General features: G+C 61.9%; 58 protein-coding genes, 1 tRNA gene and 2 pseudogenes (2 of these 61 running past the window's edge). 37 read left to right on the top strand and 24 right to left on the bottom strand.

All coding sequences use genetic code 11. From position 1 onward, the window contains the following. The 8 genes from ACTXGA_RS04255 to ACTXGA_RS04290 all read left to right on the top strand — a co-directional run. On the top strand, positions 1-265 hold the end of the coding sequence (locus ACTXGA_RS04255; RefSeq protein WP_443391889.1) for a fatty acid desaturase. The gene continues 815 nt to the left of window position 1, outside the view; only the last 265 of its 1,080 coding nucleotides appear in the window; its start codon lies off the left edge, out of view; its stop codon occupies positions 263-265. Between the two features lie 2 nt (positions 266-267). Further along, positions 268-579, top strand: a complete 312-nt coding sequence (locus ACTXGA_RS04260; RefSeq protein WP_443391890.1) for a MocE family 2Fe-2S type ferredoxin — start codon at positions 268-270, stop codon at positions 577-579. Positions 580-661: 82 nt separating this feature from the next. Further along, positions 662-1,090, top strand: a complete 429-nt coding sequence (locus ACTXGA_RS04265; protein WP_443391891.1) for a hypothetical protein — start codon at positions 662-664, stop codon at positions 1,088-1,090. Positions 1,091-1,101: 11 nt separating this feature from the next. Further along, positions 1,102-2,274 carry an NAD(P)/FAD-dependent oxidoreductase gene (locus tag ACTXGA_RS04270; protein ID WP_443392031.1) on the top strand — a complete coding sequence of 391 codons (1,173 nt, stop codon included), beginning with the start codon at positions 1,102-1,104 and terminating at the stop codon, positions 2,272-2,274. 19 nt (positions 2,275-2,293) lie between these two features. After that, entirely contained in the window at positions 2,294-3,112 is an 819-nt protein-coding gene (locus ACTXGA_RS04275) for a 3-methyl-2-oxobutanoate hydroxymethyltransferase (protein ID WP_443391892.1), read from the top strand. Positions 3,113-3,418: 306 nt separating this feature from the next. After that, on the top strand, positions 3,419-3,838 hold the full coding sequence (locus tag ACTXGA_RS04280) for a phage integrase central domain-containing protein (protein ID WP_443391893.1): 420 nt from the start codon (positions 3,419-3,421) through the stop codon (positions 3,836-3,838). A 21-nt stretch (positions 3,839-3,859) separates the two neighbouring features. Next, the gene (locus ACTXGA_RS04285) at positions 3,860-4,060 is read left to right on the top strand and encodes a hypothetical protein (protein ID WP_443391894.1); all 201 of its coding nucleotides are present in this window, start codon (positions 3,860-3,862) and stop codon (positions 4,058-4,060) included. A 304-nt stretch (positions 4,061-4,364) separates the two neighbouring features. After that, positions 4,365-4,631 carry a hypothetical protein gene (locus ACTXGA_RS04290; protein ID WP_443391895.1) on the top strand — a complete coding sequence of 89 codons (267 nt, stop codon included), beginning with the start codon at positions 4,365-4,367 and terminating at the stop codon, positions 4,629-4,631. Positions 4,632-4,771: 140 nt separating this feature from the next. On the opposite strand, the pseudogene ACTXGA_RS04295 reads toward ACTXGA_RS04290, so the two are convergent. The 5 genes and pseudogenes from ACTXGA_RS04295 to ACTXGA_RS04315 form a co-directional block, all read right to left on the bottom strand. Beyond that, positions 4,772-5,610, bottom strand: a pseudogene (locus tag ACTXGA_RS04295) (IS5 family transposase); the annotation flags it as partial. A gap of 95 nt (positions 5,611-5,705) precedes the next feature. Then, the gene (locus ACTXGA_RS04300; protein ID WP_443391896.1) at positions 5,706-7,469 is read right to left on the bottom strand and encodes a SulP family inorganic anion transporter; all 1,764 of its coding nucleotides are present in this window, start codon (positions 7,467-7,469) and stop codon (positions 5,706-5,708) included. A 4-nt stretch (positions 7,470-7,473) separates the two neighbouring features. Continuing rightward, positions 7,474-9,117: an alkaline phosphatase family protein gene (locus ACTXGA_RS04305; protein WP_443391897.1), complete on the bottom strand. Its 1,644-nt coding sequence runs from the start codon at positions 9,115-9,117 to the stop codon at positions 7,474-7,476. 57 nt (positions 9,118-9,174) lie between these two features. Further along, positions 9,175-10,206, bottom strand: coding sequence for a TAXI family TRAP transporter solute-binding subunit (locus ACTXGA_RS04310; RefSeq protein ID WP_443391898.1), 1,032 nt, complete (start codon positions 10,204-10,206; stop codon positions 9,175-9,177). 22 nt (positions 10,207-10,228) lie between these two features. Continuing rightward, the gene (locus ACTXGA_RS04315) at positions 10,229-12,091 is read right to left on the bottom strand and encodes a TRAP transporter permease (protein ID WP_443391899.1); all 1,863 of its coding nucleotides are present in this window, start codon (positions 12,089-12,091) and stop codon (positions 10,229-10,231) included. 135 nt (positions 12,092-12,226) lie between these two features. Between ACTXGA_RS04315 and ACTXGA_RS04320 the strand changes: the two genes are divergently transcribed. Next, entirely contained in the window at positions 12,227-13,000 is a 774-nt protein-coding gene (locus tag ACTXGA_RS04320) for a helix-turn-helix domain-containing protein (protein ID WP_443391900.1), read from the top strand. A 136-nt stretch (positions 13,001-13,136) separates the two neighbouring features. Here the strand turns inward: ACTXGA_RS04320 and ACTXGA_RS04325 are convergent. Beyond that, positions 13,137-13,319: pseudogene (locus tag ACTXGA_RS04325) on the bottom strand (transposase); the annotation flags it as partial. Between the two features lie 46 nt (positions 13,320-13,365). Between ACTXGA_RS04325 and ACTXGA_RS04330 the strand changes: the two are divergent. Then, positions 13,366-13,824, top strand: a complete 459-nt coding sequence (locus ACTXGA_RS04330; RefSeq protein ID WP_443391901.1) for a hypothetical protein — start codon at positions 13,366-13,368, stop codon at positions 13,822-13,824. 458 nt (positions 13,825-14,282) lie between these two features. Here ACTXGA_RS04330 and ACTXGA_RS04335 read toward each other — a convergent pair. Beyond that, positions 14,283-14,372, bottom strand: a tRNA-Ser gene (locus ACTXGA_RS04335). A 195-nt stretch (positions 14,373-14,567) separates the two neighbouring features. On the opposite strand from ACTXGA_RS04335, the gene ACTXGA_RS04340 reads away from it, so the two are divergent. From ACTXGA_RS04340 to ACTXGA_RS04375, 8 genes are all read left to right on the top strand, one after another. Beyond that, on the top strand, positions 14,568-15,422 hold the full coding sequence (locus tag ACTXGA_RS04340; protein ID WP_443391902.1) for a DUF2059 domain-containing protein: 855 nt from the start codon (positions 14,568-14,570) through the stop codon (positions 15,420-15,422). Between the two features lie 211 nt (positions 15,423-15,633). Continuing rightward, complete coding sequence (locus ACTXGA_RS04345) at positions 15,634-16,335, top strand: 50S ribosomal protein L21 (protein WP_443391903.1); 702 nt, start codon at positions 15,634-15,636, stop codon at positions 16,333-16,335. 6 nt (positions 16,336-16,341) lie between these two features. Then, positions 16,342-16,611 (top strand): 50S ribosomal protein L27, encoded by a 270-nt coding sequence (rpmA, locus tag ACTXGA_RS04350; protein ID WP_443391904.1) that lies wholly within the window; start codon positions 16,342-16,344, stop codon positions 16,609-16,611. 159 nt (positions 16,612-16,770) lie between these two features. Then, positions 16,771-17,310, top strand: coding sequence for a GNAT family N-acetyltransferase (locus ACTXGA_RS04355; protein WP_443391905.1), 540 nt, complete (start codon positions 16,771-16,773; stop codon positions 17,308-17,310). Positions 17,311-17,313: 3 nt separating this feature from the next. After that, positions 17,314-17,862, top strand: coding sequence for a GNAT family N-acetyltransferase (locus tag ACTXGA_RS04360; protein WP_443391906.1), 549 nt, complete (start codon positions 17,314-17,316; stop codon positions 17,860-17,862). Between the two features lie 33 nt (positions 17,863-17,895). Beyond that, positions 17,896-18,936 (top strand): GTPase ObgE, encoded by a 1,041-nt coding sequence (gene obgE / locus ACTXGA_RS04365; RefSeq protein WP_443391907.1) that lies wholly within the window; start codon positions 17,896-17,898, stop codon positions 18,934-18,936. Positions 18,937-18,953: 17 nt separating this feature from the next. After that, on the top strand, positions 18,954-20,054 hold the full coding sequence (proB, locus tag ACTXGA_RS04370; RefSeq protein ID WP_443392032.1) for a glutamate 5-kinase: 1,101 nt from the start codon (positions 18,954-18,956) through the stop codon (positions 20,052-20,054). A 72-nt stretch (positions 20,055-20,126) separates the two neighbouring features. Continuing rightward, on the top strand, positions 20,127-21,392 hold the full coding sequence (locus ACTXGA_RS04375; protein WP_443391908.1) for a glutamate-5-semialdehyde dehydrogenase: 1,266 nt from the start codon (positions 20,127-20,129) through the stop codon (positions 21,390-21,392). 31 nt (positions 21,393-21,423) lie between these two features. Here the strand turns inward: ACTXGA_RS04375 and ACTXGA_RS04380 are convergent, their stop codons facing one another. After that, positions 21,424-22,029 (bottom strand): histidine phosphotransferase family protein, encoded by a 606-nt coding sequence (locus tag ACTXGA_RS04380; RefSeq protein WP_443391909.1) that lies wholly within the window; start codon positions 22,027-22,029, stop codon positions 21,424-21,426. A 27-nt stretch (positions 22,030-22,056) separates the two neighbouring features. Between ACTXGA_RS04380 and ACTXGA_RS04385 the strand changes: the two genes are divergently transcribed. The 3 genes from ACTXGA_RS04385 (at position 22,057) to olsA (ending at position 23,981) form a co-directional block, all read left to right on the top strand. After that, positions 22,057-22,239, top strand: a complete 183-nt coding sequence (locus ACTXGA_RS04385; RefSeq protein ID WP_443391910.1) for a DUF3553 domain-containing protein — start codon at positions 22,057-22,059, stop codon at positions 22,237-22,239. Between the two features lie 103 nt (positions 22,240-22,342). Further along, entirely contained in the window at positions 22,343-23,116 is a 774-nt protein-coding gene (gene olsB / locus ACTXGA_RS04390) for an L-ornithine N(alpha)-acyltransferase (protein ID WP_443391911.1), read from the top strand. Between the two features lie 7 nt (positions 23,117-23,123). Continuing rightward, the gene (gene olsA / locus ACTXGA_RS04395) at positions 23,124-23,981 is read left to right on the top strand and encodes a lyso-ornithine lipid O-acyltransferase (RefSeq protein ID WP_443391912.1); all 858 of its coding nucleotides are present in this window, start codon (positions 23,124-23,126) and stop codon (positions 23,979-23,981) included. A gap of 4 nt (positions 23,982-23,985) precedes the next feature. Here olsA and ACTXGA_RS04400 read toward each other — a convergent pair whose 3' ends face one another. Beyond that, positions 23,986-24,612, bottom strand: coding sequence for a thiamine phosphate synthase (locus tag ACTXGA_RS04400; RefSeq protein ID WP_443391913.1), 627 nt, complete (start codon positions 24,610-24,612; stop codon positions 23,986-23,988). A gap of 135 nt (positions 24,613-24,747) precedes the next feature. On the opposite strand from ACTXGA_RS04400, the gene ACTXGA_RS04405 reads away from it, so the two are divergent. After that, a complete protein-coding gene (locus ACTXGA_RS04405; RefSeq protein ID WP_443391914.1) occupies positions 24,748-25,494 on the top strand; it encodes an RNA methyltransferase in 747 nt (248 codons plus the stop codon). Positions 25,495-25,569: 75 nt separating this feature from the next. On the opposite strand, the gene ACTXGA_RS04410 is transcribed toward ACTXGA_RS04405, so the two are convergent. From ACTXGA_RS04410 to ACTXGA_RS04420, 3 genes are all read right to left on the bottom strand, one after another. Beyond that, entirely contained in the window at positions 25,570-25,929 is a 360-nt protein-coding gene (locus ACTXGA_RS04410; RefSeq protein WP_443391915.1) for an SH3 domain-containing protein, read from the bottom strand. A 254-nt stretch (positions 25,930-26,183) separates the two neighbouring features. Next, a complete protein-coding gene (locus tag ACTXGA_RS04415; RefSeq protein WP_443391916.1) occupies positions 26,184-26,540 on the bottom strand; it encodes an SH3 domain-containing protein in 357 nt (118 codons plus the stop codon). Between the two features lie 521 nt (positions 26,541-27,061). Then, entirely contained in the window at positions 27,062-27,418 is a 357-nt protein-coding gene (locus ACTXGA_RS04420) for an SH3 domain-containing protein (protein WP_443391917.1), read from the bottom strand. A gap of 217 nt (positions 27,419-27,635) precedes the next feature. On the opposite strand from ACTXGA_RS04420, the gene ctaA reads away from it, so the two are divergent. The 3 genes from ctaA (at position 27,636) to ACTXGA_RS04435 (ending at position 30,704) form a co-directional block, all read left to right on the top strand. Next, positions 27,636-28,781 carry a heme A synthase gene (ctaA, locus tag ACTXGA_RS04425; RefSeq protein ID WP_443391918.1) on the top strand — a complete coding sequence of 382 codons (1,146 nt, stop codon included), beginning with the start codon at positions 27,636-27,638 and terminating at the stop codon, positions 28,779-28,781. Then, positions 28,782-30,257 carry a carboxypeptidase M32 gene (locus tag ACTXGA_RS04430; RefSeq protein ID WP_443391919.1) on the top strand — a complete coding sequence of 492 codons (1,476 nt, stop codon included), beginning with the start codon at positions 28,782-28,784 and terminating at the stop codon, positions 30,255-30,257. It abuts the gene before it with no gap. A gap of 138 nt (positions 30,258-30,395) precedes the next feature. Further along, the gene (locus tag ACTXGA_RS04435; RefSeq protein WP_443391920.1) at positions 30,396-30,704 is read left to right on the top strand and encodes a hypothetical protein; all 309 of its coding nucleotides are present in this window, start codon (positions 30,396-30,398) and stop codon (positions 30,702-30,704) included. A 55-nt stretch (positions 30,705-30,759) separates the two neighbouring features. Here ACTXGA_RS04435 and ACTXGA_RS04440 read toward each other — a convergent pair whose 3' ends face one another. After that, positions 30,760-31,170 carry a DoxX family protein gene (locus ACTXGA_RS04440; RefSeq protein ID WP_443391921.1) on the bottom strand — a complete coding sequence of 137 codons (411 nt, stop codon included), beginning with the start codon at positions 31,168-31,170 and terminating at the stop codon, positions 30,760-30,762. Between the two features lie 476 nt (positions 31,171-31,646). Continuing rightward, positions 31,647-34,382 (bottom strand): DNA gyrase subunit A, encoded by a 2,736-nt coding sequence (gene gyrA / locus ACTXGA_RS04445; protein WP_443391922.1) that lies wholly within the window; start codon positions 34,380-34,382, stop codon positions 31,647-31,649. Between the two features lie 197 nt (positions 34,383-34,579). On the opposite strand from gyrA, the gene ACTXGA_RS04450 reads away from it, so the two are divergent. Further along, positions 34,580-34,849, top strand: a complete 270-nt coding sequence (locus ACTXGA_RS04450; RefSeq protein ID WP_443391923.1) for an usg protein — start codon at positions 34,580-34,582, stop codon at positions 34,847-34,849. Between the two features lie 117 nt (positions 34,850-34,966). Here the strand turns inward: ACTXGA_RS04450 and ACTXGA_RS04455 are convergent, their stop codons facing one another. After that, positions 34,967-35,521: a lipid-binding SYLF domain-containing protein gene (locus ACTXGA_RS04455; RefSeq protein ID WP_443391924.1), complete on the bottom strand. Its 555-nt coding sequence runs from the start codon at positions 35,519-35,521 to the stop codon at positions 34,967-34,969. Positions 35,522-35,648: 127 nt separating this feature from the next. Then, a complete protein-coding gene (gene hemB / locus ACTXGA_RS04460; protein WP_443391925.1) occupies positions 35,649-36,647 on the bottom strand; it encodes a porphobilinogen synthase in 999 nt (332 codons plus the stop codon). 131 nt (positions 36,648-36,778) lie between these two features. Between hemB and ACTXGA_RS04465 the strand changes: the two genes are divergently transcribed. Further along, positions 36,779-37,300 (top strand): component of SufBCD complex, encoded by a 522-nt coding sequence (locus tag ACTXGA_RS04465; RefSeq protein ID WP_443391926.1) that lies wholly within the window; start codon positions 36,779-36,781, stop codon positions 37,298-37,300. 52 nt (positions 37,301-37,352) lie between these two features. Then, entirely contained in the window at positions 37,353-40,832 is a 3,480-nt protein-coding gene (gene mfd / locus ACTXGA_RS04470) for a transcription-repair coupling factor (RefSeq protein WP_443392033.1), read from the top strand. 41 nt (positions 40,833-40,873) lie between these two features. Here the strand turns inward: mfd and ACTXGA_RS04475 are convergent, their stop codons facing one another. Further along, on the bottom strand, positions 40,874-41,884 hold the full coding sequence (locus tag ACTXGA_RS04475) for a COG3904 family protein (RefSeq protein WP_443391927.1): 1,011 nt from the start codon (positions 41,882-41,884) through the stop codon (positions 40,874-40,876). Between the two features lie 87 nt (positions 41,885-41,971). Between ACTXGA_RS04475 and ACTXGA_RS04480 the strand changes: the two genes are divergently transcribed. Both ACTXGA_RS04480 and ACTXGA_RS04485 read left to right on the top strand, forming a co-directional pair. Then, positions 41,972-42,397: a lipocalin-like domain-containing protein gene (locus ACTXGA_RS04480; RefSeq protein WP_443391928.1), complete on the top strand. Its 426-nt coding sequence runs from the start codon at positions 41,972-41,974 to the stop codon at positions 42,395-42,397. Positions 42,398-42,414: 17 nt separating this feature from the next. Then, positions 42,415-43,299 (top strand): endonuclease/exonuclease/phosphatase family protein, encoded by an 885-nt coding sequence (locus ACTXGA_RS04485; protein ID WP_443391929.1) that lies wholly within the window; start codon positions 42,415-42,417, stop codon positions 43,297-43,299. Positions 43,300-43,385: 86 nt separating this feature from the next. Here ACTXGA_RS04485 and ACTXGA_RS04490 read toward each other — a convergent pair whose 3' ends face one another. The 6 genes from ACTXGA_RS04490 to ACTXGA_RS04515 form a co-directional block, all read right to left on the bottom strand. Beyond that, on the bottom strand, positions 43,386-44,357 hold the full coding sequence (locus ACTXGA_RS04490) for a hypothetical protein (RefSeq protein ID WP_443391930.1): 972 nt from the start codon (positions 44,355-44,357) through the stop codon (positions 43,386-43,388). Then, positions 44,342-45,301, bottom strand: a complete 960-nt coding sequence (locus ACTXGA_RS04495) for an ankyrin repeat domain-containing protein (protein WP_443391931.1) — start codon at positions 45,299-45,301, stop codon at positions 44,342-44,344. Before ACTXGA_RS04495 ends, ACTXGA_RS04490 begins: the two co-directional genes overlap by 16 nt. A 75-nt stretch (positions 45,302-45,376) precedes the next feature. After that, entirely contained in the window at positions 45,377-46,459 is a 1,083-nt protein-coding gene (locus tag ACTXGA_RS04500; protein ID WP_443391932.1) for a dihydropteroate synthase, read from the bottom strand. Continuing rightward, entirely contained in the window at positions 46,456-47,124 is a 669-nt protein-coding gene (locus ACTXGA_RS04505) for an HAD family hydrolase (RefSeq protein ID WP_443391933.1), read from the bottom strand. Before ACTXGA_RS04505 ends, ACTXGA_RS04500 begins: the two co-directional genes overlap by 4 nt. A 4-nt stretch (positions 47,125-47,128) precedes the next feature. Beyond that, complete coding sequence (locus tag ACTXGA_RS04510; protein WP_443391934.1) at positions 47,129-48,061, bottom strand: methylenetetrahydrofolate reductase; 933 nt, start codon at positions 48,059-48,061, stop codon at positions 47,129-47,131. A 35-nt stretch (positions 48,062-48,096) separates the two neighbouring features. Next, positions 48,097-48,393 carry a virulence factor gene (locus tag ACTXGA_RS04515; RefSeq protein ID WP_443391935.1) on the bottom strand — a complete coding sequence of 99 codons (297 nt, stop codon included), beginning with the start codon at positions 48,391-48,393 and terminating at the stop codon, positions 48,097-48,099. A gap of 235 nt (positions 48,394-48,628) precedes the next feature. Between ACTXGA_RS04515 and ACTXGA_RS04520 the strand changes: the two genes are divergently transcribed. Beyond that, a complete protein-coding gene (locus ACTXGA_RS04520; RefSeq protein WP_443391936.1) occupies positions 48,629-49,330 on the top strand; it encodes a sulfotransferase family 2 domain-containing protein in 702 nt (233 codons plus the stop codon). Positions 49,331-49,351: 21 nt separating this feature from the next. After that, positions 49,352-50,464, top strand: a complete 1,113-nt coding sequence (locus ACTXGA_RS04525) for a Ppx/GppA phosphatase family protein (RefSeq protein ID WP_443391937.1) — start codon at positions 49,352-49,354, stop codon at positions 50,462-50,464. 27 nt (positions 50,465-50,491) lie between these two features. Here ACTXGA_RS04525 and ACTXGA_RS04530 read toward each other — a convergent pair whose 3' ends face one another. Further along, complete coding sequence (locus ACTXGA_RS04530; RefSeq protein ID WP_443391938.1) at positions 50,492-50,839, bottom strand: DUF1428 domain-containing protein; 348 nt, start codon at positions 50,837-50,839, stop codon at positions 50,492-50,494. A 136-nt stretch (positions 50,840-50,975) separates the two neighbouring features. Here ACTXGA_RS04530 and ACTXGA_RS04535 point away from each other — a divergent pair, with 136 nt between their 5' ends. The 5 genes from ACTXGA_RS04535 to ACTXGA_RS04555 form a co-directional block, all read left to right on the top strand. Further along, positions 50,976-51,692 carry an RlmE family RNA methyltransferase gene (locus tag ACTXGA_RS04535; protein WP_443392034.1) on the top strand — a complete coding sequence of 239 codons (717 nt, stop codon included), beginning with the start codon at positions 50,976-50,978 and terminating at the stop codon, positions 51,690-51,692. A gap of 328 nt (positions 51,693-52,020) precedes the next feature. Beyond that, on the top strand, positions 52,021-52,647 hold the full coding sequence (locus tag ACTXGA_RS04540) for an SGNH/GDSL hydrolase family protein (RefSeq protein WP_443391939.1): 627 nt from the start codon (positions 52,021-52,023) through the stop codon (positions 52,645-52,647). Between the two features lie 62 nt (positions 52,648-52,709). Beyond that, positions 52,710-53,087 carry a lipocalin family protein gene (locus ACTXGA_RS04545; protein ID WP_443391940.1) on the top strand — a complete coding sequence of 126 codons (378 nt, stop codon included), beginning with the start codon at positions 52,710-52,712 and terminating at the stop codon, positions 53,085-53,087. A gap of 161 nt (positions 53,088-53,248) precedes the next feature. Next, entirely contained in the window at positions 53,249-54,661 is a 1,413-nt protein-coding gene (locus ACTXGA_RS04550) for a carnitine 3-dehydrogenase (RefSeq protein ID WP_443391941.1), read from the top strand. Positions 54,662-54,718: 57 nt separating this feature from the next. Then, positions 54,719-55,401: the 5' portion of a glycerate kinase type-2 family protein gene (locus ACTXGA_RS04555; RefSeq protein ID WP_443391942.1), read on the top strand. 586 nt of this gene lie beyond the right edge of the window; the window shows 683 of its 1,269 coding nt (coding positions 1-683); its start codon is at positions 54,719-54,721; its stop codon lies off the right edge, out of view.

Raw genomic sequence — 55,401 nt, forward strand, 5'->3', positions numbered from 1 at the left:
CTACTGGAACATGAACTACCACGTCGAACATCACATGTTCCCGCTGGTTCCCTACTACAAGCTGCCCGAGCTGCACGAAGTCTGCAAACACGACTTTCCAGCGCCGAACACGTCCTTCGCAGACGCTTATGCCGAGATGCTGCCCGCGCTTTGGCGCCAGCGCACCGATCCCGACTTTTACCTCCGGCGCCCGCTGCCGGAGACCGCAAACCCCTATCACGAAGGACCGGCCGCAAGAGCCGCCCCAGACGAACGAGGAGACTAATCATGGCAGAATGGGTAGATGCCTGCGCTACGGGCGATGTCGAGGCCGAGGACGTGATCCGCTTCGACCACGGCACGCGGACCTTCGTCATCATCCGCGATCACGAGGACAATTTTTATTGCACCGACGGGCTTTGCACCCACGAGGATGTGCACCTTGAGGACGGGCTGGTGGTCGAGGCGACCATCGAATGCCCCAAGCATTCCTCGATCTTCGACTGCAGATCCGGCGAGGTGGAAACACCCCCGGCCTGTGAGAACCTCTGCACTTATCCCGTCAAGGTCGACGGTGACCGCGTCTTCGTCGAGATCTGAAACATGGCGTGCAGGCGCCATTGAAGGTGCTTGTCCCGGGCGCTGAGCAGCGTCTTGCCCCGTCCCAAATGGAGCACATTAAATGACGTTTCAACTCGCCGCCTGCGCCGAGATGCTTTGGCGCGACAAATTCATCGACTGGCGGGCATCGCGCCTGAAGGAGATGGGCTTCGGTGTTGGTCTCTGGAACTGGCCGGATCACGATCTGGCCAAGCTGGAGGCCACAGGCGCCAATTTCACCATCATGAACGGCTATCTGGTCGGGAGGCTATCGGATGCCGAGGGGGCTGATGCGCTGCTGGCCTCGGCGCGTGAGGCTGCGCAGGTCGTCAAGCGGCTGGGTGTCGACAACCCGGGCCGATGCGAGCCGGGTACGGGCGAGATCAACTACGCGGGCGTCGCCAAGGCGCTGAATGCAATGGGCTATAGCGGCCCCATCGGGATGGAGGCTTTTGCGGCGGAAGATCCCGAAGCCGCGCTCGACTCCTTTCGCACGGCGTTCACGGTGTAGTCATGGGGGGCATGGTGATCATCGGGGCAGGGGAGTGCGGCGTCAGGGCTGCGTTTGTCCTGCGGGAGCAAGGGTATATGGGCGAGGTCACGTTGATCGGGGCCGAAACCGCGCTTCCCTATGAACGTCCGCCACTCTCAAAGTCGGGCCAGATGAAATTGATCCGCGCCGCCGAGACCTACGCCGACAAGCGGATCACGTTGCGCCTTGGCGAAACCGTTACGGGTATCGACCGCGCCCCTAGGCGGGTTTCCTTGGCGGGGGGTAAGGCTCTGGACTATGATCACCTCCTTCTTGCGACAGGCGCGCGGGCGCGGCTGTTTCCGGGGATGGAGGGGTGTCTGACGCTGCGCAGCGACCGCGATGCCCAGACCATCCAGTCCTTTCTGAAACAGGGTGCCCGGATCGGCATCATTGGCGGTGGCTTCATCGGGTTGGAACTGGCGGCACTGGCGCGCGCGGCTGGCGCCGATGTGACGGTGGTCGAAGCGGCTTCCCGCCTGTTGGGGCGCGCGGTCCCGGCCCAGATCGCGCAGGTCCTGCAGGATCGGCACATGGCCGAAGGTGTGACGCTGATGCTGGCCACCGGCGTGGCCTCTGCCAGCGCGACGCGCATCACGCTTGCTGATGGCCCGTCATTGGAATTCGATGCCGTGATCGCAGGCGTAGGGGCCTTGCCCAACACCGACTTGGCGGAGGCCGCAGGGCTGGAAGTGCAGAACGGAATTACCGTGGACGGCGACTTTCGGACATCTGACGCCCATGTCTTTGCCGCCGGGGACTGCTGCAGTTTCGAGTGGCGTGGCCAGCGCGTCCGGTTGGAAAGCTGGAAGGCCGCGCAGGATCAGGGCGAGCACGAGGCGAAGGCCATGCTGTGCCAGTCCGGGCCCTACATGAAGGCGCCCTGGTTCTGGTCGGATCAATACGATCTGGGGCTGCAGGTCGCCGGGATCTTCGATCTTTCTGCGCCGATCCACGGCCGCCCTGGCCGCGATGGTGCAACCGTCGTGTTCCAATGCGACAGGACCGGAACCCTCGTTGCGGCGGCAGGCATCGGGCCGGGCAACGGCACGTCAAAAGACATTCGCATCTTCGAGAAACTCATCGAACGGGGATCTGTCGTTGATTCCGATGTGTTGGCTGATCCCGAACAGAACCTGAAGCGGCTGTTGAAAGCTGCCTGAGCCATCAAAGGATAGACCCATGTATCACAACCGTCCCCACGTCGAAGACATCCGCGCCATGAAGAAGCGTGGCGAGAAGATCTCGATGCTTTTCGTCACTACCCCCGAGGAAGCCGCCGCCGCCAATGCCGCCGGCATCCACATGCTGTCCATCGAGGGCAAATTCTTTAACGCCGAAATGCGCGAGGCTGCGGGCGATTGCTTTGTTCAGGTGGGGCTGCCCTATGGCGGTTGGGGCCGGTTCGAGGGCCGTCCCATCGCTACCGGAGAGGACTACCTGCGTGCGGCATTCCACTATGCCGGACTGGGCGGCGACGCCTATTACTGCTCGGCCAGCTATGACATCCAAAAGCTGCTCTGTGACAATCACCTCCCAGTCGTGGGCCATATCGGCCTGATCCCGTCCTACATCACCTGGACCGGCTGGCGCGCCGTGGGCAAGACGGCGGATGAGGCCGAGACACTGTGGAACCACACCCAGATGTTGGAAAAGATCGGGGTCTTTGGTGCCGAGCTGGAGGTCGTCCCGGATCGCGTGGCCAAGTTCCTGACCGAGAATTCGTCGCTTGTGATGCTGGGCATGGGCGCGGGCAAATATGCCGACGCGCAGTACCTGTTCACCGAGGACGTTTGCGGATACGGCAGGAACCACAAACCGCGTCACGGCAAAGCCTATCGCAACTTCGCCCCCGAATTCGAACGCCTGCAGAACGAACGCATCGCGGCGTTCAAGGAATTCAGGGCTGACGTCGACAGCGGCGGTTATCCGGAGGCAGGTCATTCCGTCGCCATCAAGGATGACGAGTTCGACGCCTTCATGGGGCGTGTGCAGGGCTGAAGAGGTGCCTTTGGAAACTTGAACGGTTGGGTTTAGTGGATCTTCCGCGCAATCGTGGCTTGTTGCCAGGAGCGCGGAGAAGACTCATGGCAAGAGGACCGCGCCGAAATCACAGCCCGGGGTTTAACGCCAAGGAGGAGGGGCAGCGTAAGGGCCGTGATCCGGCTGCGCAGCACCACAAGGAAGAGGCTCTGCAGCTTCTCAGAGGTGGTATGAGCAAGCGAGAAATCGCAGCAACTTTTGGGATATCAGAAGGGTCAGTTCACCGCTTCACATCAGCTTGCCTTGTGGTGCCGGAGGTCGCGAATGTCTCTGACGCCTACCCTCGCTCAAGCCCGCGAGCGAGCGGGAGAGGCCAAGGACAAGATCCGGCAGGGCATCGATCCGGTTGAGGAACGCAAAGCAGCCCGGGCCGCGCCTGAAGCCGCGCGTCGCGGAGGGCTCACTTACGCCGAAGTAACCGTCAAATGCCTTGCCGCGAAACTCGACGCTTTCAAGAACCCCAAACACCGTCAGCAATGGCAGAGCATCTTGCACACATATGCCATGCCTGAGCTTGGCAAGATGTTGGTCAACGAAATCTCCGTACAAGACGTACTGCGCGTGTTGGAACCATTTTGGCAGACCAAGACGGAAAAAGCATCGCGGCTGCGCGAGCGCATCAAAACCGTGCTGTCATGGGCCGCGGTTGCTGGGCCTAGAACGGGTGACAACCCGGCACGCTAGGCCGGAAAACTGAAGGAGCTGTTGCCCGCCGCTGCCAAGGTGGCGAAACAAAGTAACCACCCGGCGGTTCAGATCGATGACGATCCTCGTTGGCTGGCCGCGATTCGTGAACGAGAAAGTATGGGCGCGCGTGCCTTTGAATTTGCAGCCCTGACTGCAGCACGCTCGCAAGAGGAACGCGGCGCAGTCTGGGAGGAAATCGACCTTGATAGCGGATTGTGAACCATTCCTGCTGTGCGCATGAAGATGGACCGAGAACACAGTGTGCCGCTGACGCCCGAGGTCGTGGCTCTATTGGAGGCATTGCCGCGTTTTTGAAGGCAACCCGCTAGTTTTTCCCGCGCGGCGCGTCGGTGATATGTCGGACATCACGTAAAGCGCTGCTATGAAGCGTGTGCACGCGGCTGATATTGTTGGAGGATTTCTTGGTTTTGCTGACCGTGTGAGCAAACGACCGGCCGCACCACACGGGCTGCGCAGCACCTTCCGAGACTGAGTGGCCGAGCGGACGTATTTCGCGGGAGACATGGCCGATGTCGCCTTGGATCATAAGGTGGAGATTGCTGTCGAATCCTCATATCGGCGCGGCGATTTGGTCGAAAAGGCGCGCGATGATGGCGGCCTGTGCAGATTATCTGGTCGGATCTTGCCCAGTGGATGCAACCATCACGAGGATCGGATGACTGAAAAATTTAATTTGGATCTTTCGCGCCTTTGCACGGATGTGTCTGTGGAAAATGCTGCCATACTGATAGCCTGGGGTGGCCCAAACGCAACCGATCTGAAGGAGTGAAGCTTTAATGATGACCATTTCGAAGTAAAGCGCACAACCGGACCCCCAGGTTTTCTACCCGTTCTCGAGGCTTTGAAGAATCCCATGGCTTTGTTGCGCAAAGATCGTCAAGCCCGGACTTCCCCTTTGCCCAGACGGACTTATCCTGCAGACTCTGTGATTGGGATGACGAGCACGGTGTAGCCGTTCAGCACGGCGGCGCGGACTTAGAGTTCGGCGACTTGGCGATCGAAGTCGCGTGCCATGATGCTCTGCCCCAGTAATTTCAAGCAATGCGTCTTCGTCTCGGCGCGGCTTCTGCGGTGGTATCCGCTCGACTTTCGCCAGATCGCGCGACCGAGGTATTTCGATGCGCGCAGTGCTTCGTTCCGAGTGATGGCGCCCGCAGTCGACGGCTTCCAAGGATTGGCGTTCTTGCGCGGCGGTATGACCGCATGGGCGCCTCGATCCGCGACGGCGTCGTGGCACTTCCGCGTGTCGTAGGCACCATCCGCGATGACCGTACCGAGCCGCACATCAGCCGGGATCTGGTCAAGAAGTTCGGGTAGCATTGGCGCATCGCCGACGTTGCTTCCGATAACCTCCCCTCTCGGCAGATTTGCTTCGCAAATCGCCTGTCGGGCAAGGGATGTCTATCTTGCGCCACAGATGGCGTTTCGCGCCACCATGCTTGCGGGCGTGCCATTCGCCTTCGCCCCCGGCCTTGATGCAGGTGCTGGCCATTGCCCGGCAGGGCATTGCGAAGCAATGTGCCGAATGGGATAAGCAGGTTCAGGGGCCCCTGCGAGCAACGATACGGAATGGTCACGGCCAAGGTCTTCTGGCGCCTGCTCAGGGTGCTGAAGTCCGGCGCCTACCAGTCGAGGCCGATCAGGCGCAACAGGCTCTCGACGAAGTCGGTGTTCTGCCTGAGGGCCATACCGAAGAGGACCTTCATTGTCTGGCACCTCTGGATCGCGGCATCGCTATACTGCGGCTGCTCATGATAACCAGCTACCATTTTGGATTCACAAGGTGAATCCCCCCGGCATTTGCGCCACAAAGTCCTGCCAACCCGACAGCGGCCCGAGCCGTTCAAGCCGTCGGTTCCGCGCCCGGTTTGTCGGCACATTCGTTGAAACAGCGAATCTCGCAACCGGCGCAGATCGGGTCGGACGCCCGGGCGACAGCCGGTCGGATGGCATCTGACTTGTGTGGGTGCACGTTGTCTGGTCCTAACTCGTCCAGACAATGCAGCCGTTTGAGCACATTCAGGACACTCGGATTGGCGGCCAGCAGGTGCAGGTCGTTGCCATGTGCCCGCGCGCGGCGCGCCTCGGACAGGATGAAGTCGGCGCCGGAGAGGTCGATCTTGCCGACGCCCTTGAGGTTCAGGATGCAGGTCTTCAGGCCGTCCTTTTCCTCCATCCGCCGGAATTCGCGCTCGACGTGCTCGACCGAGGCAAAGAACAGCGGGCCTTCGATGCGGACGAATCGGATTTGCGGACATTGCGGCAGGTTGAAGGTCTCGGCGTTCCTGAAGACCCGTCGGCCGTTCACCTCGGTCGGTGCGCCGACCGCGACCAGCGGATGTGCGCTTTTGTTGAGGAAGATCGACAGCGATGCGACGACACCGACGAGGATGGCGAAGTCGAGTCCCGAGAGGATGCCGGTCAGGAAAGTGGCCGCGAGAATGAAGGTCTCGGACCGGCTGGTCGCGATGATGTGGCGGATTTCGGCGACGTTGATCAGCCGCCATGCGACGTAGAGGATAATCGCCGCCATGGCGGGCACCGGCACGAACCGCACGAATGGCGCAAGCAGGAGGAGCAGGACGACCAGGAACCCGGCGGCAAAGACCGCCGACATCGGCGAGGCTGCGCCGCTGTCGGCGTTCAGGCCGGAGCGGGTGAAGGAGCCCGAACCCGCGTAGCAGTGAAAGAAGCTGCCGGTGAGGTTGGAGAGACCCTGGCCGACCATTTCCTGATTGCTGTCATAGGTCTCGCCGCGCCTTATGGCGAAGGATTTGCCGATCGAGACCGCCTCGAGCAGGCCGACGCAGGCCACCGCGGCGGCGGCGGGCAGCAGCGCGCCGATGGTGCCTATCGTCAGGTCCGGCGCCTCGAACGACGGCAGGACGGCATCGAGCGGCGCGAACATAGCCACCCCGCCGGCCTCATTGCCCAGCAGGATGGCGGCGAGCGAGCCGGCCACCAGCGCGATAATGTAGCCCGGCAGGCGGTGACTGATGCGGAAGGACGCGATCAGGCTGGCGAGCGTCACGGCCGAGATGATCACCGCGTCGATGTTCAGTGCGCCGGAGTCCGCCACGATCCGGGACAGGCGATGCAGCACACCGCCCTCGCCGCCTGCGAGACCCAGCGCCGGGCCAAGCTGTGACACCGCAATCAAGACGGCGGCGGCAGCGGTAAAGCCGACGATGACCGAGTGTGAGATGAAGGCGATCAACCCGCCCAGCCCTGCGAGCCCCGCGGTGAGTTGCAACACGCCGACAAGGAAGGTCAGCACCAAGGCCAGCGCGATATAGCTCTCGCTCCCGGGCACGGCCAGACCGCTCAGCGAGGCAAAGAGCACTGCGGAAATCGCCGTGGTCGGCCCCGAGACCATGACGCGCGAAGAGCCCCAGAGCGCGGCGATGACTGTCACGATGATCGCGGTGAACAGCCCGTATTCCGGCGGCAACCCGGCGATGATGGCAAAGGCGACGCCCTGCGGCAGCACGATTGTGGCGCCCGTAAACCCGGCAAGCGCGTCTGCTTTCCACGACGCCCGCGTCTGTTCACGGAACCACGGTCTGACTGGTAACAGGCGTTTGAAGACCGTGCTGGTCCGGGCCATCGGGTCAGGAGGCCTTGTCGGATTTCGTGTCGCAGCCGGTTTCGGTCCCGAGAACCTCGCGCAGCTCGGCCTCGTTGCGATAGCCGATCAGGATTCCCACCTTGGCCTCCCCCAGGCTGGGATCGCGTGAGGCGATCCAGGCATCCGACCGGGTGGTGCGCTGCGATGTACGGCGCGCCCAGGCAAAGTGCAGCTTTTCCATGCGGGCGCAGTCTGCCGCATGCGCCGGATTGCTGCCGAGGTCGGTCAATTCGTCAGGGTCGTTTTGCAGGTCGAAGAGCATCGGTCGAAACCCTTCGGCGAAGATATATTTCCAGCGACCATCAAACAGCATCGTCAGTTTGGCGTCCTTGACATCGACACCCAGGCGTCGCCGGACGTCGCGCATGGAATAGTCGTATTCCGAGACCGCGACGTCGCGCAGGCGGTCGGTCTGCCCGTGCAGCAGCGGCGTCAGCGAATGCCCTTCGATGATATGCGGCACCGCCTCGCCGCCGAAATAGTCGAGGATCGTCGGAACGACGTCGATGGCCTCGACCAGCGCGGAAGATGTCAGCCCGCGGGTGGCATCAGCCTCTTCGCGCGGGTCGACCACGATCAACGGGATACGGGCCGAGGCGTCGTGGAACAGTTCCTTCTCGCCCATCCAGTGATCGCCAAGGTAATCGCCGTGGTCGGAGGTGAAGACGATCATCGTCTCCTCGGTCAGACCCTGCGCATCAAGAAACGCCATTAACCGCCCCATCTGGTCGTCGATCTGCTTGATCAGCCCCATGTAGGCGGTCAGCACGCGGGTACGGGTGCCATCGTCGCAGAAGGCGCGGCTGACACGTTCCTCCATGAAGGCGCCGTAAACGGGATGGGGGTTTTCGCGCTCCGCCTCGCTGCGCACCGGGTCGAGATGCGTTTCGGGGCCATACATGTCGTGATAGGGCGCGGGCACGATATAGGGCCAGTGCGGCTTGATGTAGCTCAGGTGCAGGCACCAGGGCGTATCTCCCGCCTCGCGGATGAAATCCATTGCGCGGGTGGTGATATAGGGGGTCTCGCTTTCCTCGTCGGCGGCGCGCGCGGGTTTGTCGGCGTTGTCCATGAACCAGCCGCTGAGTATGTTGCCGTCCGCGTCCTCGGCGCTGTTGGCAACCGTGTTCCAGGGGTTCTCGTCCGGCCAGCCGCGTTTCTTCATGAACTGGTCATAGGCTGTGTTGCGCGGATAGCGTGGGCCGTCGGGGTGCAACCCGTCCTCGCGCTCGAAGGGTTCGAAGCCGCACTCCGCCACCCGCACGCCGATCTCGCTGTCCGGCGCGAGACCGAGGCGCTTCATGCCCTCGACATCGGCGGTCATGTGGGTCTTGCCGCAAAGGGCCGTGCGCACGCCCAGGGGGCGCAGATGGTCGCCCAGCGTCATCTCTCCCACTTTGAGCGGAATGCCGTTCCAGGTGGACCCATGAGAGGCGACGTAGCGCCCGGTGTAGAAGGACATCCGCGACGGGCCACAGATCGGCGATTGCACATAGGCACGGTCGAACAGCACCCCGCGTGCCGCAAGGGCGTCGATGTTCGGCGTATGCAGATGCGGATGCCCGGTGCAGGACAGGTAGTCCCAGCGCAGCTGATCGCACATGATGAAAAGAACGTTCTTGGTCATGATCGGGGCCTGCCTGATAGTCGGACCGGGGCGCTGCCGCCCCGGCCATTTGCCTGTTTACCCGCGTGCGACGTCGGGGATCGTGACGCCAAGCTCTTCGAGCGCGCGCAACGCACCGGGGTGCAGCGGCATGTTGAGGTCCGCCACCGCGCCCTCTGGCGTGATGGCCTTGAGCCAGGGTGCGCTGTCGCGCATTTCTGCCACGCCTTCGAAGAAGGTCTTGGTCATGTTGTAGATCATCGCTTCGTCGGCGGTCTCGCTCGTGACGATGCCGACGGTGACACGCAGGGTGGTGGTGTCCTCGTCGTTGACCTGGTTGTCGCCGTAGACCCCCGCCGGCAGCGTGCCGAGGCCGAACCCGGGACGGTTGGCCAGCGCCTTGACCGCGTCGGTTTCCAGCTGATCTGCCGGAATCCCAAGAAAGCGGATCGGGTTGGTCACCGCGATCTGGGTCAGCACCGGGCTGGGCGCGTTGGTCGGGTTGCAGTAGATGTCGAGGTTGCCGTCCTGGAACGATGCGGCGGCGGCATCCCATCCAAGTTTCACCGCCTCGTAGTCGGTGCCCGCCTTCAGGCCGGTGACCGCCTCGAACAGGCGCTCCATGGTTGCATAGGCCGCACCGCCCGGAGGGCCGAGGAAGACCCGTTTGCCCTTGGCCTGATCCAGCGAGGTGATGCCCGACGAGTCGTAGACCGCAATGTGATAGACGCCCATCGGGAAGTTCAGCACGGTGCGCAGCTTCTTGGACAGTTCCGGCGCCTGGTCCATCTTTTCGAACATGGCACGCTGGTTCGCCATCAGCGCGTGCAGCGCCGGCGAGGACATGCAGAAAGCGGTCTTGCCCATCGCCACTTCCAGCACGTGGCGGGTGGCAGCGCCTGTGGCGTTGATCTGAATCTCGTACTCCGGCAGCTCGCGGTTGATGATGTTGGCGAAGGTGGTCATCACCAGGTTCGGGCTGGTGCCCGGGCCCAGCGTCGACATGCGCAGCAGTTCCTTGGCAAAGGCGGCGCGGGGCAGCATGGCCAGCGTCGTTGCGGCGACGGTGCCGGCCAACAGGCTCCGACGATTGAGGGTGGTTGTCTTCATGATTGTGTTCTCCTCATTGCGATCATGAAATCTGGTTCTTGACGTTCAGTTCCAGCCGGTCGACGTACATCAGCGCAACTGCGGCAGCGGCGGCGATCCAGGCGACCAACGGTCCGAAGAAGATCAGCGCAACGGCCAATCCCAGCCCCACCGGCACCATGTAGACCTTGCCGCGGCGCGGATAGCAGGCCCGCGAGATCAGGATCGTGGCGAGCAGGACAAACAGGATTGCCTGCGCCGACTCCGCCAGCGGGAACCCTGTCCCCAGCAGCAGCGCGGGCTGGTAGATGAAGGCAAACGGGATCACGAAGCCCGGCAGTGCCAGCCGCGAGGCTTCAAGGGCCGTACCCATGGGGCTGGAGCCCGCGATGGGGGCAGCCGCAAAGGCAGCCAGCGCAACCGGCGGGGTGATCGCCGACAAGACGCCGAAATAGAGCACGAACATGTGCGTGTGGACGATCGGCACGCCGAGTTTCTGCAGCGACGGGCCCATCACCAGCACGATGATCAGGTAGGCCGGCACGGTCGGCATACCCATGCCGAGCAGCAGGCAAGCGACGGCCATCAGGATCAGCGAGATGATCAGCTGGTCCTCGGCAAGGCTCGACAGCAGCGAGGCGAAGCGCAGCCCCACGCCGGTCAGGTTCAGCACGCCGATGACGATCCCCACGGCGCCGACGATGACCACAAGCTGGGCCGAGATCAGGCCGGCGGAGCGGATGAATTTTATCCAGGCGGCCCAGTTGAACAGCAGGTCGGGACGCACGGCAAAGCCCAGCACAGCGGCCAGGACGACGCCGACAAATCCGGCATATGCGGGCGACGAGCCGCCGACCATGGTTACCACGATGCCCCCGAGTGCGAGGACAAAAATCCCCATCTGCACAAGCTCACGCCAGTTGAAAGAGATGTTGGGCCGCGGCTCTTTTGCCAGGTCCATGTTGCGCGCGGCGCTGGAAATCGCGACGAAAAGACCTCCGTAGTAGAGCAGCGCAGGCACCGCCGCGGCAGCACAGATCGTCAGATACGGCACGCTGGTAACATCGGCCATGATGAAGGCCACGGCACCCATGATCGGCGGCGTGATCTGGCCACCGCTGGAGGCCGCCGATTCCACCGCCGCCGCGAACCGGGCCGAGAACCCGCGCTTCTTGATCAATGGTATCGTGATGACGCCAGTGCCCACGACGTTTGCCACCGCAGAGCCCGAAATTGTCCCGAACAGGCCGCTGGCCACCGTGGCCGCAGCGGCGGGGCCGGAGCGCATCCGCCCGGTGGCGGCCATGGCAAGCCGGACCAGCACGAGGTCGATGGCCAGAAGTTCAAGCAGCGCGCCAAAGACAATGAAGATCAGGATGGTCGAGACCACCGTCGCCATGGGGCGTCCGAAGACACCGTCGAAGGAATACCACAGCACGGTCATCAACTCTTCGGTCGAGATCCCGGCATGCCTCAGAAAGCCCGGTGCCAAATGGCCGAAGGCGCCGTAGGCCAGCAACACACCGGCAACCACCGCCATCACCAGGCCGACCGAGCGACGGGTCAGTTCGATCACCGCGAAGAGCCCAAGAAACCCCATCCAGATGTCGGTTGACGTCAGGAAATAGAGCCCGGTTTCAATCTCTTCGGCGGCTCGGAAGTACTGGTAGACGCTTAGCGACAATGCGATGGCGATCACCGCCAGAAGCCCACGGTCCAAGAGCGTGCCGGAGCGGCCAATCGCGGACAGGATGATCAGCAGACCGCCCACCAGCAACATGCCGACCCGCAGGTAGGAATCGGAGAACACCCCGAATACCGACACGTAGAACACAACCCCGAGGACCACGAGCGACAACCCGGTCACGGCGTGATCCAGATAGGAAATTTTCCTGAATTCCGACACGGTATCCTCCCAGATGCGACGCCCGTCGGTCGGCTCTTGCTTCGCGATTCTTCGCGTGGCGGGCTTGCGGCAGAGCCTACCGCACTACTGGTTTTCTGGCGAATTTGCGTTACACTAGGTGAAACGGAGTGCGTATTGAAACTGAACCGGTCCATAGAGCGCGGACTGACCGTGCTCGAGGTCATCCATACCTCGGGCGCCAGTTCGCTTGCGTTTCTGGCAAAGCAAACCGGCCTGTCCAAACCGACGCTTTTGCGGATCTGTGCTACATTGGAACAGCGTCGTTGGCTGACCCGCAGAAGCAGTGACGGATGTTTTCAGCTTGGCTCCGCATTCCCGCAAGCCGGGGGCATGCCGGATGTGGTCGACAGGCTCGTGGCCGTCAGCAAGAGCGAGATCGTCCTGCTCTCCGAGGAGACTGGACTGGGCGTCGATCTTGCCGCCGCGATCGGAGGGGGCCGGACGGAGATCGTCGATACAACCCGAATGTTCAAGAAGCATGGGGTCTACCCGGATTCGGTCGGGTTTCGTCCCTCGCCGATCCTTTCGGCGCTTGGGGCCGCGTACCTCTCGGCCCTCACGGACGCCGGCCGAGCCGAAGCATTGAAAGAATTGGTAGGACGACTTCCGCGGGAAGACGCTGCGGCCTTGCCACAACTGCCGATTACCCTGAAATCGATCTCGAAAAAGGGCTATGCCACCCGGGCCCACGGGCATTGGGGTCGGGCGGTGGATTATGGCGAGCTTCCAGCGGCCATTGCGGTTCCGATCCTGGCTGGCGCAGAAGTGGTCGGCGCAATCAACCTAGTCTGGAATGCCGGCGATCAAACGGCCGAGGCAGTCGCGAAAAACCACCTTTCACGCCTTCAGGAGACCGCGAAAACCATCGGGCAGAGATACGCCGTCTGACCTGCCCCCCCGCTGGTGCTCTGCCCCCTGAAATCTGGATCATCTGAAGCCGGAGTTTTCGGCTAATCTTTCTTGGCTGGTAGAGGAGCGGAAACACATGAAGGCATCGAGGTTTACGGAGGCGCAGAAGGCCTTCATCCGGAACCCGGTCGCTCAGAACGAGACGGCAAAACCGACGATACGCCAGGTTCCGATGCACCTCGTCGCATAGCCGCCGTTCCGACCGGATGCCGAAGCAATAGCCGACCAGGAGCATGCGGATCAGCAATTCGGGGTCGACGGATGGACGGCCCGTGTGGCTGTAGAAATCTGCCAGATATGCGGATGCGGCGACACCCAAAGCCGACCATGCCGCACGGCGGTTGGTGGCCCTGAGCGGCGATTGGAAACAGGTCTTAAAGGCAACCGCGCATGAGACCGTATTCAACGGGTTGGTTTCGCAAATCGTATCGGTCGGTTCGAGAGGCAAAGGCACCGACGCAGAGGCGGCCGACTTTGCCTTTGGCTTTGTGGACGCGATGCATCCCCAAGACGCCGCAGAGGCGCTATTGCTATCTCAGATGGCCGTCACCCACCAAGCCGTGATGATGATGGCTCGGAAGCTGAACCACGTCGAAACCATCCCGCAACAGGATTCCGCCGAACGCGCGATGAACAAAGCCGCGCGCACCTTCTCTGCACAGATGGAAACGCTCAAGCGCTACCGTGCGAAAGCGCAAAAGGTGGTGCGCGTGGAGCGCGTGACAGTGAACGAAGGCGGGCAAGCGATTGTCGGTGCCGTCGAAACCGGTGGAGGGGGGTGGTGCAGAAGCCTGACGGAATGACTGACGGGACCGGCGTGGGATGCCAAATTCCCGCATCCACAAATTGGAGCGCCGGGGGTGGGGCCGTTCAAAAAGGTGACGGCAACCCCATGCAAAGCGCACACGACGCCCCCCGGTGCAGCGCCAAGTCAAAGCGAACCGGCCTTGCCTGCCGCGCCCCTGCCGTTCGTGGCTGGTCTGTCTGCCGGATGCATGGCGCAGGCGGTGGCGCTCGAACCGGGCAAGCGAACCCGAACTGGAAACACGGCGGGCGCAGCGGCGAAGTAATCATGCTGCGCAAACTGGTGAATGCTCTGAGCCAGGATGCTCGCGAACTAGCCAATGCGATGGGTAAGGACTAACCGCCATATTTCAGCGAATTCCGGGGCAGTGCTTGTCAAGGTGGGGGATTTCGCGGGGGACGCGATTGCGCTCTAGTCAGTTTTTTTCATAAATTTCAGATGTTTGCATCAAAAAAGTGGCGGAGAGACAGGGATTCGAACCCTGGGTCCCCGTGAAGGGACAACGGTTTTCGAGACCGCCCCGTTCGACCACTCCGGCACCTCTCCGCGGGGGTCTGGGTGAGGGGCCGTTTAGACAATTCCAAACCCCTGCGCAACAGCGAAACGACAGAATTTTGGCCCGTCTGTCATTTGCCGTTCCGGCAAGACCGGGGCAAGCGCCGGTTCGCTTGTCTTTCCTGCTGGTGGTTGTTGCAGTCGCCGACGTGCTCTACCTGTAAGCCATCAATGCGAGAGGACGTCATGGACTTGTCTTACCCGAACCGCCTGAGCCTCTGGGCTCATCGCCTGTTGCTGGTGCTTGCGGTTGCATTGGCGACCGGAACCAGCGCCGCACCGCTGCGGGCGGAACCCGTGGATGATCTGCTGGAGGCGTTGCAGATCGAAGAAATGCTGGAGATCATGCGGGTCGAGGGAATGGCCTATGGCGAGGAACTGGCCGAGGATCTGATCCCCGGCGGTCACAGTCCGCGCTGGGAAGGCCTGTTGGCGCAGATCTATGACCCGGAAAAGATGCACACGGTCATGCGCGGCAGCTTTGCCGAAATCATTGCGGAAAGCGATCCCGCGCCGCTCATCGCCTTTTTCTCCTCCGACCTTGGCAAAAAGGTGATCCAGCTCGAGCTGTCAGCGCGTCGTGCAATGATAGACGACGCCGTGGAAGAAGCCGCGCGCCAGACCTATCGCGATCTCAAGGGCACAGATGATGCTCGTTTCAAGCAGATCGATCGCTTCATCGAGGTCAATGACCTGTTGGAGGCCAATGTCACAGGTGCGCTGAACGCGTCGTTCCGGTTCTATTCGGGGCTCGTGGAAGGGGGCGGCCTTGGCATGAGCGAGGCGGAGATCCTGCAGGATGTCTGGTCCCAGGAACAGGAGACCCGTGACGACACACAAGAGTGGATCTACGGCTTTCTGCTGCTGGCCTATGAACCGCTGACCGACGAGGAACTGGATGCGTATATTGCCCTGTCGGAGACGTCGCAGGGCAGGGCGCTGAACCGGGCGCTGTTTGCCGGATTCAACGATATGTATGACGAGGTTTCCTTTGCGCTGGGGCTTGCGGCGGCCCAGATGATGCAGCAGCAGGAACTCTGATCGCGCGGCCTTTGCCATCCGTCAACAAAGGCTTGACAACAGGCCTGCCGGACGGTCATAAGCCGCGCACGTGAAAGACGGGGCCTCGGTCCCGCCTTTTTGTTTTTAGTCAACGATCGTCCCGACAGGGGCGCGCTGTCCGAAGGCGGGGCTTGACCCCGGCAACGCCGCAAGGGGCCGCAGGACGCGGGAAAAGCAAAGGAAGACACGCATGTTCGCGGTACTCAAGACCGGCGGCAAGCAGTACAAGGTTCAGTCGGGCGATACGCTCCGGGTTGAAAAGCTGGCCGCAGATGCGGGTGAAACCGTACAGTTCAACGAAGTCCTGATGCTGGGCGGTGACACCACCGTGATCGGCGCACCCACCGTCGCAGGCGCGGCCGTGCAGGCCGAGGTGATCGACCAGGTCAAGGGCGACAAGCTGATCCATTTCGTCAAGCGTCGCCGTAAGCACAGCTCGCAGCGGACCAAGGGCCACCGCCAGAAGCTGACCCTGATTCGCGTGACCGAGATCCTGTCCGAAGGCGCAGACGCATCCGGCGTCAAGGCTGCCGTCGGTGCCGGGTCCGTGTCGGCCGCCGCTGTCGCGGCAGCCGCACCGGCAGCCAAGCCTGCCCCGAAGGCGGCAAAGAAGCCTGCCGCAGCCCCGGCCGCAGAAGCCGAAGGCGTCAAGCCCGACAACCTTCTGACCGAAGCCCGCGGTGGCAAGCCGGATGATCTGAAAAAGATCTCGGGCGTTGGTCCGAAGCTCGAAGGCCTGCTGCACGAAAACGGCGTCTTCCACTTTGACCAGATCGCTGCTTGGGATGCCGCAGAGATTGCCTATATGGATGACAAGCTGTCGTTCAAAGGCCGCATCGAGCGCGACAACTGGATCGAACAGGCGAAAACCTTCGCCGCAGAACAGGAGTAACACCCCATGGCACACAAAAAAGCTGGCGGTTCCTCCCGCAACGGACGCGACTCTGCCGGACGCCGCCTTGGCGTCAAACTCTACGGTGGTCAGGCCGCGATCCCCGGCAACATCATCGTGCGTCAGCGCGGCACCAAGTTCTGGCCGGGCGAAGGCGTGGGCATGGGCAAGGATCACACCATCTTCGCAACCGTCGATGGCGCTGTTCAGTTCCACAAGGGCCTGAAGGGTCGTACCTTCATTTCGGTCCTGCCAGTAGCCGAGGCCGCAGAGTAACGCCGAAGGACTTGTTTTGAAAACGGACAGGGGGATCGGCAGGACAGCCGGTCCCCCTTGCCTTTGAAAGGTCCCGGATCGGCCACATGCCAGTCATAAGACCGCACATACCTTGCGGATGCCATGCCTGATCCGGCCATGCACAGGAGGAGCGTGCAGATGGGCCTTGTAAGCACGGTTGGTCAACCGACCGTCTCAATGGAACGTTTCGATTTGCGTCCCGTGCGTCATTCCGACGTCGGGCTGATGAACCTCTATGCAGGCGACGAAAGAGTGGCACGTATGACGGCCACCATTCCGCATCCCTTGCCGCCGGGCGTGTGCGAGGCCTACATCGACCGCGTGACCGCTTCGCAGCGGACCGAAGACGTCTGGGCCATGGATGCCACCAAGGTCGGTGGCACCGAGCTGATGGGCCTGATCTCGCTGACCCGGATGGACCGGAACCAATCCGAGGTCAGCTATTGGGTTGCGCCCGCGTTCTGGAACACCGGCCTTGCCTCCGAGGCCGTGCGTGCTCTGGTCGAGGCCAACCCGATGAGCAACGCGACGATGTTCGCCTCGGTCTTTCAGGACAACCCGGCCTCTGCGCGGGTGCTGGTCAACAGCGGGTTTGAATACATCGGCGATGCCGAGGCCTTCTGCCTTGCCCGCAACGCCAAGGTCCCGACCTGGACCTACATTCGAACGCTGGCCTGAGCCGTGATCACCACGGAGCGGCTGGTCCTGCGGCCGATGTTGCCGGAGGACGCCGACTGGATCGCGCGTGAGATTGCAAACCCGAATGTCCAGCGTTGGCTGACCTCGCCGCCGCATCCTTACCGGCTGGAGGACGCACAGGAATTCGTTGCAAAGTTCAGTGCCCGGGCCGGTTTCCGGACGATAGAGCACGCGGGTGACCCGCTAGGGGTGATTTCGATCGAGGAGGCGGCCCGGTTTTCGCCGGATCGTCCATCGTTGCCGGAACTGGGCTATTGGTTGCGCGAAACCGCCTGGGGCCGGGGCTATGCGACCGAAGCTGCCAGTGCACTTCTGGACTGGCATGACAGGTCGACCGGCGGTGATGTCCATAGTGGATACATCTCCGGAAATCGCGCGTCCGCGTCGGTGCTTCGCAAACTGGGGTTCTCGCCGCTTGAAACCATCCGTCGCCGGGCGCATTTTGAGGGCGGTGACGTTACCATCCACCGCGTGGTGCGCCAGCCCGGCGCCGATGCACATTGTCTTTCCTCTGCGCCCAATCCTCTGTAGACCCCGGCTCACCGTTACCAGAAAGCCTGTCCCATGAAATTTCTCGATCTCTGCAAGGTCTACATCCGCTCCGGCGCGGGCGGGAACGGCTGTATCAGCTTCCGCCGCGAAAAGTTCATCGAATTCGGTGGGCCGAACGGAGGCGACGGCGGCAATGGCGGCTCTGTCTGGGCCGAAGCCGTGGACGGGCTGAACACGCTGATCGACTTCCGGTATCAACAGCACTGGTTCGCGCAGAACGGCGAAGCGGGAAAAGGGTCGAACAGGACCGGGGCGACCGGAGAGGATATCATTCTCCGTGTTCCGGTCGGCACCGAGATCCTTGAAGAAGACGAAGATACGGTGATCGCGGATCTGACCGAGCTGGGCGACCGCGTGCTGCTGGCCAAGGGCGGCAACGGCGGCTGGGGCAACGCACAGTTCAAGACCTCTACCAACCAGGCACCGCGCCGCGCCAATTCCGGCCAGGAAGGCGTGGAACGCACCCTTTGGCTGCGGCTCAAGCTGATCGCCGATGTGGGGCTTGTCGGGCTGCCGAACGCGGGCAAGAGCACATTCTTGTCGGTGACTTCCAACGCCCGCCCAAAGATCGCCGATTATCCGTTTACCACGCTGCACCCGAACCTTGGCGTTGTCTCTGTCGACAATACCGAATTCGTGGTGGCCGACATTCCCGGCCTGATCGAAGGCGCGCATGAGGGCAAGGGTCTTGGCGACATCTTCTTGGGCCATGTGGAACGCAGCGCGGTCCTCTTGCACCTGATCGACGGCACCTCGGGCAGCCTGATCGAGGATTTCCAGACGATCTGCAACGAACTCGATGCCTATGGCGCGGGACTGGCCGACAAACCGCGCGTTACGGTTCTGAACAAGATCGACGCCCTCGACGCAGAGGAACGCGTCTTTCTAAAAGAGGAACTTGAGGCCGCCGGCGCGGAGAACGTGATGCTGATGTCCGGTGCCAGCAAGGAAGGCGTGACAGAGGTCCTGCGCGCCCTGCGGCCGCATGTAGAGGCGCGGCGTAAACAGGACCGACCCGCGCCCGTGCAGGAGGACGACCCGTGGGAGCCCTGACAGAGGCGCGACGGGACATCCTGACCACGGCGCGGCGCGTGGTGGTCAAGATAGGCTCGGCGCTCCTGGTGGACCGGCAGTCCGGAGATCTGCGCACCGAATGGCTGGCCGCCATCGCGCAGGACATCAAGGCGCTGAAATCGCGCGGCGCGGATGTGGTCCTGGTATCCTCGGGCTCCATCGCGCTGGGGCGCGGCATCCTGCATTTGCCTCCGGCCGATCTGCCTTTGGAACAGTCGCAGGCCGCCGCCGCTGTCGGCCAGATCCGCCTTGCCCGCGCGTGGGAAGAGGCGCTGGCGCCGCATGACCTGACCACTGCGCAGGTTCTGGTGACGCTCGAAGACAGCGCCGACCGCCGCCGCTATCTGAACTCACGCGCCACCCTTGAAACCTTGCTGGGCTTTGGGGCAGTGCCGATCGTCAATGAGAATGACACGGTCGCCACCGACGAAATCCGCTATGGGGACAATGATCGCCTCGCCGCACAGGTGGCCGTGACCGTCGGGGCGGACCTGCTGGTCCTCTTGTCGGATGTGGACGGTCTGTACACCGGCAACCCCAACAACGACCCAACGGCCCAGCGCCTTGAGGTCATCGGTGACATCACCCCAGAGATTGAGGCGATGGCCGGCGATGCCGGATCGGGCCTTTCGAAGGGTGGGATGAAGACAAAGGTCATGGCGGCAAAGACGGCAACCGCATCCGGCTGCGCGATGCTGATCGGCCACGGGGCAGAACTGCACCCGCTGCAACATTTGATCGACGGCGCGCCCTCGACCCTCTTCACTCCGCATCTGGACCCGCATGCCGCCCGCAAACGCTGGATCGCGGCGATGAAATCGCAGGGCACGCTCTGGCTGGACGATGGCGCGGCGCGAGCTTTGGCGGCTGGAAAATCGCTGCTGCCGGCCGGGTTGAGGACCGTCGAAGGGGATTTCGGGCGCGGCGATCCGGTGACCATCCGCGCGCCCGGCGGGCAGACGCTGGGGCAGGGGCTGACGCGCTACACGGCCCAAGAGGCGCGCGCCATCGCGGGACACCACAGCCGCGATATCGAGGCTATTCTGGGCTATCCGGGACGCGCCGTGTTGATCCACCGCGACGACATGGCGGTGTGACCTGCGGCTTTGACGCTAGGACTTCTTCTCTTTAGAAATACGCAAATCCGACGCTTGACAGAGGGTTGATCCATGAAAGATCTCGATAACATCCCCGCCCTGATGCAGGACATTGGCGAACAGGCCCGCGCGGCTGCCGCCGAACTGGCTTTTGCCCCAGCGTCGAAGAAACGGCAGGCGTTGGAGGCAGCCGCCGATGCGGTCTGGGAGCGGCGCGCCCTGATCATCGAGGCCAATGCGAAGGACCTTGATTTCGGCCGTGAAAAGGGAATCAGCAAGGCGATGATGGACCGCCTGATGCTGGACGAGGCGCGGATCGAGGGTATCTGCACCTCGCTGCGGTCTGTCGCGGCGCAGGACGATCCTGTGGGTGCCGTCATGGCCGAATGGGATCGCCCCACCGGCCTGCATATCCAGCGCGTGCGGACACCGCTAGGCGTGGTTGGCGTAATCTACGAATCCCGGCCCAATGTGACCGCAGACGCGGGCGCGCTGTGCCTCAAGGCCGGCAATGCGGTGATCCTGCGCGGCGGGTCGGAAAGCTTTCACTCCTCCGGTGCGATCCATGCCTGCCTTGTCGAAGGATTGCGCGCGGCGGGTCTGCCCACTGCGGCGATCCAGCTTGTGCCGACGCGGGACCGGGCGGCAGTCAGCGAAATGCTGACCATGACCGATTACATCGATGTCATCGTGCCGCGCGGCGGCAAGGGGCTGGTCGGTCTGGTGCAGCGCGAGGCGCGCGTGCCGGTCTTTGCCCATCTCGAAGGCATCGTGCACATTTACATCGACAAGGAGGCCGACCCGGTCAAATCGCTGGCCGTGGTGCGCAACGCAAAGACCCGGCGCACCGGTATTTGTGGCGCGGCGGAGTGCCTTCTGATCCACAAGGACGTGGCGGAGACCATCGGGCAAGGTGTGATCCGCAACCTGATCGAGGCTGGGGTCGAGGTGCGTGCGGGCGCGCAACTGCAGACCATTCCGGGCACCGTGCCGGCGACAGCAGAGGATTGGGGTCACGAATATCTTGACAGTATCATCGCCGCGCGCGTGGTCGAGGATATCGACGATGCCATCGCCCATATCCGCAAATACGGCTCCAACCACACGGATTGCATCCTGACCGAAGATGATGCGGCGGCTGCACGGTTTTTTGAACGGCTGGATTCAGCGATCTTGATGCGCAATGCCTCGACGCAATTCGCCGATGGCGGGGAGTTCGGCATGGGCGCGGAAATCGGGATTGCCACCGGCAAGATGCATGCCCGTGGGCCGGTGGGGGCGGAACAGCTGACAAGCTTCAAATATATCGTGACCGGCGACGGGACGGTGCGCGCCTGAGCGCATCGTTTTCCGTCAATCCGTCACGACGTCAGGCGATCTTGATGGTGATGGTTTCATCCCGCAGCGTGGTCATCAGTTTTTGACCGCGTGCCTCTGCGAGGATGGGCAGCATGGCGAAATGCACCCTGTCGGCGGCTGGGTCGTCCAGCGGCACGCTGCCATTCAGGTGATCCCACAGTGGGCGATCCACGCTCAGCCGCGGCCCCTGTGCAGTGATCGACCACCCCGCCGCATCGCGTTCGAAACGCACGATACCGCCGTGCGGCAGCGCAGATTCGCAGCAGAGATAGGCAAGGAAGGCCAGTTGAACCTCGGGTCGCGGCAGGTCTTCGGTCGGGGTCCAGTCGAACCTGGTCTTGCCGCCCTTGCCAAGCCCTGACAGGGTGGACAGGACATCGCGTTGCCCCATCATCTGCTGGGACCCGGCACTGCCAAAGGCGACGCGAAAGAACCGGATGCGGGCAGAGGCGCTTTCGCAACTGTCCTGGATCAGTTCCATTTCCGGGCTGGTGTCGCCGGGATTGGACAGCGCGATCAACTCCAGCCCGTTCTGGATCGCGCCGATCGGACTGATCAGGTCGTGGCACAGGCGGGACCCGACGAGTGAAGCGAGTTTGGCGCTGGACTGGGACATGGAATAGCTCCGTCAGGGAGGACAAGGATGAACGATCTCAACTCTTTACTCGAACCCGGTATGCTGGTTCAGCACCCCGATCAACCCGATTGGGGAACCGGGCAGGTGCAGTCCAACATTGGCGGGCGCATAACCGTCAACTTTCGCGAACAGGGCAAGGTGGTTCTGGACGGTTCCAGGGTCACGCTTGTCCCCGTTTATGATGGTTAACGTATTCGGTCATAGGTTGATGTTTGGTTAACCCCGCACCCATTCCAATGGCAAGAGTTGCACTCGACTATGGCCTTGCCTATGAGCACATGACGTTAGGCGAATGGCGACAGGAGCGACCGCATTGAAGGAGGCCTTCTCGGTCCGACTGGCAGGCAGCGACGCCGAGATCGCGGCGGCACAGCGCCTGCGGTACGAGGTTTTTGTCGAGGAATTGGGTGGTGATGGCGCGCTGGTCGACCACGATGCGCGCCTCGAACGGGATGCGTTCGACCCCTTCTTTGACCACCTGCTTGTTTGTGACGATGCGCGCGACGGCGCCGTGGTTGGCGTCTACCGTCTGTTGCGCGACGATCAGGCCATCGCGGCGGGTCAGTTCTACTCCGAAGATGAATATGACCTGACGCCGCTGAAGACCAGCGGCCGCAAGCTGCTGGAGCTGGGGCGGTCCTGCCTCCACCGTGACTATCGCGGCGGGGCGGCGATGTTCCATCTGTGGCAGGGATTGGCGGACTATGTCCTGCGGTACGAGATCGAAGTGCTGTTCGGCGTTGCCAGCTTCCACGGAACCGACGTAGCCAAACTGGCGGAACCCCTGTCGCTGTTGCATCACCGGCATCTTGCGCCGCCGGATCTGCGGGTGTGCGCGCGCGAGTTTCAGCCGATGGACCTGCTTCCCGAGGATCAAATCAACCGCCGCAAGGCCATGCTGCAGGTACCCGCGCTGATCAAGGCCTATCTGCGCTTGGGCGGATTCGTGGGCGAGGGGGCTTTTATCGATCATGCCTTCAACACCACGGATGTCTGCCTTGTCATGGACACCGCGCGGATGAACGAACGCCAGCGCGCGCTCTATACGCAGGACCGGGCGTCGTGAGGCGCGCATGAGCCAAACGTGGCGAGATGCCGACCCGCCTGACTATCCGCCGATTTCCACGGCGGGCTGGTTGCGGATCGCGTGGCGTGCGCCGTTCATGACCCTTGTCATCTTTGGCTGTCTTGCGTTGTTGCTGCTGATCAGGACGCTCGAAAGGCCGTTCTTTGGCCTGCGCCGACCCGTCACGCCCTACATCACGCAATTCGTATGCCGCAGCGTGCTGCTCATCATGGGCCTACCGGTTGAGGTGCGCGGACGCCGGATGAAAGAGGCGGGAGCCATTGTCGCCAACCACACGTCCTGGCTTGATATTTTTGTGCTGAACAGTCGCAAGACGATCTATTTCGTCTCCAAGGCAGAGGTTTCTGCATGGCCAGGAATTGGCTGGTTGGCGCGGGCAACCGGCACGGTCTTTATCCGCCGCGACCGCCGCGAGGCGCAGGGACAAATGCGGATTTTCGAGGAACGCCTCTCCGCCGGGCATCGTCTGCTCTTTTTCCCGGAGGGCACGTCGACCGACGGCCTTAGGGTTCTGCCCTTCAAGACTACCCTGTTCGAGGCGTTCTTTTCAGATGAACTGCGGCACCGGATGCGGGTGCAGCCGGTCAGCGTGGTCTACCATGCGCCCGAAGGGGCTTCACCACGTTTCTATGGCTGGTGGGGCGATATGGATTTCGGCCCGTCCTTGTTGCGGATCCTTGCGCAAAGACGGCAGGGGCGTGTGGTCATGACCTATCACCCGCCGGTGCGGGTCGATGATTATGCCAACCGTAAGAGCCTTGCCCGCGTTCTGGAGGAACGCGTGCGGGAGGGGCATGGCGCCGAACTGGGTCCGGTCGATCCCGCGCTGCTGCACGGGAATTAGGGGGTCAGGGGGCCATCGCTGCGACAAGGGACTTGAGCGCGGCGGCGGAATCCTCCTCGCGCCAGATTTCCTCACCGATGGCGAAGAAATCCGACACCGGGGTCAGCGTGCGGATCAGATCCGCCGTCAGCCCGCCTTCGGCCACCACGGGCAATTCAATCATCTCCGACCACCAGGCAAAGAGTTCGGGCTCCGCCAGTTCGCCGTCCCCCAACGCGCCGGAAACCGGACCGAAGGAAATGTAATCCGCGCCAGCCTCGCCCGCGTTGATGCCGTCATGACGGGACTGCTGACACCATGCGCCGACGATGGCGTCCGCGCCCAGCGTTTTGCGTGCCGCCCGGACGGACCGCGATCCGTCCAGCAAATGCACGCCGTCCAGTCCCAGCCGGTCCGCCAGAACCACATGGGTGTCGATCACCAGCGCAACGTCCATGCGGTGCGCCACCTCGCGGATGGCATCGGCGGCCCGTGTCAGCCGGTCCTCGTCGCGGGTGGCAAGGCTGAGCCGCAGGCAGGCCACCTCGACCGTGTCCATGACGCGCGCCAGCCGGTCGGGAAATGACCCAAGGTCAAATTCCGGCGGGGTCACAAGGTAGATCTGCGGGGCGTCCTGGTCTTGGGTCGTCATGGTCTTGGCTCCTGGTCCGGTGGCCCTCTTAGCGCGGGTCGAGGATCAATGCACGGCGCTTTTTCACAACGGGCGCAAGGCTTGTCCTTCTGCGCTGCAGCCGCTAGGGCAACGCCGATCGACAGGGAGTGACAGATGGCGACGGGCAACCCCCAACCGGCCATGGTGCTGGTGCGGCCCCAGATGGGCGAGAATATCGGCGCGGCGGCACGGGCGATGTGGAATTTCGGGCTGGACCGGATGCGGATCGTGGATCCCCGCGACGGCTGGCCGAACCAGAAAGCCGTCGCCATGTCCAGCGGCGCGGGCCGTTTGCTGGACGAGGCCCTGCTGTCGCCCGACGTACCGGGCGCGCTGTCGGACTGCACCTTTGTCCTTGCCACCACGGCGCGGTCCCGCGACCTGACCAAGACGGTCTACACGCCCGAATCCGCCATGCAGGAGATGGCCACCCGAATCGCACGGGGTGAAAAGACGGCCGTGCTGTTCGGTCCCGAACGTGCGGGACTGGAAAATGAGGACATCGCCTACGCCAACGGCATCATCTCTGTTCCGGTCAATCCGCAGTTCGCCTCGCTGAACCTAGCGCAATGTGTGCTGCTGTGTTCCTACGAATGGCGGCGGGCGACGGAAAACGCGCCTGCTGTTGTCGAGGCGATGGCTGGCACCGATCTGGCCGAGCATCACGAGGTCGAACATTTGGCGCGGCACTATGAAGAGCGAATGGAAGAAGCCGGGTTCTTCTTTCCCGAGCACAAGGCCGAAAGCATGAAGATCAACCTGCGCAACATGTGGTCACGCCTGCCGCTGACGCGGGCCGAGGTGCAGATGCTGCACGGCATGATGCGGCAGATGGTGCGCTGGAAAAACAAAACGGACTGACCCGGGAGGGAGATCAGTCCGCCTTTTGACAGGCCGGAGAAGAGGGAACCCTCTCCGTCCTGGATCGTTTGGCGATCAGTAGTTGTTGCCGCCGTAGGTGTTCTTCTTCGGCGGGGTGTAGGTGTTCTTGGGCTTGTAGGTCGGCGCCGGCTTGTAGACCGGCTTCGGCGGGGTCCATGTGCACTGGTAGTTCTGAATGTAATCGCCGTGCACCCAGTAGTAGGTGTTCTGGTGCAGAACCTGCACCCAACCGTACTGCGTGTCATAGGTCTGCAGCGCTGTGCAGGGCGTGAACGTGCCGACCACCGGATAGTTCTGGCCCGGACCGGTGCGGTAGTTCAGGTGGTTGTTGCCGACCCATGCCTGACCTGCGACGGCGGCGGTGCCTGCAAGGGTTGCGGCGGCAGTGATGGCGGAAATGATAAAGGTTTTCATGGTGCAGTTCCTTTGGGTCTTTGAACTTAGAGAATGGGCTGTGTTGACACTCTGTGCCTAAAACCTACGCCTGCGAAGCTTTTTTCTTAAGTCTGGCATTCCTGACCTCCGCATAACCGTGCCTGCCGGGCGGTTTCCTTTTGCCGTAACCCTCTCCACCCCGGACACAAAAAAGCGGACTGACCATGTGGGTCAGTCCGCGAGTGGGCCGGGCCGGCCAGGGAGGAGGAAACCGGCGCCGGGTCTTGGGGGGATCAGTAGTTGTAGTTCCAGGTCTGGTTGTGGTGCTTTTTGGGCGCCCACTTCTTCTTGATGACCTTCTTCTTCGGGACCCAGTTGCAGGCATGGCCCTGCACGTAGTCGGCCTTCACCCAGTAGTAGTTGTGCTTGAAGTAGACCTTGTACCAGGTCGGGTTTCCGTAATGGTCGGTGGTGAACTTCACGATGTGGACCGGGGTGCAGGGGTTGAACACGCCCAGCTTGTGGTACTCGACACCGGGGCCCGAGCGGGCGTTCAGGTGGTTGTTGCCGATCCAGGCTTGGGTGGCCGAAGCGGCCGAGGCGGTCATTGCGGTTGCGGCGACGATTGCGGCGAGAACGATCTTTTTCATGGGTCAGTTCCTTTGGGTTAATGTCTTGGTCTGTGTCTGGTCTGAGGCAGCTTGTTAACTTGTGACCTCAATCTAAACCGAACTGTTCAGTTTCGGCAGTCTGGCATTCATTACTGAGGTATTCCTGACCCTGGTAGGGTAGATTCTTCATTCAACCCACTGAAATTATTGATTAAGACATGAATTCCAATTCTGCGAACTTGCTGTTGAAAGAGTGTTTGGCTGGGAGGCAACCGACTGGATAACCGGGAAATCCCGCAGGTCTGCGCCCCTTTGATGTGGTCCAGCCGCTTGCCGCCGGCTGGAAAACTCATCGCTTCGCCGGATTCCGCGAGTTGTTGCAGCGGCTGGTCTCGATGATCAGTACTTTTGCAGAGTGGCGGGGTGGGACCCGTAAAGCCGAGGGGGATCGATACCCTTTCCACCCCGGACACAAAAAAGCGGACTGACCGTGTGGGTCAGTCCGCGAGTGGGCCGGGCCGGCCAGGGAGGAGGAAACCGGCGCCGGGTCTTGGGAGGGATCAGTAGTCGTAGTTCCAGGTCTGGTTGTGGTGCTTTTTGGGCGCCCACTTCTTCTTGATGATCTTCTTCTTCGGGACCCAGTTGCAGGCGTGGCCCTGCACGTAGTCGGCCTTCACCCAGTAGTAGTTGTGCTTAAAGTAGACCTTGTACCAGGTCGGGTTGCCATAATGGTCGGTGGTGAACTTCACGATGTGGACCGGGGTGCAGGGGTTGAACACGCCCAGCTTGTGGTACTCGACACCGGGGCCCGAGCGGGCGTTCAGGTGGTTGTTGCCGATCCAGGCTTGGGTGGCCGAAGCGGCCGAGGCGGTCATTGCGGTTGCGGCGACGATTGCGGCGAGAACGATCTTTTTCATGGGTCAGTTCCTTTGGTTTAATGTCTTGGTCTGTGTCTGGTCTGAGGCAGCTTGTTAACTTGTGACCTCAATCTAAACCGAACCGTTCAGTTTCGGCAGTCCGGCATTCATTACTGAGGTATTCCTGACCCGGATGCCCGCCTGCGGCGCGGCGTCCCGCACGCTTGAAGGCCCGCAACCACCGCACTACTGTCCAGCCAAAATCGCGGAGGCTGGCATGGCAACGAAACGCAAGCTGTTCGAAGAGGTCGGGGAGCAGGGGAAATCGCCTGCGGCCCCTGCAGGGGGCATGATCGATGCGGGAAAACGCGGTGCGCGCGGCGCAATCCGTGTGTGGCTGATCTCTCTTTTCCTGCTGGTGGTCGTGATGATCGCCGTGGGGGGGCTGACCCGGTTGACGGATTCCGGGCTGTCGATCACCGAATGGAAGCCCATCACCGGCGCGCTTCCCCCGATGAGCGCCGAGGCATGGCAGGTTGAATTCGACAAGTACAAGGAAATCCCGGAGTACCAGTTGCAGAACGAGGGCATGTCCCTGGCCGAGTTCAAGACAATCTACTGGTGGGAATGGGGCCATAGACAGTTAGGCCGGGTCATCGGCCTTGTCTGGGCATTGGGCTTTTTCGGTTTCATGGCTGCGCGGGCGATTCCGACGGGCTGGACGCCGCGGCTGTTGCTGTTGGGTGTATTGGGCGGCTTGCAGGGTGCGATCGGCTGGTGGATGGTCTCGTCCGGTCTTGGGGGCGAGATGCTGGACGTGGCCTCCTATCGGCTGGCGACGCATCTTGGCCTTGCCTTTGTCATCCTCGGCTTCATCGCGTGGTACGTCTACACGCTGACCTACGAAGAACGCGCGTTGATGCAGGCGCGGCGCAGCGCGGAGCCCAAACTGTATTCGATGACGACGGGTCTCTTGCACCTGACTTTCCTGCAGATCCTGATCGGCGCGCTGGTGGCCGGGATCGATGCGGGGCGCACCTACAATGACTGGCCGCTCATGGCAGGGGATTTCTTTCCTTCCAACGCGCTGGACCTGGAGCCGCTGTGGCGCAACTTTTTCGAGAACGCGGGTCTGGTGCAGTTCATCCACCGCGTGGTGGGATACCTCGTGCTGATCTTTGGTGTTGTGGTTTGGCTACGGTCGCGCCGCTCTCCGAACACGGATACCCGGTTCCGCTACAATGCGGTCTTCGCCGTCTTGCTCCTCCAGATTGCCCTCGGTATCGTCACGGTTGTGTATATTGCCCCCTGGCACGTCGCGATTGTGCATCAGCTTGGGGCGGTGGCACTTTGGGCCTTGATTTTGCGGGCGCGTTTTGCGGCGCGGTATCCCGCACCACAGAGTATCAGAGGGGCAGCCTGAATGGGTGCGTATGAAGAGTTGATGGCGTTCCAGCGCGATACAGAAGCGTTGGCGCAGGTTGCCGGACGGTTGAGTTGGGATCAGGAGACCATGATGCCACGCGGGGCCGCTGAGCAGCGCAGCGACGAACGGGCGGCGATGGAGGCGGTGTTGCACCAGCGCCGGACCGATGCCCGCATCGGCGATTGGCTGGCCGCGATCGGCGAAGAGGACCTTGATCCGGTTGCCAAGGCGCAGCTGCGCCACATCCGTCGCAGCCACGAACGCGCCATCCGTGTCCCGGAAAGCCTTGCCGCCGATCTTGCCCGTCTCATCAGCCGGGCGCATGTGATCTGGGCAGAGGCCCGCGCCGACGACGATTTCGATGCCTTTGCGCCGGTGTTGAAAGACGTGATCGCGCTGCGCCAGCAGGAAGGTGAGGCGCTGGCCGCCGGGGGCGACATCTACGACGCGCTCCTTGACGATTATGAGCCGGGCGCAAAGGCCGCGGATCTTGAAGCCATGTTCGGTGCTTTGCGGCCGCGGCTGGTTGCATTGCGCGAGGCTGTTCTTGCCAAACCTCAACCGCCTGCTTTGAACGGCACCTTCGACGAGGCCGGCCAGATGAAGCTGGCGCGCCTTCTGGCAAAAACCTTTGGCTACGACATGAAGCGGGGCAGGGTGGACAAGGCCGTTCATCCCTTCAGCTCCGGCTCCGGCGATGACGTGCGCATCACCACGCGCACCGTGCCGTTGGAGCCGTTCAACTGCTTTTACTCGACCATCCATGAGGTCGGGCACGCCAGTTACGAGCAGAACGTAAACCCCGATTACCGGATGACCCCGCTGGGCGCCGGTGCGTCTATGGGTGTGCACGAAAGCCAGAGTCGGATCTACGAAAACCAGTTGGGCCGCTCGCGCGCCTTTACTGGCTGGCTGTATCGTCAGATGCGCGACACTTTCGGGGATTTCGGCATCAACGGTGAAGAGGCGTTTTATGCCGCCGTGAACAGTGTCCGGAACGGATATATCCGGACCGAAGCGGACGAGCTGCAATACAACCTGCACGTCCTTCTGCGATTCGATCTGGAACGGTCACTGATCTCCGGGGACTTGTCGGTGGACGATCTGGAAACCGCGTGGAACGATCGGTTCAAGACGGACTTCGGCTTTGAAGTGGACAAGACGTCAAACGGGGTTCTGCAAGACGTGCACTGGTCTGCGGGGCTGTTCGGCTATTTTCCGACATATTCCTTGGGCAACGTTTATGCCGGTTGCCTGTACAAGGCACTGCGCGCCGAGGTGGCGGATCTGGATGATCGTCTGGCCGAGGGCGATACCTCATCGGCGACCGGATGGCTGCGCAAGAACCTGCAACAGTACGGCGGGCTCTATACACCGCGCGAAGTCATCGAAAAGGCCAGCGGCGCGCCGCCGTCCGAGACCCCGCTTCTGGACTATCTGGAAGAGAAGTTTTCGGGCATCTACGAACTATAAAGAATAGGCTGCCTTCAAAGAAGGTTACCCTAAGGGATGAACCACGAACAAGTACATGGTTTGTCTTTTTCTCGCTCTGCCGGGGCCATTAAGCTGACGAATTCTCAATGCATAAAAATTGAGAAATCAGGAGCGAACATGAAAAAGCTGAGCAAAATAGCGATCTTGTTTGCCGGTCTTTCCCAGGCCGCAAGCGCACAGCAAACCACACAGGCAGAGATCCTGGGCCCGTCCGGTGACCCGGTCTACAGTGTTCAGATTCTGGGGGCCGACGGCGTGACCTACGATTGTCGTCCGGAAACAGAGCGGACCGTGAATGAAATCCTGCGCTATTGCCGTCGTGTGGGTGCCGGTACCACAGGGGATTCGACGCAGATGGGTGCCGCAGCGGCGGCTGGCCTTATCCTTGCGATCTTTGCGATCAGTTCGGCCTCCGGCACAAACTGATCCTGCGTCAAAGGGCGGACCGACAGGCGGCCCGCCCTTGACCAACTGTGTTGTCTCAGGCGTTTTGCGCCGTCAGGGATCCGGTCACACGATCCAAAGACCATGCGCCCGCGCCAGCGATGGCAAGCGCCAGATACCCACCCGTCAGGGCAAGGTTTTTCAGGAACATCGTCATCTGCATCTGGTCGCTGGGCACATAGTGATACATCACACCCGACACCAGTGAGAAGATCCCCAGTGCCAGCGCGGCGATGCGGGTTTGAAATCCGACGATCAGGGCAATGCCACCGACGATTTCAAACAGGATGACCGGCCAGGCAAGACCAGCCGGAATGCCGCCGGACGCCATGTAACCCGCAAATCCCTGCACATCGCCAAGCTTGCCGATGCCAGCCATGACAAACAGCGCACCAAGCAACAGGCGGGCAATCAGCAGCCCGAAATTCGAGGAAAGAGTTGAGGACATTGAAGCATCTCCTTGGATAGGTCCGATGCCCTTGATCTAGTCTCTGCGCCAAGGATCAAACTGGCGCAGGCCCACAGGTTCTGTGCGTTTTAGCGAACGAGCCTTGTCAGTCCGAACCAATCAACTGAAGCCCGACAACCGCATCAGTTTTTTGGGACGATATACACTTTTCGAGCCTTTTCTACGCTGTCCAATCCACGTTTGACCGCAGGAATGGCTGGGCTCACCAACTGCCGCACCTGAGATGCCAGTGTTGACCGTTCAGATCGCGAACCGGTGGCTTTCAACATGGTGAGCGCGCGGTCGAAGTCTCCCGACGGACTGCGATAGCTTTCGACACCGGCGCGCCCTTGGGTCTTTTCGTTCTGAGCGTAGCGCTCATAGTGGACAGGCGCGAAAACCAACCCAAACCCGAAAAGCGGCCGAAGCAATCAGCGATGGATGCGTACCGCGCCAGCCGTTCCTGGGTTTCAGAGTTATTCCTCCTCGGTGGCGTCCTCGTCACCCTGATCCGCGATCCATGCCACGGACACGACCGTTTCTCCGGCGCCAGTGTTGAACACCTTCACGCCACCGGCGCTGCGGGAACGGAAGGAAATCCCTTCGACCGGCACGCGGATCGACTGGCCGGTGGATGTGGCCAGCATGATCTGATCGTCCAGTTCGACCGGGAAACTCGCCACGATCTCGCCGCCGCGCATACTCTTTTCCCATGCGGTCACGCCCATGCCGCCACGCCCGCGAACCGGGTAGTCGTGGCTTGAGGACAGCTTGCCCAAACCCTTGGCGGTGATGGTCAGCAACAGGTTCTCTGCTGCCGACATCTCGGCGTAGCGTTCCTGTGGCAGCGCGCTGTCCGCATTGCCTTCTTCTTCGTCAGAGGCCTCCGCGTCGTCGGCAATCCCGGCCATGGCGCGGCGCATTTTGAGGTAAGAGGCGCGTTCGTCGGATTCGGCGTCGAAGTGGCGGATCACTGACATCGACACGACCTCATCTCCATTCGACAGGCGAATGCCGCGCACGCCGGTGGAATTGCGCGAGTTGAACACCCGCACTTCGGGCACGGGGAAACGGATGGCCCGGCCAGAGTTGGTGACCAGCATAACGTCATCGTCTTCGGAACAGATGCGCGCGTTGATCAGGCGGGTGTTCTCATCCTCGCCCTCGAATTTCATCGCAATCTTGCCGTTGCGCATGACATTCGTGAAGTCCGACAGGCGGTTACGGCGCACCGACCCCTTTGACGTGGCAAAGACAATCTGCAGATCGTCCCAATCATCCTCATCCCGGTCGACCGGCATGATCGCCGCGATGGACACACCCGGCGGGATTGGCAGGATGTTTACGATGGCCTTGCCCTTGGACGTGCGACCGCCCAGCGGCAGGCGCCAAGTCTTCAGTTTGTAGGCCATGCCGTCGGTGGTGAAGAACAGCAGTTGCGTATGGGTATTGGCGACGAAGAGTGTGGTGACGACGTCGTCATCCTTGGTCGCCATGCCGGACAGGCCTTTGCCACCGCGTTTCTGCGCACGGAAATCGGCCAGCGCAGTCCGCTTAATGTAACCGGATTGGGTGACCGTGACGACCATGTCCTCACGTTCGATCAGGTCCTCGTCTTCCAGATCGCCTGCCCATTCGGTGATCTCGGTGCGGCGCGGCACGGCGAATTCATCGCGGATCGCGCGCATCTCGTCGCTGATGATCGTCATAATGCGTTCACGGCTGGACAGGATGTCGAGGTAATCCTTGATCTTGGCGGCAAGGTCTTCCAACTCATCCGTCACTTCCTTGACGCCCAATTGGGTCAGGCGCTGCAAGCGAAGTTCAAGGATCGCGCGGGCCTGTACCTCGGAGAGGTTGTAGGTGCCGTCGTCGTTCGCCGTATGGGTCGGATCGTCGATCAGCGCGATGTAGGGCAGGATTTCCTCTGCCGGCCAGCGCCGGGTCATCAGTTTTTCCCGGGCCTCGGCGGCGTCGGCACTGGCGCGAATGGTTGCCACGACCTCATCGACGTTGCTGACCGCGACGGCCAGACCACAAAGAATGTGTGACCGCTCCCGTGCCTTGCGCAGCAGATAGGCGGTGCGGCGCGCAATAACATCCTCACGGAAGTCTATGAAAGCGCTAAGAAATCCATAAAGCGTCAGTTGCTCAGGCTTGCCGCCGTTCAGGGCCAGCATGTTGCAACCAAAGCTGACCTGCATGGGCGTGAACCGGAACAGTTGGTTGAGCACCACTTCGGCCGTCGCATCTCGCTTCAGCTCGACCACGACCCGCACGCCGTCCCGGTCGGATTCGTCCTGAACGTGGGCGATCCCCTCGATCTTTTTGTCGCGCGCGGCCTCTGCGATGCGTTCGATCATCGTGGCCTTGTTCACCTGATAGGGTATCTCGTCGATGACGATGGCGTAGCGGTCCTTGCGCAACTCCTCGATCCGCGTCTTGGCACGGATGATGACGCTGCCGCGACCTTCCAGATAGGCTTTGCGCGCCCCGGAACGGCCAAGGATCACACCGCCGGTCGGGAAATCCGGGGCGGGGATGTATTCGATCAACTCTTCGACCGACAGGTCCGGGTTTTCGATCAGCGCCAGCGTCGCGTCGATGACCTCGCCCAGATTGTGCGGCGGAATCCGGGTTGCCATGCCGACGGCAATCCCTTCGGCGCCGTTGACCAGAACGTTGGGATAGCGGGCGGGCAGAACCGTCGGCTCGCGCTCCTTGCCATCGTAATTGTCCTGAAAATCAACGGTTTCCTTGTCGATGTCGGTCAACAGGGCCAGCGCGGATTTGGCAAGGCGGCTTTCGGTGTAGCGCATCGCGGCGGGCGGATCGCCGTCCATGGAGCCAAAGTTGCCCTGACCGTCGATCAGCGGCAGTGACATGGAGAAATTCTGCGCCATGCGGACCAGCGCGTCATAAATCGCGGAATCGCCATGCGGGTGGTAGTTACCCATGACTTCGCCCACGGATTTCGCGGACTTCCGATAGGATTTGTCGGGCGTATAATTGCCCTCATACATGGCGTAGAGGATGCGCCGGTGCACAGGTTTTAGGCCATCGCGCAGGTCTGGAATCGCACGGCTGACAATGACCGACATGGCATAGTCGAGGTAGCTCGACTTCATCTCGTTTTCGATCGAGATCGAAGGCCCCCGATATTCCGGGCGGTTTTCTTCTTCGTTCTCAGGGGGTTCTGGCGTATCGCTCACGTAGGGGGCCTGTTGGTTATTCTGCCATATATTGTTGGGGAACTTATATCAGAGACTAGGGATGGGGTGCAATGGTTCCGCAGTGGATGGCCCGTTAGCAGCCGCCTGCACCCGCTGCTAACACGCTGTTTTTATTGTAAACTAAAGATTCCCTTGGCAGCATTTGGGAACGAGTTGAAAAAAAAGAGGTAAAAACAATGCAGGAGTCCGAAACCGAACTGATGCTCCGTGGCTACGGCCTGACAACGGCCGAGTTCTTTTACCGGATGCCGGATTACCGCAACGTGCTGAACAGCTACATCTGGCAGGACTACGATCTGGCGCCGGACCATCCCAAACTCTTCGGCTTCATCGAATTCTGGCAGGACACGATCGACGGTCCGCTGCATTCGGTGCGCTTTACGCACCGCAAGATGATTTCGCCGGGGGAATGGCGCAACGTTGTCGGTGAGTTCCGCTATCACTGAGACGATTTAGAGCATGGGCCGGCGCGGATCATCGCGTGATCGCGCCAGCCTCAACCAATCCGAAGTGCGGGGCAGGACCGCCCATGTGTCCGTGACGAAGATTAGATTGCGTCAGGATCAGGGAATAATGCGCGAGTATTTCACGCCTTCCAGCGTCGCGCCCACGCGCAGACCGGACTGACCAAAGATCACCGCGATCACCGGGGCAAGCTGCGTTGTCGTTTCCGCCGCCAGCGTCTCGCCCTGGCTGGGTGTGGCATAGAGGATATTGGCGCCAGCTGCATAGCCGCCGGACCGGCGGAAGGTTTCCAGCGCTTCGTTGGTCATGAAGAACAAAACGTGGCTGTATTGCTGGCCGCCGATCTGCAGGCCGCCCGAGGCCTTGACCACCGAATAGTAATCCACCGTCGCGCCGTTGATCCGCAGTGCGCCCTGACCAAAACCGCCGCCCAAGCCAAGCCCGGCCTCGGTGACAAGCGGCATCACCAGCATGCCGGCGGATTTCGCGGCCAGATCCCGTGTCGCCGGATAGTTGGTGTAGAGCTGCGAAAGGGTTGCATCGACCCGTGCGTCGATCCGCGCAGGCCCTGCGCCGCCAATGCCATTGGCGCAAGCGCCCAGCAGCATGGCCGCGCCCAAGCCGAAAGTCACATGTCGTCTGGAGAGTGTCATAGGTCCGCCCGTTTCTTGAAAACCTCAAAAATCCGGCTGTTTCGCCGGTTGCGCCGTAATATAGGCGCGTGGAGCAAGCTTGTCACGACATGTTGTGGTTTATCGGCAGGGGATCGCCGCGATGTGTTCACCCATTCAACAGTCGCGCCGCCGCCGGGGCGAAATAGGTCAGCACCCCGTCACATCCAGCGCGTTTAAAGCTGGTCAGGCTTTCCAGCATGACCTTCTCGCCGTCGACCCAGCCACGCTCTCCGGCGCCCGCGATCATCGCGTATTCGCCCGACACCTGGTAGGCGAAGGTCGGTGCGCCGAACATCTCCTTGGCGCGGCGGCAGATGTCGAGATAGGGCATGCCCGGTTTGACCATGACCATGTCCGCGCCTTCCTGCAGGTCCCGTGCGATCAGCCGCATGGCCTCGTCCGAATTTCCCGGATCCTGCTGATAGGTTTTCTTGTCGCCTTTCAGCGCGCCGGAGGCGCCCACGGCATCCCGGAATGGCCCGTAGAAGCCTGAGGCGTATTTCGCAGCATAGCTCAGCAGCAGAACGTTCTGATGACCAGAGGATTCCAGCGCAGACCGGATCGCGCCGATCCTGCCGTCCATCATGTCACTGGGTCCGATGATATCGGCCCCGGCCTCGGCCTGTGACAGCGCCTGTTTCACCAGCGCCTCGACCGTGCGGTCATTCACGATCTCGCCGTCTTCGACAAAGCCGTCATGGCCGTTGATGTTGTAGGGGTCCAGCGCCACGTCGGTCATTACCGCCATGTCGGGAACGACCTCCTTGATCGCCCGGGTGGCGCGGTTCGACAGGTTGTCCGGGTTCCACGCCTCTGCGCAATCCTCGGTCTTCAGCGAGGGGTCGGTGTAGGGAAACAGGCAGATCGACGGGATACCCAGCGCGTAGGCCCCCTTGGCCGCCTCGACAACCTTGTCCACAGACAGACGGTTGACGCCTGGCATGGAGGCGATCGGCTCGACCACGCCTTCGCCGTCCCGAACAAAGACTGGCCAGATGAAATCAGCCGGGCTCAGCGTGGTTTCCTGCACAAGCGCGCGGATCGCGGGGGTGCGGCGCAGGCGGCGCAGGCGGGCGGCGGGATAGGGGGCAAGGGTCGGTTGCATGGCAAATCCTTCTCGGCGTCACCTTTGGGTGACATGGAACGCGGGAGGCGACAAGGGCCATTGCAGAGCCTGCACCCGCACGCCATAAGCGGTCTGGGCTGAGAATTACGACCAATAGAAAGAGCAGGCCTTTGGACTGGTACGGCACCGTCTTCGAAGTGATCGACTTGCGATCCTTCTCGAACCTCTGGTTCTGGATCATGTTGGCCGTGTTCTGGTCCTCGACCAGTCACTGGGTCCTTGGCGTGCCATACGACATGGTCAGTCGAGCCCGCCGGAGCGGTGGGCAGGCAGAGCAGGATCTCGAAGACCTCGTGCGCATCAACACGAACCGCCTGCTGTTCATTGCCGAGGAATCCGGCCTTTGGGTCGTGGCCATCGGATCCGCCTTTCTGACGGCAATGGTGATCCTTGGCTTCTTTTATTCCCTGGAATGGGCACAGGCGGTGTTCCTGCTGGCCTTTCCGATGACCATCGTGGGTTTGCTGAGCGTGTTTTCCGCACGCAGAATCCGCCGGGGTGAGAATAGTGGAGAGGCGCTGTGGCGTCGTCTGCGGATCCACCGGATGATCACGCAGTTCATCGGCGTGATCTCGATCTTCATCACCGCGCTCTGGGGCATGTATGTCAACCTGACGGTGCTGGTGATCTGAGGCGTCACATGCGCGGTTGACGCCGGGTGTCCGGCGCGCCATGTCAGCGCTCATGACGCAGAACCGGATCATCATGGGCGGCGCGCCCGAGGGGTTTGACGCCCGTCTCGTGCTGGACGAAGTCGACAAGGCCGCAGGGCCCGTCATTCACATCGCCCGCGATGACAAGCGGCTTGCGGCGATGCGCGATGCTTTGACCTTCTTTGCGCCGGATATGCCGGTGGTGGTTTTTCCCGCCTGGGATTGTGTGCCATATGACCGCGTGTCGCCCAATGCCGACATTTCGGCCGCGCGCATGGCGACACTGGCGGGGCTGGTGCATGGCATGCCGGGGCGGTTCGTTCTGCTGACCACCCTGTCGGCGGCGATGCAGTACCTTCCCGCCCGTGAGATCCTGCGAGAAGCCGCGTTCTCTGCGCGGGTCGGGGATCGGGTGGACGAAGAGGCGCTGCGCAACTTCCTCGTCCGCATGGGTTTTTCGCAGGCGCCCACCGTGACGGAACCGGGCGATTACGCGATCCGCGGCGGCATCATCGACATCTATCCGCCGGGCGATGGTGGGCCGGTTCGGCTGGATTTCTTCGGCGACGTTCTCGACGGCGCGCGGCGGTTCGATCCTGCCTCTCAACGGACCACGGAAAAACTGGACGTGGTCGAATTGGCCCCGGTGTCCGAAGTCATTCTGGACGAGTCGGCCATTACCCGGTTCCGGCAGAATTACCGGATCGAATTTGGCGCGGCGGGAACCGATGATCCGCTGTATGAGGCCGTCAGCGCGGGGCGCAAGCACGCTGGTGTCGAACACTGGCTGCCGTTCTTCCACGAACGCCTGGAGACCCTGTTCGACTATATGCCGGATGCGCCGGTGCTGTTTGACGATCAACTGACGCCTGCGCGCCTGTCGCGCTGGGACAGTATTGCGGATCAATATGATGCGCGCCGCCATGCCATGAGCCAGAAAAAGACGCTGGGCAGCAGCGTCTACAAACCCATTTCACCGGACCTGCTGTATCTGGACGATGCGCATTGGACCAAGGCGATAGGTCCGCGTCGGCAAGTGCAATTCCATCCGCTGCCGCAGGCCTCCGGTCCCGGCGTGGTGGATGCGGGCGGGCGCATCGGGCGCAATTTTGCACCCGAACGCCAACAGGAAAACATCAGCCTTTTTGCTGCCTTGGCGGATCATGTGAAGGCACGGATGCAGGACGGTCCGGTTCTGATCGCTTCCTACTCCGAAGGCGCGCGCGAACGTCTGACCGGGTTGATCGAGGATGAGGGCCTGGCCGAAGCGATCCCGGTCACCAATGGCACTCGGATCGGCAAGCGCGGGTTGCACCTGGCGGTCTGGTCTCTGGAGGCCGGGTTTGACGCGCCTTATCCTGAGGCCGGACCAAAGGGGCGTCTGACGGTCATTTCGGAACAGGACGTTCTGGGCGACCGGTTGATCCGTCAGCCCAAGAAACGCCGCAAAGCCGAGAATTTCATCACCGAGCACCAGTCGCTGTCACCCGGTGATCTGGTGGTTCACGTCGATCACGGGATTGGCCGGTATCTGGGGCTGGAGGTCGTGACGGCGGCGGGTGCGGCGCATGAATGCCTGCTGCTGGAATATGCCGAAGGCGCCAAGCTGTACCTGCCGGTCGAGAATATCGAACTGCTGTCCAAATACGGCCACGAAGAGGGGCTGCTGGATAGGCTGGGCGGCGGTGCGTGGCAGGCCAAGAAGGCCAAGCTGAAGGAACGCATTCGCGAGATGGCGGATCGTCTGATCCGCATCGCGGCCGAACGCGCCCTGCGCAAGGCGCCGATCATGGACCCGCCGCCGGGGGCCTACGAAAGCTTTGCCGCGCGTTTCCCCTATCAGGAAACCGACGACCAGATGAAGGCCATCGAGGATGTCATGGAAGACATGCACTCGGGCCAGCCGATGGATCGCCTGATCTGCGGCGACGTGGGCTTTGGCAAGACCGAGGTCGCCATGCGCGCGGCCTTTGTCGCCGCCATGTCCGGTGTGCAGGTGGCGGTGATCGCCCCGACGACACTGCTGGCACGCCAGCACTACAACAGCTTTGCCGAACGGTTCCGGGGGTTTCCGCTGCAGGTGGCGCCGCTGTCGCGCTTTGTCCCGCAAAAGCAGGCGGCGTTGACACGCGATGGGATCGCCAAGGGATCAGTCGATATTACCGTTGGTACCCATGCGCTGCTGGCCAAGGGGATCCGGTTCAACAATCTCGGCCTCCTGATCATCGACGAGGAACAGCGCTTTGGCGTGCAGCACAAGGAACGGCTGAAGCAGTTGCGGTCGGACATTCACGTGCTGACGCTGACGGCGACACCGATCCCGCGCACGCTGCAACTGTCCCTGACGGGGGTGCGCGATCTGTCGATCATCGGCACTCCGCCCGTCGACCGTCTGTCGATCCGCACCTATGTCAGCGAATTCGATCCCGTCACCATCCGCGAGGCTCTGCTGCGCGAACACTATCGCGGCGGGCAGTCGTTTTTCGTGGTGCCGCGCCTGACGGATATCCCCGAGGTCGAGGAATTCCTGAAGGATCAGGTTCCGGAGGTCAGCTATGTGATCGCCCACGGCCAGATGGCAGCAGGCGAGCTGGATGAGCGCATGAACGCCTTTTATGACGGCAAGTTCGATGTGCTGCTGGCCACGACCATTGTGGAATCCGGCCTCGATATTCCCACGGCCAACACCATGGTCGTGCATCGCGCCGATATGTTCGGCCTCAGCCAGCTTTATCAGATCCGGGGCAGGGTGGGCCGGTCCAAGACCCGCGCCTATGCCTATCTGACCACCAAACCGCGCGCCAAACTGACCCAGACCGCCGAAAAGCGCCTGCGGGTTCTGGGCAGCATCGACACCTTGGGCGCGGGCTTCAGCCTCGCCTCGCAGGATCTGGACATTCGCGGCGCGGGCAACCTCTTGGGAGAGGAACAGTCGGGCCAGATGCGCGACGTGGGCTACGAGTTGTACCAGTCGATGCTGGAAGAGGCGATTGCCAAGATCCGTGCCGGTGAGATGGAAGGCCTCAGCGAGGCCGACGATCAATGGGCGCCGCAGATCAACCTTGGCGTCCCCGTGCTGATCCCCGAGGACTACGTGCCGGATCTGGATGTGCGCCTGGGCCTGTATCGCCGCCTGTCTTCGCTGACCACCAAGGTTGAACTTGAAGGTTTTGCCGCAGAGTTGATCGACCGTTTTGGCAAGCTGCCGCGTGAGGTGAACACCCTGCTTCTGGTCGTGCGGATCAAGGCCATGTGCAAACGGGCGGGCATTGCCAAGCTGGACGGCGGGCCGAAGGGCGCGACGATCCAGTTCCACAACGACAAATTCGCCTCGCCTCAGGGGCTGGTGGAATTCATCAACGCGCAGAATGGTCTGGCCAAGGTCAAGGACAACAAGATCGTCATTCGCCGGGACTGGAGCCGTGACAAGGACAAAATCCAGGGCGCCTTTGCCATTGCCCGCGATCTGGCCGAAAAACTGGCCGCGGAAAAGAAAAAGGCCAAGGCCTGACGCCTTGGCCCGTCAATCGGGCGCTCTATTGCGCAGCACCGTCAGTAGGGTAGATCGCTCAGCCGGGCGGTCGGGTCGACAGCCGCGGCAAGATCCAGATAACCGCCGTCCACCTGATCCAGAGGCGCGGTTTTTGTGCGGGCGGATCCGCTGGGCGTATAAAACTGACAGCCCTCGCCGGTCATGTCATTTGTGATGACCTCGACATTGTCGCCCCAATCTTCGGAGGTCCAGTTCACGAAGTTTTCCTGCCAATAGTCGTTCACCGTCGCGCTTTCATCCCGTTCCCAGGCTTTCTGATTGGCGCAGGCGCGGCGAAAATCCCGTTCACTCATGGTCAGGCCGGCATTGCGCAATGGGCCGACCCTGATGTCCCAGCGCCCGGCCTGATCCACGGTTTCGACGTACATCATGCGGTCCGGCGGCGTGCGCAGCATCGCGGCCACCAGCGAGGGTTTCAGATGTTCGCCGTCCTCGAACCCGCGGTTCTGCATCAGATCCTCAATGGTGCGGGCCAATGTTTCCATCGCCAGCGCATAGGCCTGATTGACCATGCGTGCCTCATAGCGGCCGTCCGGCACCTGCAGATCGAAGGCGTGAAAGCCCAGCCGCGCGGTCGGATGCATGACCCGCCATTTGTACAGACCGCTTTCATGTGCGTGGAAACTGCCCGCCATGAACAACAGCGCGCAGGCGCTTTCGCATGTGGCGCGCTCCTCCAGTTTGGTCCCGATGCCAAGTTCGCGGAACATGGCGGCGAGCTTCAGCGCGTCGGGCACCGCGCCGCCGGGGCTGTCCAGACAAACCACAGCGACACCGTACTGCCCCTGATCGCGCCACCGTTGGATGGAGTCGCCAACAGCGCGGACAAGACGATCCCCGTCACCCGGCTGGAACTGACCTGTGATATAATGCGTGCAGGCGACCGTCGGGTCCGCGTCCTGAATGTCGAAGGCTTCGTTTGTCATGCCGACCACGCGCAGGTCGGCGGCCTGCGTGACCTGAGCGGGCAGAGTGAGCAGGCAGAAAAGAGTTGCGGCAAGACGTTTCATCGAAGGCGCTCCGGAAAATAAGTTCGATTTCAGTATTCCGCAGGCGTCACGCAGCGGTCAAACTCTCAAATGAGACAGGAGGTTGAGATGGCAAACGCAGAGGATCTGATCGGGACCTGGCGGATGGAATCCTGGACGCGGACCTCTGTGGCAACGGGGGTGGTTTCGGACGCGCAGGGGCCGAACCCCATCGGGTATGTCGCCTATCATGCCGACGGGCGGATGATGGCAACCGTGTTCCGCCGGGACCGTCCGGCGCGGGGCGATGCACCTTGGAGCGTGGAGCAAAAGGCGGAACTGTTCGACAAGATGCTGGCCTATGTCGCGTCTTACACGCTAGAGGCCGACAGGGTGGTGCATCACGTCGAAGGCGCGTGGAACCCGGATTGGGAGATCGACCTGTCCCGTCCCTTCAAGCTGACCGGTGACCGGCTGGAAATCAGCGGTGCGCCGGGGGTGGATCCCGTGACGCATGAAGAGGTGATCTATCGCATGACCTTTGTCCGGGTTTGACGGATGCGCAGCCAGTAATGCGAATTGCCACGTTCAACCTTCAGAACCTGCGCCTGCTGTCCGAAGGGGGGCCGCATCTGTTCGGCGCACGGGACAGGGATGATGACGAGGATCCGGCGCTGGACAGGGATGACCGCCGTCTGACGGCCGAAGTGCTGGCGCGGGCGGATGCGGACGTGGTCGCCCTGCAGGAGGTGTTCGATCAGGAGAGCCTGGATTTCTTTCACGACAGGTTTCTGGCTCCGTTGACCGCGCCTTATCCCTGGCGGAGATGTCTGCCGGGCAATGATGGCCGGGGTCTGGACGTCGCGGTGATGTCGCGCAGGCCTTGGGATGATCTGCGCAGTCATGCGGACCTGACAGTCGGCGATATCGGGCTGTCCATGCCGGAAGGGGTCGATCCGCTGCAACCGGTCTTTCGCCGGGATTGTCTGCAGGTCGGCTTTGGGGCGCTGACGGTCTTCATCGTGCATTTCAAGGCGCCGTACCCGGATCCCGAAAAAGCGTGGCAGATGCGCCGGGTCGAGGCCGAGGCCGTGGCACGCTTGGTCTCGCGGGCCGGCCCCCTGTGGCTGGTGGCCGGTGACCTGAATGAGCCGCAGGGTACAGATCGGGCGGTGGCGCCGTTGGAGGCGCTGGGAGAAAACCTGATGCTGCGGCTGCCAGAGGCAGAGCATTGGACCTATTTCCAGCCAGACACCGGGCGATGCGATACTCCCGATGGGCTGATCGCGTCAAAGGCGCTGGCAGAAAAATCGACGGGCCGCCGCCCCGAGGTTTTGCGCATGGGGCTGGGGTACGAAAGCGCCCGGTCGTCCGCCACGCGCCTTTCCGGCACCGGCGTCCATCGCCCACATGCAAGCGATCACGCTGCGGTGGTGATGGATTTGGAGGGGTTATGAGGTGGTGTCCACGCGTGGACAGGTTAGGGGGAATGCAAGATCAAGGGGTTACGGGGACGTTTTCACATTCCATTAACGGATTGGCCCTAAGGAAGTTCCGGTTTGGGGGGTGGTACGCGCAGCGTCTGGACCTCTTCGCCGGGGCATCCGTTAGGGAGTTCGAGGCAGTCGCATTTATGCGCAATCGGCGCGGCTGCTTGGAGACCGAGTTCCGTCAAAACCCTGGCCTCGTGTGCTCGGCACTGGGACAGTGTAAGATCCGCCAGTCCGCCAAGGGTCGGAACCTTGGCGCAGGCGTTACGGATCATCGAGTTCTCCACCTCCGGAAGGTTAGCGAGACGCCGCAGTTCTTCCATTTCAAGGGCTGTCTGGCAGGCATCGTGAATTTCCAGTGCGGTTACGCTGACGATAGTCAATGAGCCGACAACAGGCACGCTTTCGAGGGGCATTGACGCAATATTCCGGGTGGCATTCACGCCAGAGCGTTGAACGATCTTGGCTGATATCGTGTCAATCTTGTCGAGCGCTGCTGTGGGAAGTCGGGGCTCCTTGCGCAGTGTGGTGAGGTCTGTTGACGTTTCCAAAAGCGCGTTGGAGGTTTTCTGTAACTTCGCCCTGGCGGTGTCGAGGCTCGCTTTCGACTTGGCTAGTTCAAGCCCGAGTTTGCCCGCCTTGCGTTCTTGCGCATCCAGACTGGTCTGCAACTGGGCTATGCGCGCTTTGCTCTTTTTGCCGTCCAGTTCCAGTTGTTCGGAGCGCGTTCGTTCGGCCTGCAATTGGTTCCGCAAGTCATCAGAGCGCGATTTGGTTGCCTGTCTTTCCGCTTCCAGTTTGTCTGCACGTCGCGTGGCGTTCTTTTCGCTTTCACGTGCCTCTGCCAATTCCGAAGCTGCCGCAACGGCCGGTTGGATCGCAAGGCGTTGCGCTGCGGCGAGCATCAGGTTGGCGAGTGGTGCAAAGGCAATGGTGAGAAGGTTGAAACCAAGAGCGCAGACCACGGCCCACAATATGACCGCAGTTTTGGTAAGCCTGAAAAGACGCTTCAGTCCTGTGAGCATTTTTCGTGCAGGCTCCAGTAGGTCTCGTCCTTGGTCAGCGCACCGTTGAATGCATGGCCCGTCAGGGCGCTTGTTCCGGTTTTCGAGAAATGACAGGGGGCATCGGAATGCGCCAGAAAGAGCGCAAAGACATCTGGATTGGTCGTGTAGTAGGCCACCGTAATCAGGGGGGTCACGTTGTCATCCCTTTTGGCGTCGACATCCGCGCCAGCGGCGATCAATCGCTTTGCGATGGCCAGTTCGTTGGTCTTGTTTTGGGGGACCACGTGCAGCGCGGTGTTTCCATCAAAGTCGGTTTCACCAATTGCGGCGCCTGCCGTCAGGAGAACCTCGATTTCCAGAAGGTCCGCGCGCTCTGTCGCGCGCTGCAGCGGTTCGCGCCCCTTGCTGTCATCAGCATCCGGATCAGCCCCGCCAGCAAGCAAGGCCGCGAGGATCGGTGCGGAATTCGGACGGTCGGAAGTCAAATGCAGGGCGGTATCGGCGCAGGTTCCAGCGTAACAGGTGTCAGGCGGGATCCGTTTGTCCACCTCGCTGCCCCATACCAGAAGGTAGGAAACCACGGCGCTGTGCGAAGAGTCCCGTGCAGCATGGTGTAGTGGGGGCAGGCCCTCGACCGTGGTCAGAGAAACATCCGCACCATGTTGCAGCAAAGCGAGAACGGTCTCAGGGCGTGCGGTGCTGGCGGCAAGGTGAAGCGGAGTTTCCCCGGTCTCTGTCCGTTCTGTCAGACCGCGGTTCGAGGCCAGGCAAGTTTGCACATCCTGCACTTGTGCTGTTTCCCAAAATCCGGGTTTGAGCCAAACGGGGCAATCTTCGGCGACGGCCAAGGATGCAAAGGAAACAGCTACGAAAAAAATAGATAGAAACAGGTGCTTGTAGCGCATGAAAGAACTTTCGAAAAACCAGGCGGGAGCAAGCACCAAGGTGAGCGAGGAGCGCAAGTCATGTCAATGGCCGGAACAGAAAAGAGGCGCGCCTTTGTGCGGCGCGCCTCTGGTCATGAAGTGCTTTAGGGGTCAGGCCCGCCGGCGACGTCCGCCCGTGCGGCCGGCGCGACCGCGGCCTTCCTGGCCGGCCTTGGGGGCCTGGCGGTTGAATTCGATCCAGGCCGCCCCGCCGTCATCCTGGTTCATCAGGAAGTTGGCGGCGCGGATCGCCTCCATCTCCTTGCCCGGGCGCGCGTTGGTCGAGCCCATGCCAAAGAGGGTGACAAAGGTTTCGTCGTCCATGTCTTCGGGCAGGATGATTCCAGCGGCGGCCACCTCGGCCTTTTTCTCGGCGATCTTCACCGCATTCACCGGCAGCGCCACCGGGTTCATGATGGCGGAGGTCATGCCTGCGCCCATGGCCATCGGAAGGAAGGCGTTGTTGATGCCGTGCCGGTTGGGCAGGCCAAAGCTGATGTTGGAGGCGCCGCAGGTGGTGTTCACGCCGAGTTCCTCGCGCAGGCGACGCACAAGGGTAAAGACCTGATGCCCAGCGGTCGCCATGGCGCCGATCGGCATGACCAGTGGATCAACCACGATGTCATGGGCGGGAATCCCGAAATCGGCGGCGCGCTCGACGATCTTTTTCGCCACGGCAAAGCGGACCTCGGGGTCTTCGGAGATGCCGGTGTCGTCGTTGGAAATCGCCACTACCGGCACGTTGTATTTCTTGACCAGCGGCAAGACGAGTTCCAGACGCTCTTCCTCACCGGTCACGGAGTTCAGCAAGGGGCGGCCCTCGGCGGCGGCCAGACCGTTTTCCAGCGCGCCGGGCACGGAGCTGTCGATGCAGAGCGGGGTGTCGACGACCTTTTGCACGACCTCGACCAACTGCGTCATCAAGGTCGGCTCGACAAAGTTGTTGTCGGCGTAGCGCGGGTCTTCGGCCATCTTGTTGGAAAAGACAGCGCCCGAGTTGATGTCCAGAATGTTCGCCCCGGCGGCGGCCTGCGCGATGGCATCAGCCTCGACCCGGCTGAAATCGCCTGCTTCCAGCTCGACGTTCAGGATCTTGCGGCCCGTGGGATTGATCCGTTCCCCGATGACGCAGAACGGCTCGTCAAAGCCGATGACGGCGGTTTTCGTTTTCGACTCGACGATGGTGCGGGTCATTGAACTGGCTCTCCTGTCAGACGCGCGAGGATCCTGTCCAGCGCGGGGTCATTGAAATCCTGAATGGTGGCCTGTGCGCCGTGGGCGCGCAGATCCTTGTCCGTCAGACCTGATCGCAGGCCGACGGAATATGCGCCCGAGCCCACGGCGGCGCGCAGGCCAGAGGCGCTGTCCTCGAACGCCACGGCGCGGTGCGGGGCCACGTCCAGCGTGCGCATGGCGGCAAGATAGGGCTCCGGGTCCGGTTTGCCCCGCTCACATTCCTCGCCGATCACCACCACCTCAAAGGCGTCGCGCAGCCCGACCGCGCCCAACATCGCCTCTGCGTTCAGGCGGTTGGCATTGGTCACGACGGCCAGCGCCCAGCCCGCTGCCTGCGCCCATTCGATCAGCCGTTCCGCGCCGGGCATGGCTGGGTAGGGCCGTGGCAGGCGGTCGCGAAAGAGCGCCTCCTTGTGATCGGACAGGCCTTGCGGATCTTCGAGATCGGGCAGGAACTCGGCAAAGAAATCCGTGTTCAGCCGCCCGTGGACGTGGCGCATGTAGAACTCTTCGGTGATCTCGATGCCGTGCGGCTTCATGAGGTCAACGAAAACGTCCCGATGGATGTCATCGGTCATCAACATGGTGCCGTCCAGATCGAACAGCAGGGCCGGTCTTGTCATCAGCTCAACCGTGCGCCGCGGCGGGGCGGGCGCTGTCGCCGCCGTTTGCAATGGCCCATTCGGCGTTGGTCTTGATGCCGCCCAGCGGGAAGAAATGGACCTGCTCGATGTTGAAGTCGGGATTGGCGGCCTTGTGCGCGGCCAGTTGTTCCAGAACCTCGGTCGGCTCATAAGGCAGCAGCAGCTTGGTCACGTCCATGGCGCGTTTCTGCAGGACCTTGAGCGAAGGGCCGACACCGCAGGCGATGGCGAACTTGATCAGCGTCTGCAGCTTGGCGGGACCGGCGATGCCGATGTGGATCGGCAGATGGATGCCTTCGGCGGTCAGGCGGTTGGCCCAGTCGATGATGGGGCCCGCGTCAAAGGCGAACTGCGTGGCCAGCGCCATCTGCGCGTCGGTGCGGTCAGAGAAGGACTGCTTCCAGCGCAGCGCCTCCATCACCAGTTTGTCGCTGCCATCGGGGTCGATGTCCTTGTTGCCCTCGGGGTGGCCGGCCACGTGCAGGCGCTTGAAGCCTGCCTTGTCGAATAGGCCGCTCTCCATGAGTTGCATGGAGGAGTCGAAATCGCCATGCGGGGTGGCCACGCCACCGGCCAGCAGCAGCGCCTGTTCGACACCGGCCTCGCCCTGATACATGGCGATCCAGTTTTCCAGCGTCGCGGCGTCCTTGATGATGCGTGCCGGGAAATGCGGCATGACGTTGTAGCCGTCCGCCGAAAGACGCTTGGCCGTGGCGACCATTTCCTCGATCGGGGTGCCCTCGATATGGGCGATGTAGACGCGGGTGCCCTCGGGCAGGAGGCTGCGGAAATCCTCGACCTTGGCGGCGGTGCGCGGCATCACCTCGATCGAGTAATTCGCCATGAAGGCTTCGAGATCGGGATTGCCGGTACGCGGTGCGGTGTCGTTACGCTTGCGGAAGTTCAGCAGAGCCATCAAAGCCTCCTTGAGGGTCATGTTGCGGGCGGGCCTCAGGCCCAGCCATCATTGGCGATGAGCGTCTTGATCCGCTCCTGGTCGTATTCGGCTTCGAGCCGCGCGGCAGCGGCTTTGGCGGCTTCCATCGGATCGCCCTCGACCGTGCCGGAGGCAGCCTTGCGCCACTCGGCCAGGTAGGCGTCGGTTTCCGCGGCACCCGTCTTCATGGCCGCGCGGTCGATGGCCTGCTCAAACCGTTCGGGCAGTTGTACCTTTGCGCCGCGGCGGCCTTTGCCGACGATGACCTGCGCGGGGATGTCGCGCCAGTAGACGATGGTCAGTTCCGACATGGGTCCGATTCCCTGTTTGCTTGTGCCTGTTTACGCGCGGACCGCTCTTGCCTTGCGTCGTTTTTCGACCTGTCCCGCATCATGCGCGACAGCATAAGGGGCGCGAGGACGGGTTCCAACCGGGGTGAACCGTCGAATGCTTCACCAAGAAGATGAGTAGAATTGGCTCTGATGCCAGATTTTTGCCACGTCGTCGCGGTAAGAAGCCGCGTGTGATGCGGTGAAGAGGGGTGCGATGATCGCGGTCGAAGCTTTCAAACTGGCCTATGTGGCCCTGCCCAAGGCGGGGTGTTCTTCTGTGAAGAAGGCCTTGGCCATGGTCGATCCGGGCAAGACCGTGCCGGATAACCCGGACATTCAAACCTGGCATACGCTCTATCCCACGCGGCGCCTCCATCCGCGGATCTGGGCACGGTACGACGGGTACTTCCGCTTTTGCGTTGTGCGCGATCCCGCCAAACGCTTGATGAGCTGTTACACCGACATCGTGAAAAAGCGTGGGGCGCTGATCGACTCTCCGCGCGTGCGCGCGGCGCGGGGTCTGCCCGTGGCCCCGGATCCCGACACTTTCTTTTCGCGGCTGTGGCGCTATCGCAAGAAATCCTCGCTGGTCCGGCATCACGTTCTGGGGGCCTCGGTCTTTTTGGGTGAAGACCTGAAGGGCGGTTTTGACCGCGTGTACCGCACCGACGCGATGGACCAACTGGCAGAGGATCTGAGCCGCCGCACCGGGCAGGATGTTTCGATGCCCCATGCCAATTCCAGCGGCTCGGATCTGTCCCTTTTCGACTTGCAAGGGCGCACCATCGACCGGCTGCGTCCCCTGTTGGATGCGGAATACGCCTACCTGAGCGCGTATTATCAGAACCCGTTGGGACCAAAGCGACATCAAGCTTGCGCGATTCCAAACTCAGGCCTATCTTCAAAGGCAAGTTGATCTCGGAAAAGGCGCAAGAACATGGCGCCAAAGCGTCCCAAGGCAGCGGGCGCTTTCCCGAAACCGGTTGAGAGTCCCGCGCCGTCACGGCCCGATCCAAATGCGCTCTATGCCGCGCTGGATCTGGGAACAAACAGTTGTCGCATGCTGATTGCCCAGCCGAAGGGCAGCCAGTTTCATGTGATCGACAGCTTTTCCAAGTCTGTCCAGCTTGGGCAGGGGCTTGAAAAGTCTGGCAGGCTGAGCCGCGCGTCGATGGGGCGCACGGTGTCGGCCCTGAACGTGTGCCGTCAAAAGATTGAGCGCCACAAGGTGGTGCGGATGCGGCTGGTCGCGACAGAGGCCTGCCGCCGCGCCCGGAATGCGCGTGACTTCATCCGCCATGTGCGTCGTGAGACCGGCCTGAAGCTGGAGATCATCCAGCCCGAGGAAGAAGCCCGCTTGGCGGTGATCTCCTGTGCGCCGCTGGTGTCGACCAAGACGGAACAATTGCTGGTCGTGGATATCGGTGGCGGATCTACCGAACTGGTGTGGATCGATCTCAGCAAGGTCGCGCCACGGGATCGACCAAAAGCGATCATGCGTCTGCACGCGGGCTTTCATCCGCCTGACAGCCCGTTTCCGACGGCCAAGGTCGTAGACTGGATCAGTGTGCCACTGGGTGTGGCAACGCTGCGGGATCAGTTTTCGGACGTTCAGGATGATGCGGCGCGCTATGCCCTGATGAGTTGGTTCTTCGAGGAAAACCTAGCGGAGTTTGCGCCCTACAAGGACGAGCAGGCCCGCGAAGGGTTCCAGATTGTCGGCACCTCGGGAACCGTCACAACGGTTGCCGCCTCTCACCTAGGGTTGCGCCGCTATGACCGGAACAAGGTGGACGGCTTGCGCATGTCCTCGGACGAGATCGAAGCGGTCATCCAGCGCTATCTGCAGATGGGCCCGGCGGGACGGCGGCGGGATCCGCGCATCGGCCCGGACCGTCACGCGCTGATCATGAGCGGGTCGGCCATCCTGCAGGCGCTTTTGCGGCTCTGGCCGACGGATCGGTTGTCCGTCGCGGACCGGGGCCTTCGAGAAGGGCTTCTATATGCGCAGATGTCGGCGGACGGGGTGCTGGAAGACGGGCCGCTGTAAACCCGTCTTCTGATCCGTGTCGCAGGGTCAGGCCGTGGTTCTCATGATCTCGTCGAAGCCACCGAAAATCATGCGCTTGCCGTCAAAGGGCATTTCGAACGGTTCATCATCGCTCATCATCTTGCCCCAGCCCGCATCGCGCGCCTCTTTGGAGGGCCAGATGATATAGCCGGCGGCGACGCTTTCGCCGTCTTCCAGTTTGACGGCCATCGGCAGTGAGGTGACTTTCCCGTCCGGTACATCGCTGGGCCAGAGGTCGACCACCTCTGTGGCGCCGAAACCGATGAACATCTGCTGGGTCTCTTTCACAAAGGCGTCGTAGGCGGATCGCTTTGCATTTGGAACAGGGGCAAGGAAAATGTCGTAATATGGCATTGGTTTCTCCAATTCGCACGGGTGCAGCCAGTTTAGCGCGACTCCGCGCAGATAATGCAACATTTCCCAGCCAGCGCTTGCTGGCCCGAGTCGCAATGGCGTATGCGATGGGTTCCAACAGAAGGCACGCGTGGCAATGGCGAAGAAACCTACTGGCAAGAAATCCTCTGGTCGCGGGCAGCGTGACCTGAAGGTCAAGGTCAAGACAGCCCGCGGCCGCACCATGTCGTCCACCCTCTGGCTGCAGCGACAGTTGAACGATCCCTATGTCAAACGCGCAAAGGAAGAGGGTTATCGCGGGCGCGCAGCCTTCAAGATCCTTGAAACGGATGACAAGTACCGGTTTCTGGTGCCTGGGGCGCGTGTTGTCGATCTGGGCTGTGCGCCGGGCGGTTGGTGCCAGGTGGCCGTGCCGCGCGTGAATTCCTTGGGCGATCGGCCCGGTAAAAAGCAGGGCTATGTACTGGGCATCGATCTGCAGGAAGTGGATCCGATTCCGGGTGCCGAAATCCACCAGCTGGATTTCATGGAGGACGGAGCGGACGAAAAGGTCAAGGCGTGGCTGGGCGGCAAGGCCGATGTTGTCATGTCTGACATGGCGGCCTCATCCTCTGGCCACAAGCAGACGGATCACCTGCGCATCATTGCGCTGTGTGAGGCGGCAGCGGAACTGGCCTTCGACGTGTTGGAAGAGGGCGGCACCTTTGTCGCCAAGGTCTTGGCCGGTGGCGCTGAGGGGAGCCTTCAGACGGTCCTGAAAAAGCGCTTTGAAAAGGTGGCGAACTTCAAACCGCCTGCAAGCCGGTCCGACTCTTCCGAAAAATTCGTCGTCGCGACGGGGTTTCGGGGCTGAGCGAAGCGATGGCACGCGTCCGGATGCGCAGGGCGTCGTCCGGCGACAGGATATCCACCTTGCGTCCAGCGGACTCGACGTCCGGCGGGGCGTTCTCGCTCCGGAAAAGGCCGAATAGCCGCGCATGACGATCGTTGCGCAGCGACGGGTCGTCCGTCGTGAATGATGACATGGCAGTGTCCTAAGGTCAGGGTCAAGCAGACTGACCCCGCGATAGCAGATAGCAGGCAGGCACGCATAAGGCAAAGCACCGCCGATTTTCGCCAATTTGAGGGATTGACCGGCAGCCGTTCAAAGGTCTGGATGGGCCGAAAAACCGGGGAGCGCGATGAAAACGATACTTTGCTACGGCGACAGCAATACACATGGCACCGCGCCCCTGCCGGCACCGGGTGTCGATCTGCGCCACCCGCCCGGGGACCGCTGGCCCGATTCCATGGCGGCGGCCCTTGGGGCAGGATATCGCGTCATAGATGAGGGGCTGCCCGGGCGGACCACGGTGCATGACGACGTTGTCGAAGGCGGCGTGCGCAACGGGCTGACGGTGTTGCCGGCGGTTCTGCACAGCCACAAACCCATCGACCTGATGGTGCTGATGCTGGGCACGAATGACCTCAAGATCCGGTTTTCGGTCTCGGCATGGGAAATCGCGCGATCGGTCGAACGGCTGGCGCAGGTCGCGCGGGCAGAGGGTGTGGTGTCCGATATCTTGCTGATTTCACCCGCGCCTGTTCGGGAATGTGGCGCACTCCGTGATGTCTTTGCCGGGGCCGAGGCGCGGCAGGAGGGCCTCGACGGTTTTATCCAGGCGGCGGCAGAGCGTCAGGGGGCGGGTTTTGTCCGCGCCGGGGATCACGTCACCGTGTCAGATCAGGATGGGGTGCATTGGGCCGCGCAGGACCATCGCGATTTTGGCAAGGCGCTGGCCAGGGTCGTCGCGGACCGTCTGGCGTGAGGGGTTTTGCGCTTCTCCTTTTGCTCGCAGCCTGCGCAGCCCCCGCGCCGGATAGCGGTCCATTGCCCCTGCGTAATCCAACGGCGCCTGTGGCCTCTCAGGTGGATGCAACGGCGCAGCGCCTGTCAGGCGATTGGGTCGTGGTTCAGGGGGCGGGTCTGCGCCCGGGGGCCGTGCTGCGCTTTGAAGTGGATCAGGTTAGGATTGACGGGCAAGTCGTTGATTTTAATGCCGGGAAGCAGGGGCGCTTTTCCCTCGGCGGGCAGGAATACTGGGTCTACTGGCTGGACGCTGACAATCGCACGGCCGCCATTGGCGACCCGGATGGCCGCCGGGTTTGGATCATGGACCGAACCGGGAAACCGGGGGAACGGTTGCGGGCGGCGCGCGAAATACTTGAGTGGTACGGCTACGATTTGAGCAGGCTGCCCGCGACGTGAGGCCTGCTGAAGGTGGGCCCTTGCAGGACACGCTTACGATCCGGGAGGCAGAACCCGTAACATCGGACGGTTTCTGCACGGAAAAGCGCCCATCCTGCAGGACGGATTCGTGAACAAGCTGCAATCTGGGCGCGTGTTCAGCGTGAATATGGGAGAGACAGGTGGCTAAACGGGCAGCAATCATCGGCGGCGGTGTCATTGGCGGCGGCTGGGCCGCGCGTTTTGCGCTGATGGGGTGGGATGTGCGGGTTTTTGACCCCGATCCAGAGGCCGAGCGCAAGATTGGCGAGGTCATGGCCGGTGCGACGCGGGCCTTGCCGATGCTCTACGAGGCACCGATGCCCGCAAGGGGCACTATCAGCTTTCACGACACGCTGGCCGAGGCGGTGGATGGCGCTGCCTACGTGCAGGAGAGCGTGCCGGAAAGGTTGGATCTGAAACTGAAGGTCTACGCTGACATTCAGGCGCAGATCGGCGCGGAGGTTGTTCTGGCCTCGTCGACGAGCGGGTTCAAACCCTCCGAGTTGCAGGAAGGATCAATGCGGCCGGGGCAGATCGTGGTCGCGCATCCCTTCAACCCGGTCTACCTGCTGCCGCTGATCGAGCTCGTGCCCGGTGAGAAGGGTGATCCGAAAACCATTGAACGCGCGAAGAAAATCCTGACAGAGATCGGCATGTACCCGCTGCATGTCCGCGCTGAAATCGACGCCCATATCGCTGACCGCTTTCTGGAGGCCGTCTGGCGAGAGGCGCTGTGGCTGGTCAAGGACGGCATCGCAACCACAGAGGAAATCGACAATGCCATCCGCTATGGATTCGGTCTGCGGTGGGCGCAGATGGGCCTGTTCGAGACCTATCGCGTGGCAGGCGGCGAGGCTGGAATGCGGCATTTCATGGCGCAGTTCGGACCCGCGTTGGAATGGCCTTGGACCAAGCTGATGGATGTACCGGAATTCACCGACGAACTTGTGGACCTTATTGCGGACCAGTCCGATGCGCAGTCCGGGCACAAATCGATCCGCGAATTGGAGCGCCTGCGCGACGACAACCTTGTGGCCATCCTGCGCGCGCTCAAGGGGCAGGGTGCGGCGGCAGGTTTGTTGATCCGCGACCATGACGACAGCCTGCGCGCGCCGCTGGCGGAGGATATGCCGATGGTGACGGTCCGGCGGGTTGTGCCGGTGGACTGGACCGATGTGAACGGCCACATGAACGAAGGCCGCTATGGGCAGGTCTTTTCCGACGCGTCGGAGGAGTTGATGTCTCATGTCGGTGCCGATCGGGCCTATATAGAGGCGGGAAACAGCTATTTCACCGCCGAGACGAACATCAAGTACCTGTCGGAAACCCATGCAGGCGAAGAGATAATCGTTGAAACCACTGTCACACTGGGCGAGGGCAAGAAGTTGCGCCTCTGGCATGAGATGAAGCGCGCTGAGAATAGTGAGGTTCTGGCAAGCTGCGATCAGTTCCTGCTGCACGTGTCGTTGGAGACAAGGCGCTCTTGTCCGCCGCTGGATCACGTGCGAGAGAATGTCGAACGGTTGGCGCAACGTCACGCAACATCCCGGTGATGCGGCCAGCCCTTGATGCGTTTAGGGATGATTCTGCCGAAGCACGCAGGGAACAAGATGCAACCCAGGGACTTTCTGACCACATTGTTCGAGGCAGCAGTCGAAGCGGCTGACCCGAAAAAAGCTTTGTCAGGCGTCCTGCCAGACAAGCCCAAGGGGCGAACGGTGGTTGTGGCCCTGGGTAAGGGGGCTGCGCAACTGGCGGCTTCTTTTGAGGACCTGTGGCAAGACCCGGTCGAGGGGGTTGTCGTGACCCGCTATGGGTATGCCACGGCCTGCCGGCATCTTCCTGTGCTGGAGGCATCACATCCGGTGCCTGACGCCGCGGGGTTAGAGGCATCGGCGGCGGTTCTGAAGGCGGTCGAGGGGCTGACGTCGGATGATCTGGTGGTTGCGCTGGTCTGCGGCGGGGGCTCTGCACTGTTGCCTGCGCCCCCGGATGGGCTGACGCTGGAGGATGAACAGGCGCTGAACCGGGCGCTGCTTGCCTCGGGCGCGCCGATCAGCGTGATGAACGCGATCCGCAAACACGTCAGCCGGATCAAGGGCGGACGGCTTGCGGCGGTTGCGCATCCGGCGCGGGTGGTTTCCCTGGTGGTGTCCGATGTTCCCGGCGATGACCCGGCGCAGGTCGCCTCTGGCCCGACGGTGCCGAACGACGTCAGTCGTGAGGATGCGCTTGCGATGATCGAGGCGCGAAATATCGAACTGCCAGAACGTATTATGGCGCATATCTCAAG

It is taken from the genome of Antarctobacter jejuensis (genome assembly GCF_052266595.1).
Lineage (GTDB): Bacteria > Pseudomonadota > Alphaproteobacteria > Rhodobacterales > Rhodobacteraceae > Antarctobacter > Antarctobacter jejuensis.

Coding starts and splice junctions, on each gene's coding strand:
- ctaA (WP_443391918.1), top strand. CDS start 27,636: ATGGCAACGAAACGCAAGCTGTTCGAAGAGGTCGGGGAGCAGGGGAAA.
- ACTXGA_RS04535 (WP_443392034.1), top strand. CDS start 50,976: ATGGCGAAGAAACCTACTGGCAAGAAATCCTCTGGTCGCGGGCAGCGT.
- ACTXGA_RS04265 (WP_443391891.1), top strand. CDS start 662: ATGACGTTTCAACTCGCCGCCTGCGCCGAGATGCTTTGGCGCGACAAA.
- ACTXGA_RS04415 (WP_443391916.1), bottom strand. CDS start 26,540: ATGAAAAAGATCGTTCTCGCCGCAATCGTCGCCGCAACCGCAATGACC.
- ACTXGA_RS04340 (WP_443391902.1), top strand. CDS start 14,568: ATGGACTTGTCTTACCCGAACCGCCTGAGCCTCTGGGCTCATCGCCTG.
- ACTXGA_RS04520 (WP_443391936.1), top strand. CDS start 48,629: ATGATCGCGGTCGAAGCTTTCAAACTGGCCTATGTGGCCCTGCCCAAG.
- ACTXGA_RS04400 (WP_443391913.1), bottom strand. CDS start 24,612: ATGACGACCCAAGACCAGGACGCCCCGCAGATCTACCTTGTGACCCCG.
- ACTXGA_RS04260 (WP_443391890.1), top strand. CDS start 268: ATGGCAGAATGGGTAGATGCCTGCGCTACGGGCGATGTCGAGGCCGAG.
- ACTXGA_RS04300 (WP_443391896.1), bottom strand. CDS start 7,469: ATGGCCCGGACCAGCACGGTCTTCAAACGCCTGTTACCAGTCAGACCG.
- olsA (WP_443391912.1), top strand. CDS start 23,124: ATGAGCCAAACGTGGCGAGATGCCGACCCGCCTGACTATCCGCCGATT.
- olsB (WP_443391911.1), top strand. CDS start 22,343: ATGGCGACAGGAGCGACCGCATTGAAGGAGGCCTTCTCGGTCCGACTG.
- ACTXGA_RS04310 (WP_443391898.1), bottom strand. CDS start 10,206: ATGAAGACAACCACCCTCAATCGTCGGAGCCTGTTGGCCGGCACCGTC.
- rpmA (WP_443391904.1), top strand. CDS start 16,342: ATGGCACACAAAAAAGCTGGCGGTTCCTCCCGCAACGGACGCGACTCT.
- mfd (WP_443392033.1), top strand. CDS start 37,353: ATGACGCAGAACCGGATCATCATGGGCGGCGCGCCCGAGGGGTTTGAC.
- ACTXGA_RS04490 (WP_443391930.1), bottom strand. CDS start 44,357: ATGCTCACAGGACTGAAGCGTCTTTTCAGGCTTACCAAAACTGCGGTC.
- ACTXGA_RS04385 (WP_443391910.1), top strand. CDS start 22,057: ATGAACGATCTCAACTCTTTACTCGAACCCGGTATGCTGGTTCAGCAC.
- ACTXGA_RS04275 (WP_443391892.1), top strand. CDS start 2,294: ATGTATCACAACCGTCCCCACGTCGAAGACATCCGCGCCATGAAGAAG.
- obgE (WP_443391907.1), top strand. CDS start 17,896: ATGAAATTTCTCGATCTCTGCAAGGTCTACATCCGCTCCGGCGCGGGC.
- ACTXGA_RS04525 (WP_443391937.1), top strand. CDS start 49,352: ATGGCGCCAAAGCGTCCCAAGGCAGCGGGCGCTTTCCCGAAACCGGTT.
- ACTXGA_RS04515 (WP_443391935.1), bottom strand. CDS start 48,393: ATGTCGGAACTGACCATCGTCTACTGGCGCGACATCCCCGCGCAGGTC.
- ACTXGA_RS04485 (WP_443391929.1), top strand. CDS start 42,415: ATGCGAATTGCCACGTTCAACCTTCAGAACCTGCGCCTGCTGTCCGAA.
- ACTXGA_RS04475 (WP_443391927.1), bottom strand. CDS start 41,884: ATGAAACGTCTTGCCGCAACTCTTTTCTGCCTGCTCACTCTGCCCGCT.
- ACTXGA_RS04355 (WP_443391905.1), top strand. CDS start 16,771: ATGGGCCTTGTAAGCACGGTTGGTCAACCGACCGTCTCAATGGAACGT.
- ACTXGA_RS04410 (WP_443391915.1), bottom strand. CDS start 25,929: ATGAAAACCTTTATCATTTCCGCCATCACTGCCGCCGCAACCCTTGCA.
- ACTXGA_RS04420 (WP_443391917.1), bottom strand. CDS start 27,418: ATGAAAAAGATCGTTCTCGCCGCAATCGTCGCCGCAACCGCAATGACC.
- ACTXGA_RS04480 (WP_443391928.1), top strand. CDS start 41,972: ATGGCAAACGCAGAGGATCTGATCGGGACCTGGCGGATGGAATCCTGG.
- ACTXGA_RS04540 (WP_443391939.1), top strand. CDS start 52,021: ATGAAAACGATACTTTGCTACGGCGACAGCAATACACATGGCACCGCG.
- ACTXGA_RS04455 (WP_443391924.1), bottom strand. CDS start 35,521: ATGACACTCTCCAGACGACATGTGACTTTCGGCTTGGGCGCGGCCATG.
- ACTXGA_RS04280 (WP_443391893.1), top strand. CDS start 3,419: ATGTCTCTGACGCCTACCCTCGCTCAAGCCCGCGAGCGAGCGGGAGAG.
- ACTXGA_RS04305 (WP_443391897.1), bottom strand. CDS start 9,117: ATGACCAAGAACGTTCTTTTCATCATGTGCGATCAGCTGCGCTGGGAC.
- ACTXGA_RS04375 (WP_443391908.1), top strand. CDS start 20,127: ATGAAAGATCTCGATAACATCCCCGCCCTGATGCAGGACATTGGCGAA.
- ACTXGA_RS04510 (WP_443391934.1), bottom strand. CDS start 48,061: ATGGCTCTGCTGAACTTCCGCAAGCGTAACGACACCGCACCGCGTACC.
- ACTXGA_RS04505 (WP_443391933.1), bottom strand. CDS start 47,124: ATGACAAGACCGGCCCTGCTGTTCGATCTGGACGGCACCATGTTGATG.
- ACTXGA_RS04450 (WP_443391923.1), top strand. CDS start 34,580: ATGCAGGAGTCCGAAACCGAACTGATGCTCCGTGGCTACGGCCTGACA.
- ACTXGA_RS04440 (WP_443391921.1), bottom strand. CDS start 31,170: ATGTCCTCAACTCTTTCCTCGAATTTCGGGCTGCTGATTGCCCGCCTG.
- hemB (WP_443391925.1), bottom strand. CDS start 36,647: ATGCAACCGACCCTTGCCCCCTATCCCGCCGCCCGCCTGCGCCGCCTG.
- ACTXGA_RS04430 (WP_443391919.1), top strand. CDS start 28,782: ATGGGTGCGTATGAAGAGTTGATGGCGTTCCAGCGCGATACAGAAGCG.
- ACTXGA_RS04530 (WP_443391938.1), bottom strand. CDS start 50,839: ATGCCATATTACGACATTTTCCTTGCCCCTGTTCCAAATGCAAAGCGA.
- ACTXGA_RS04290 (WP_443391895.1), top strand. CDS start 4,365: ATGGCCGATGTCGCCTTGGATCATAAGGTGGAGATTGCTGTCGAATCC.
- ACTXGA_RS04345 (WP_443391903.1), top strand. CDS start 15,634: ATGTTCGCGGTACTCAAGACCGGCGGCAAGCAGTACAAGGTTCAGTCG.
- ACTXGA_RS04380 (WP_443391909.1), bottom strand. CDS start 22,029: ATGTCCCAGTCCAGCGCCAAACTCGCTTCACTCGTCGGGTCCCGCCTG.
- ACTXGA_RS04435 (WP_443391920.1), top strand. CDS start 30,396: ATGAAAAAGCTGAGCAAAATAGCGATCTTGTTTGCCGGTCTTTCCCAG.
- ACTXGA_RS04500 (WP_443391932.1), bottom strand. CDS start 46,459: ATGACCCGCACCATCGTCGAGTCGAAAACGAAAACCGCCGTCATCGGC.
- ACTXGA_RS04405 (WP_443391914.1), top strand. CDS start 24,748: ATGGCGACGGGCAACCCCCAACCGGCCATGGTGCTGGTGCGGCCCCAG.
- ACTXGA_RS04270 (WP_443392031.1), top strand. CDS start 1,102: ATGGTGATCATCGGGGCAGGGGAGTGCGGCGTCAGGGCTGCGTTTGTC.